54 protein-coding genes and 1 pseudogene (1 of these 55 running past the window's edge) are annotated in these 57,671 nt (G+C 31.9%); 28 read left to right on the top strand and 27 right to left on the bottom strand.

Going from position 1 to position 57,671, the window contains the following annotated elements; translation table 11 throughout:
- The 3 genes from rplI to rpsF form a co-directional block, all read right to left on the bottom strand.
- Nucleotides 1-357: the 5' portion of a 50S ribosomal protein L9 gene (gene rplI, locus GKZ86_RS23540; RefSeq protein ID WP_154785484.1), read on the bottom strand. The gene continues 84 nt to the left of window position 1, outside the view; 357 of the gene's 441 nt are visible here — the first part of the coding sequence; it begins with the start codon at nucleotides 355-357; its stop codon lies off the left edge, out of view.
- A gap of 66 nt (nucleotides 358-423) precedes the next feature.
- Nucleotides 424-720 carry a 30S ribosomal protein S18 gene (gene rpsR, locus GKZ86_RS23535; protein ID WP_002987043.1) on the bottom strand — a complete coding sequence of 99 codons (297 nt, stop codon included), beginning with the start codon at nucleotides 718-720 and terminating at the stop codon, nucleotides 424-426.
- Between the two features lie 5 nt (nucleotides 721-725).
- Nucleotides 726-1,067, bottom strand: coding sequence for a 30S ribosomal protein S6 (gene rpsF, locus GKZ86_RS23530; protein ID WP_059118879.1), 342 nt, complete (start codon nucleotides 1,065-1,067; stop codon nucleotides 726-728).
- Between the two features lie 177 nt (nucleotides 1,068-1,244).
- On the opposite strand from rpsF, the gene GKZ86_RS23525 reads away from it, so the two are divergent.
- The gene (locus tag GKZ86_RS23525; protein WP_026729423.1) at nucleotides 1,245-1,943 is read left to right on the top strand and encodes a LytTR family DNA-binding domain-containing protein; all 699 of its coding nucleotides are present in this window, start codon (nucleotides 1,245-1,247) and stop codon (nucleotides 1,941-1,943) included.
- Here GKZ86_RS23525 and priA read toward each other — a convergent pair whose 3' ends face one another.
- The 5 genes from priA to nadC all read right to left on the bottom strand — a co-directional run bounded on the left by priA (nucleotide 1,944) and on the right by nadC (nucleotide 7,541).
- Nucleotides 1,944-4,394: a primosomal protein N' gene (priA, locus tag GKZ86_RS23520; RefSeq protein WP_154785483.1), complete on the bottom strand. Its 2,451-nt coding sequence runs from the start codon at nucleotides 4,392-4,394 to the stop codon at nucleotides 1,944-1,946.
- Between the two features lie 26 nt (nucleotides 4,395-4,420).
- Nucleotides 4,421-5,164, bottom strand: coding sequence for a subclass B1 metallo-beta-lactamase (gene bla-B1-FLAV, locus GKZ86_RS23515; protein WP_154785482.1), 744 nt, complete (start codon nucleotides 5,162-5,164; stop codon nucleotides 4,421-4,423).
- Nucleotides 5,165-5,182: 18 nt separating this feature from the next.
- Nucleotides 5,183-5,614 carry a DUF2147 domain-containing protein gene (locus GKZ86_RS23510; protein WP_154785481.1) on the bottom strand — a complete coding sequence of 144 codons (432 nt, stop codon included), beginning with the start codon at nucleotides 5,612-5,614 and terminating at the stop codon, nucleotides 5,183-5,185.
- Nucleotides 5,615-5,618: 4 nt separating this feature from the next.
- Nucleotides 5,619-6,539: a YihY/virulence factor BrkB family protein gene (locus GKZ86_RS23505; protein WP_154785480.1), complete on the bottom strand. Its 921-nt coding sequence runs from the start codon at nucleotides 6,537-6,539 to the stop codon at nucleotides 5,619-5,621.
- Nucleotides 6,540-6,683: 144 nt separating this feature from the next.
- A complete protein-coding gene (gene nadC, locus GKZ86_RS23500; RefSeq protein ID WP_154785479.1) occupies nucleotides 6,684-7,541 on the bottom strand; it encodes a carboxylating nicotinate-nucleotide diphosphorylase in 858 nt (285 codons plus the stop codon).
- 193 nt (nucleotides 7,542-7,734) lie between these two features.
- Here nadC and GKZ86_RS23495 point away from each other — a divergent pair, with 193 nt between their 5' ends.
- From GKZ86_RS23495 to rlmH, 7 genes are all read left to right on the top strand, one after another.
- Nucleotides 7,735-8,835 (top strand): DNA alkylation repair protein, encoded by a 1,101-nt coding sequence (locus tag GKZ86_RS23495; protein ID WP_154785478.1) that lies wholly within the window; start codon nucleotides 7,735-7,737, stop codon nucleotides 8,833-8,835.
- A 180-nt stretch (nucleotides 8,836-9,015) separates the two neighbouring features.
- Nucleotides 9,016-9,897 carry a pirin family protein gene (locus GKZ86_RS23490; RefSeq protein ID WP_154785477.1) on the top strand — a complete coding sequence of 294 codons (882 nt, stop codon included), beginning with the start codon at nucleotides 9,016-9,018 and terminating at the stop codon, nucleotides 9,895-9,897.
- Nucleotides 9,898-9,899: 2 nt separating this feature from the next.
- Nucleotides 9,900-10,295 (top strand): OsmC family protein, encoded by a 396-nt coding sequence (locus GKZ86_RS23485; RefSeq protein WP_154785476.1) that lies wholly within the window; start codon nucleotides 9,900-9,902, stop codon nucleotides 10,293-10,295.
- 4 nt (nucleotides 10,296-10,299) lie between these two features.
- Nucleotides 10,300-10,581 carry a GNAT family N-acetyltransferase gene (locus GKZ86_RS23480; RefSeq protein ID WP_154785475.1) on the top strand — a complete coding sequence of 94 codons (282 nt, stop codon included), beginning with the start codon at nucleotides 10,300-10,302 and terminating at the stop codon, nucleotides 10,579-10,581.
- Nucleotides 10,582-10,806: 225 nt separating this feature from the next.
- On the top strand, nucleotides 10,807-12,222 hold the full coding sequence (locus GKZ86_RS23475; protein ID WP_154785474.1) for an adenosine deaminase: 1,416 nt from the start codon (nucleotides 10,807-10,809) through the stop codon (nucleotides 12,220-12,222).
- A 156-nt stretch (nucleotides 12,223-12,378) separates the two neighbouring features.
- Nucleotides 12,379-12,681, top strand: coding sequence for an antibiotic biosynthesis monooxygenase (locus tag GKZ86_RS23470; protein ID WP_154785473.1), 303 nt, complete (start codon nucleotides 12,379-12,381; stop codon nucleotides 12,679-12,681).
- A 2-nt stretch (nucleotides 12,682-12,683) separates the two neighbouring features.
- Nucleotides 12,684-13,157 (top strand): 23S rRNA (pseudouridine(1915)-N(3))-methyltransferase RlmH, encoded by a 474-nt coding sequence (gene rlmH / locus GKZ86_RS23465; RefSeq protein WP_029269532.1) that lies wholly within the window; start codon nucleotides 12,684-12,686, stop codon nucleotides 13,155-13,157.
- A gap of 65 nt (nucleotides 13,158-13,222) precedes the next feature.
- Here rlmH and GKZ86_RS23460 read toward each other — a convergent pair whose 3' ends face one another.
- Complete coding sequence (locus GKZ86_RS23460) at nucleotides 13,223-13,852, bottom strand: hypothetical protein (RefSeq protein ID WP_154785472.1); 630 nt, start codon at nucleotides 13,850-13,852, stop codon at nucleotides 13,223-13,225.
- A 148-nt stretch (nucleotides 13,853-14,000) separates the two neighbouring features.
- Nucleotides 14,001-14,825 (bottom strand): dihydropteroate synthase, encoded by an 825-nt coding sequence (gene folP / locus GKZ86_RS23455; protein ID WP_154785471.1) that lies wholly within the window; start codon nucleotides 14,823-14,825, stop codon nucleotides 14,001-14,003.
- Nucleotides 14,826-15,043: 218 nt separating this feature from the next.
- Between folP and GKZ86_RS23450 the strand changes: the two genes are divergently transcribed.
- From GKZ86_RS23450 to tpiA, 6 genes are all read left to right on the top strand, one after another.
- Nucleotides 15,044-15,583: a DUF1599 domain-containing protein gene (locus GKZ86_RS23450; protein WP_154785470.1), complete on the top strand. Its 540-nt coding sequence runs from the start codon at nucleotides 15,044-15,046 to the stop codon at nucleotides 15,581-15,583.
- A gap of 110 nt (nucleotides 15,584-15,693) precedes the next feature.
- The gene (locus tag GKZ86_RS23445; RefSeq protein WP_154785469.1) at nucleotides 15,694-16,473 is read left to right on the top strand and encodes a hypothetical protein; all 780 of its coding nucleotides are present in this window, start codon (nucleotides 15,694-15,696) and stop codon (nucleotides 16,471-16,473) included.
- Between the two features lie 100 nt (nucleotides 16,474-16,573).
- Nucleotides 16,574-17,695: a BT_3928 family protein gene (locus GKZ86_RS23440; RefSeq protein WP_154785468.1), complete on the top strand. Its 1,122-nt coding sequence runs from the start codon at nucleotides 16,574-16,576 to the stop codon at nucleotides 17,693-17,695.
- A gap of 164 nt (nucleotides 17,696-17,859) precedes the next feature.
- On the top strand, nucleotides 17,860-18,528 hold the full coding sequence (locus GKZ86_RS23435; RefSeq protein ID WP_154785467.1) for an Mbeg1-like protein: 669 nt from the start codon (nucleotides 17,860-17,862) through the stop codon (nucleotides 18,526-18,528).
- A gap of 404 nt (nucleotides 18,529-18,932) precedes the next feature.
- Nucleotides 18,933-19,427: a TlpA disulfide reductase family protein gene (locus tag GKZ86_RS23430; RefSeq protein WP_154785466.1), complete on the top strand. Its 495-nt coding sequence runs from the start codon at nucleotides 18,933-18,935 to the stop codon at nucleotides 19,425-19,427.
- Between the two features lie 95 nt (nucleotides 19,428-19,522).
- Entirely contained in the window at nucleotides 19,523-20,275 is a 753-nt protein-coding gene (gene tpiA / locus GKZ86_RS23425; protein ID WP_154785465.1) for a triose-phosphate isomerase, read from the top strand.
- 181 nt (nucleotides 20,276-20,456) lie between these two features.
- Here tpiA and GKZ86_RS23420 read toward each other — a convergent pair whose 3' ends face one another.
- Together GKZ86_RS23420 and GKZ86_RS23415 are read right to left on the bottom strand one after the other, a co-directional pair.
- Nucleotides 20,457-22,811, bottom strand: coding sequence for a hypothetical protein (locus GKZ86_RS23420; RefSeq protein ID WP_154785464.1), 2,355 nt, complete (start codon nucleotides 22,809-22,811; stop codon nucleotides 20,457-20,459).
- Nucleotides 22,771-23,907, bottom strand: coding sequence for a hypothetical protein (locus GKZ86_RS23415; RefSeq protein WP_154785463.1), 1,137 nt, complete (start codon nucleotides 23,905-23,907; stop codon nucleotides 22,771-22,773). The genes GKZ86_RS23420 and GKZ86_RS23415 overlap by 41 nt, the downstream gene beginning before the upstream one ends.
- 110 nt (nucleotides 23,908-24,017) lie before the next feature.
- Here GKZ86_RS23415 and prmA point away from each other — a divergent pair, with 110 nt between their 5' ends.
- The 12 genes from prmA (at nucleotide 24,018) to GKZ86_RS23355 (ending at nucleotide 33,247) form a co-directional block, all read left to right on the top strand.
- A complete protein-coding gene (gene prmA, locus GKZ86_RS23410) occupies nucleotides 24,018-24,851 on the top strand; it encodes a 50S ribosomal protein L11 methyltransferase (RefSeq protein ID WP_154785462.1) in 834 nt (277 codons plus the stop codon).
- A gap of 128 nt (nucleotides 24,852-24,979) precedes the next feature.
- Nucleotides 24,980-25,255 (top strand): ATP-dependent Clp protease adaptor ClpS, encoded by a 276-nt coding sequence (locus GKZ86_RS23405; protein ID WP_041517785.1) that lies wholly within the window; start codon nucleotides 24,980-24,982, stop codon nucleotides 25,253-25,255.
- Between the two features lie 64 nt (nucleotides 25,256-25,319).
- On the top strand, nucleotides 25,320-26,591 hold the full coding sequence (locus tag GKZ86_RS23400) for a sterol desaturase family protein (RefSeq protein WP_154785461.1): 1,272 nt from the start codon (nucleotides 25,320-25,322) through the stop codon (nucleotides 26,589-26,591).
- Between the two features lie 5 nt (nucleotides 26,592-26,596).
- Nucleotides 26,597-27,283: a lysoplasmalogenase gene (locus tag GKZ86_RS23395; protein ID WP_154785460.1), complete on the top strand. Its 687-nt coding sequence runs from the start codon at nucleotides 26,597-26,599 to the stop codon at nucleotides 27,281-27,283.
- Nucleotides 27,284-27,403: 120 nt separating this feature from the next.
- A complete protein-coding gene (locus tag GKZ86_RS23390; protein WP_154785459.1) occupies nucleotides 27,404-27,856 on the top strand; it encodes a 2-dehydro-3-deoxyphosphooctonate aldolase in 453 nt (150 codons plus the stop codon).
- A 28-nt stretch (nucleotides 27,857-27,884) separates the two neighbouring features.
- A complete protein-coding gene (locus GKZ86_RS23385) occupies nucleotides 27,885-28,205 on the top strand; it encodes a hypothetical protein (protein ID WP_154785458.1) in 321 nt (106 codons plus the stop codon).
- 22 nt (nucleotides 28,206-28,227) lie between these two features.
- A complete protein-coding gene (locus GKZ86_RS23380; RefSeq protein ID WP_154785457.1) occupies nucleotides 28,228-28,689 on the top strand; it encodes a hypothetical protein in 462 nt (153 codons plus the stop codon).
- Between the two features lie 171 nt (nucleotides 28,690-28,860).
- Nucleotides 28,861-29,649, top strand: coding sequence for an arylamine N-acetyltransferase (locus GKZ86_RS23375; RefSeq protein ID WP_154785456.1), 789 nt, complete (start codon nucleotides 28,861-28,863; stop codon nucleotides 29,647-29,649).
- A 417-nt stretch (nucleotides 29,650-30,066) separates the two neighbouring features.
- Nucleotides 30,067-30,885 (top strand): 3-deoxy-8-phosphooctulonate synthase, encoded by an 819-nt coding sequence (gene kdsA / locus GKZ86_RS23370; protein WP_154785455.1) that lies wholly within the window; start codon nucleotides 30,067-30,069, stop codon nucleotides 30,883-30,885.
- A gap of 18 nt (nucleotides 30,886-30,903) precedes the next feature.
- On the top strand, nucleotides 30,904-31,806 hold the full coding sequence (locus tag GKZ86_RS23365; protein WP_154785454.1) for a hypothetical protein: 903 nt from the start codon (nucleotides 30,904-30,906) through the stop codon (nucleotides 31,804-31,806).
- Between the two features lie 165 nt (nucleotides 31,807-31,971).
- Nucleotides 31,972-32,658: a YiiX family permuted papain-like enzyme gene (locus GKZ86_RS23360; RefSeq protein WP_154785453.1), complete on the top strand. Its 687-nt coding sequence runs from the start codon at nucleotides 31,972-31,974 to the stop codon at nucleotides 32,656-32,658.
- 121 nt (nucleotides 32,659-32,779) lie between these two features.
- Nucleotides 32,780-33,247, top strand: a complete 468-nt coding sequence (locus tag GKZ86_RS23355; protein WP_154785452.1) for a hypothetical protein — start codon at nucleotides 32,780-32,782, stop codon at nucleotides 33,245-33,247.
- Nucleotides 33,248-33,307: 60 nt separating this feature from the next.
- Here GKZ86_RS23355 and GKZ86_RS23350 read toward each other — a convergent pair whose 3' ends face one another.
- The 12 genes from GKZ86_RS23350 to corA all read right to left on the bottom strand — a co-directional run bounded on the left by GKZ86_RS23350 (nucleotide 33,308) and on the right by corA (nucleotide 53,566).
- On the bottom strand, nucleotides 33,308-34,696 hold the full coding sequence (locus GKZ86_RS23350; protein WP_154785451.1) for a M20/M25/M40 family metallo-hydrolase: 1,389 nt from the start codon (nucleotides 34,694-34,696) through the stop codon (nucleotides 33,308-33,310).
- Nucleotides 34,697-34,815: 119 nt separating this feature from the next.
- Complete coding sequence (locus tag GKZ86_RS23345; RefSeq protein WP_154785450.1) at nucleotides 34,816-36,735, bottom strand: discoidin domain-containing protein; 1,920 nt, start codon at nucleotides 36,733-36,735, stop codon at nucleotides 34,816-34,818.
- A gap of 120 nt (nucleotides 36,736-36,855) precedes the next feature.
- Nucleotides 36,856-39,156, bottom strand: a complete 2,301-nt coding sequence (bglX, locus tag GKZ86_RS23340; protein ID WP_154785449.1) for a beta-glucosidase BglX — start codon at nucleotides 39,154-39,156, stop codon at nucleotides 36,856-36,858.
- Between the two features lie 10 nt (nucleotides 39,157-39,166).
- Nucleotides 39,167-39,343: a hypothetical protein gene (locus tag GKZ86_RS25585; RefSeq protein ID WP_317173649.1), complete on the bottom strand. Its 177-nt coding sequence runs from the start codon at nucleotides 39,341-39,343 to the stop codon at nucleotides 39,167-39,169.
- A 5-nt stretch (nucleotides 39,344-39,348) separates the two neighbouring features.
- Nucleotides 39,349-39,879 (bottom strand): PHB depolymerase family esterase, encoded by a 531-nt coding sequence (locus GKZ86_RS23335; RefSeq protein ID WP_255460149.1) that lies wholly within the window; start codon nucleotides 39,877-39,879, stop codon nucleotides 39,349-39,351.
- A 1-nt stretch (nucleotide 39,880) separates the two neighbouring features.
- Nucleotides 39,881-41,254: a glucoamylase family protein gene (locus tag GKZ86_RS23330; protein ID WP_154785448.1), complete on the bottom strand. Its 1,374-nt coding sequence runs from the start codon at nucleotides 41,252-41,254 to the stop codon at nucleotides 39,881-39,883.
- Between the two features lie 72 nt (nucleotides 41,255-41,326).
- Nucleotides 41,327-42,808, bottom strand: a complete 1,482-nt coding sequence (locus GKZ86_RS23325; RefSeq protein WP_154785447.1) for a RagB/SusD family nutrient uptake outer membrane protein — start codon at nucleotides 42,806-42,808, stop codon at nucleotides 41,327-41,329.
- Nucleotides 42,809-42,812: 4 nt separating this feature from the next.
- On the bottom strand, nucleotides 42,813-45,824 hold the full coding sequence (locus GKZ86_RS23320; protein WP_154785446.1) for a SusC/RagA family TonB-linked outer membrane protein: 3,012 nt from the start codon (nucleotides 45,822-45,824) through the stop codon (nucleotides 42,813-42,815).
- Nucleotides 45,825-46,068: 244 nt separating this feature from the next.
- The gene (locus GKZ86_RS23315) at nucleotides 46,069-48,813 is read right to left on the bottom strand and encodes a histidine kinase (protein WP_154785445.1); all 2,745 of its coding nucleotides are present in this window, start codon (nucleotides 48,811-48,813) and stop codon (nucleotides 46,069-46,071) included.
- Nucleotides 48,814-48,914: 101 nt separating this feature from the next.
- The gene (locus GKZ86_RS23310; protein WP_154785444.1) at nucleotides 48,915-50,099 is read right to left on the bottom strand and encodes an acetate/propionate family kinase; all 1,185 of its coding nucleotides are present in this window, start codon (nucleotides 50,097-50,099) and stop codon (nucleotides 48,915-48,917) included.
- A gap of 236 nt (nucleotides 50,100-50,335) precedes the next feature.
- Nucleotides 50,336-52,429, bottom strand: a complete 2,094-nt coding sequence (gene pta / locus GKZ86_RS23305) for a phosphate acetyltransferase (RefSeq protein ID WP_154785443.1) — start codon at nucleotides 52,427-52,429, stop codon at nucleotides 50,336-50,338.
- Nucleotides 52,430-52,495: 66 nt separating this feature from the next.
- Nucleotides 52,496-53,566 (bottom strand): magnesium/cobalt transporter CorA, encoded by a 1,071-nt coding sequence (gene corA, locus GKZ86_RS23300; protein ID WP_154785442.1) that lies wholly within the window; start codon nucleotides 53,564-53,566, stop codon nucleotides 52,496-52,498.
- 156 nt (nucleotides 53,567-53,722) lie between these two features.
- On the opposite strand from corA, the gene GKZ86_RS23295 reads away from it, so the two are divergent.
- Both GKZ86_RS23295 and GKZ86_RS23290 read left to right on the top strand, forming a co-directional pair.
- Nucleotides 53,723-54,370 carry a carboxypeptidase-like regulatory domain-containing protein gene (locus tag GKZ86_RS23295; RefSeq protein ID WP_154785441.1) on the top strand — a complete coding sequence of 216 codons (648 nt, stop codon included), beginning with the start codon at nucleotides 53,723-53,725 and terminating at the stop codon, nucleotides 54,368-54,370.
- Nucleotides 54,371-55,127: 757 nt separating this feature from the next.
- Nucleotides 55,128-56,435, top strand: a complete 1,308-nt coding sequence (locus tag GKZ86_RS23290) for a site-specific integrase (RefSeq protein WP_154785440.1) — start codon at nucleotides 55,128-55,130, stop codon at nucleotides 56,433-56,435.
- A gap of 47 nt (nucleotides 56,436-56,482) precedes the next feature.
- Here GKZ86_RS23290 and GKZ86_RS25505 read toward each other — a convergent pair whose 3' ends face one another.
- The 3 genes and pseudogenes from GKZ86_RS25505 to GKZ86_RS25280 all read right to left on the bottom strand — a co-directional run.
- Nucleotides 56,483-57,064, bottom strand: coding sequence for a hypothetical protein (locus GKZ86_RS25505; protein WP_228526643.1), 582 nt, complete (start codon nucleotides 57,062-57,064; stop codon nucleotides 56,483-56,485).
- Between the two features lie 26 nt (nucleotides 57,065-57,090).
- Nucleotides 57,091-57,381: a hypothetical protein gene (locus GKZ86_RS23275; RefSeq protein WP_154785438.1), complete on the bottom strand. Its 291-nt coding sequence runs from the start codon at nucleotides 57,379-57,381 to the stop codon at nucleotides 57,091-57,093.
- 2 nt (nucleotides 57,382-57,383) lie between these two features.
- Nucleotides 57,384-57,671, bottom strand: a pseudogene (locus GKZ86_RS25280) (hypothetical protein); the annotation flags it as partial.

The following is a 57,671-nucleotide window of genomic DNA, read 5'->3' as shown; positions in this document are numbered from 1 at the left end:
CTTAACGATACCACTAGTGATGAATTTTCTATCAATAGCATTACCAGATTTCTCTAAAGCTTCAGCAATGTCGATGTTTGTGATAGAACCAAAAAGTTTCTCTCCACCAGCTTTTGCAGTAAGTTTAATTTCAAGAGCTTTTAAAGTTTCAGCTAATGCTTTAGCATCAGCAACAACTTTAGCCTCTTTATGTGCTCTTTGTTTTAGGTTTTCAGCTAAAACTTTTTTAGCAGAAGGAGTTGCTAATGCAGCAAAACCTTGAGGAATTAAAAAGTTACGACCGTAACCAGGTTTTACAGATACTACATCATCTTTAAATCCTAAGTTTTGTACGTCTTGTTTTAAAATAAGTTCCATGTTGTTGTCCTTATATTTTAGAAGTTAGGTTCTGATTCAACAGAAACCAGCGACTAGAGTTTTTAATTATTTTAATAAATCGGCCACGTATGGCATTAAAGCTAAGTGACGAGCTCTTTTTACAGCTACAGAAACTTTTCTTTGGTATTTTAATGAAGTTCCAGTTAAACGACGAGGAAGAATTTTTCCTTGCTCATTAACGAATTTCAATAAGAAATCAGCATCTTTATAATCAATATATTTGATTCCTGATTTTTTGAAACGACAGTACTTTTTAGTTTTGTTAGTTTCAATGTTTAAAGGCGTTAAATATCTGATATCTCCGTCTTTTTTTCCTTTTGCAGATTGCTCTATTGTAGACATAATAATTAAGCTTTAGTAGATTTTAATTTTGCTCTTCTTCTCTCCGCCCATGAAATAGCATGCTTGTCTAAACTTACAGTTAAGAAACGCATAACTCTTTCGTCACGTCTAAATTCAGTTTCAAAAGCGATTAGAACTTCTCCAGCCACTTTGTATTCAAATAGGTGATAAAAACCACTTTTTTTGTTTTGGATTTCGTAAGCCATTTTTTTCAGACCCCAATCCTCTTTTGATACCATTTCAGCTCCTCTACTAGTAAGAAATTCTTCAAATTTCGTTACTGTTTCCTTCACCTGAACTTCAGATAAAACGGGATTTAAAATGAAAACAGTTTCATAATGATTCATAAATACAATATTTATTTGTTAAAATTGGGTGCAAAAGTAACCATTTAATTTAAATAAACAACACTTTTTTGCGTTTATTCGTCATACCGTAAAAAAATAAGCTCAATTTTAGTTTTTTTACTAAAATAATAATATATTTACTATTGCTATCCTGAATTTATTCTAAATTTAAATCTTATGAAACTAAATTGTGTTGTTGTAGATGATAGTTCTATACAGAGGACAATTATTGCTAAATTAGTAAATAATCACCCAGGTTTGCATTTAATAGGTGACTTTTCAAACGCAATTGAAGCTAAAAGTTGTATCTCTTTAAATAATATTGATTTAATATTTCTTGATATAGAAATGCCTGTCATAAATGGTTTTGATTTCCTTGACGGATTAAAATCTAAACCGCAAATTATATTTATCACTTCTAAAGCAGAATATGCTTTAAAAGCATTTGACTATGATGCTACCGATTATCTTCAAAAGCCTATTGCTGTAGATCGCTTTAATGCTTCTGTAAAAAGAGCTATCGATATGCACTTGCTTAAAAAAGAGGTTAAGGAAGAAGAAGGCGAACATATTTTCATCAAAAGTAACCTTAAAAAACTTAAAATTTTTACTGCTAAAATCAAATGGATTGAAGCTTTTGGAGATTATGTAAGAGTGGTAACTGAAGATGATAGCAACCTGGTACTTTCGACAATGAAATCTTTTGAAAATGATTTATCAAAAGATAAATTTATTCGCGTACACAAGTCCTATATTATTAATATAGACAAAGTTGAACGCTTTAATAGTAAGTTTGCCGAAATTGGAATTACTAAAATCCCTTTAAGCCGAAACAAAAAAGAGGATTTAGTAAAAGCATTATCAACTTCGTCATAATTAATAAAAATCGACGTTAGCAATAACTTTTATGGCTCTGTATTGAGCAACCGCTTCAAAACTATTCAGCATTTTCTGAATAGTTTTTTTTGTGTTTCCTAATGGCAGATTTTGCGGAATCTTAATCAAAATCGTCCTTATATATTCATTCCTGATTCTGCTTATAGCCGGTTCTTCCGGACCTAAAACAGGCATATTCAAATTTTGGCTCAAAACCTGATACAGCCACATTGATCCTTCTTTCAGTTTGTCAAAATCACGATGCTTTAAAGTCAGTTTTATAATCCTGAAATAAGGCGGATATTTATAAATCTGTCTGTCATACAATTGCTCTTTATACATACCTATATAATTATGGTTTGTAACTTGCTGAATTGTATTATGATTTGGGTTATACGTTTGAATCACAACTTTCCCTTGCTTTTCAGACCTTCCTGCTCTTCCTGCCACTTGGGTCATCATCTGATAACTGCGTTCAAAAGCCCTAAAATCCGGATGGTGCAGCATATTATCAGCATTCATAATTCCAACCAGACTAACATTATCAAAATCTAAACCTTTGGCAAGCATTTGCGTTCCTACCAATATATCTATTTCGCGATTTTTAAAAGAATCAATTATTTTCTCAAAACCAAATTTTCCGCGTGTTGTATCCTGATCCATTCTTGCCGTTTTAGCTTTCGGAAAAAGGGATAATAATTCCTGTTCAATTTGTTCTGTACCAAATCCTTTTGTAGTAAGATCAATACTCGAACAACTATGACAATGCGTAGGTTTTGCAATTGAATAACCACAATAATGGCAACGCAATTGATTTTTATGTTTGTGAAATGTCAAACTTACATCGCATTGCTGACAATGTGGTACATGCCCACAAGTCATACATTCTATAATAGGCGAATATCCTCTTCTGTTTTGAAATAAAATCACTTGTTCACCCAAAGACAACGCTTCTGCAATTTCTTCTATTAAAAGATCACTAAAATGTCCCGTCATTCTTTTTCTGAAATGCTTGTCTTTCAAATCGACCAAAACAATTTCAGGCATTCGAACATTATTATAACGTTCTGTAATGGTCACCAAACCGTATTTTTCAGATTGTGTATTAAAATAGGTTTCTATACTTGGCGTTGCAGATCCCAAAAGTACTTTTGCACTATGAAAATTAGCTAAAACAATTGCTGCATCTCTGGCATGATAGCGTGGTGCGGGATCTGTCTGCTTAAAAGTTTGTTCATGTTCTTCATCAACAATCAGCAAACCCAAATTAGCAAACGGCAAAAACAAAGCCGACCTCGCTCCTATTACGATTTGTGCTTTATCAGCATTTTCAAGGGTTTGTCTCCAAACTTCTACTCTTTCGTTATTGCTGTATTTAGAATGAAAAACAGCTACTTTATCTCCAAAATGAAGTCGCAGTCTTGAAACTAATTGTGTTGTAAGCGCAATTTCCGGAAGCAGATACAAAACCTGTCTTCCCGTCAGCAGATATTCTTCAATTAATTTAATATAAATTTCCGTCTTTCCGCTTGATGTGACACCGTGAAGCAGGCAAACTTCTTTTTCCAAAAAACTTTCTTTAATAGATGCAAAAGCAGTTTGTTGAGCGTCGCTTAATTGCAATTGTTTGTCAGTCGCTTCTCCGTTAAAAGAAACACGATCTTGCTGCAAATAATATTCTTCAAAAATTTCCTTATCGATTAAAGTTTTAACCACAGTCGAAGTAGAATTTGAAACTTCAATCAATTTTTTAACCGTTAAAGGTTTCTTTTCAGATGCAATTATTTGAAAATAAGCCAGAACTATTTCTTTTTGTTTATTGGCATTTTTAAGCACTTCGAGCAAATCATTCAAACCCTGATCTGTTTCGTATTTTGAATGTAATTTCACATATCGAACCAGTTTTGGCTTGTAACTTTCTTTTATTTCTTCTTCTAAAACGATAATGTCTTTTGCCATTAATTTTTGAAGAATTGGCAAAATGTTCTTTTTATTTAAAATAGAAGCAATTTCACCAACCTTAAGTGAACTCTGATGGTGCAGCGCTTCATAAATTAAAAATTCATCATCAGAAAGCTCAGAATCATTGACAACTGTGTCTGGTTTATATGAAATAATAGTTTCACTTTCTAACAATAATCCGGTTGGAAAAGCACCGCGATAAACATCGCCAATACCACACATATAATAATTTGCTACCCAAAGCCAGTGTTTGATCTGAATTTCGGTTGCAATAGGTTTTTCGTCAAGAATTTGGTGAATTTCCTTGGCTTCATATAATGTCGGAGCATTCTCGTGTGTATCTATTACAAGTGCTGTATATATTTTACTTTTACCAAAAGGTACAGCCACCCGCATTCCTTTTTTAATGAAATGGAATTCAGCCTCAGAAACTCGATAAGTAAAGGTTTTAGCTAAAGAAAGAGGTAGAACGACTTCGACAAAAAACATGTAATTATTTTATATGATTTACAAAATTACTTTTTTTCTGAAGGTTTATTCAAATAATCTTCGACCAATTTCAAGGTATGATTCAGAGATTCTGTATTTGTCCAATCTTCATGGCCAGGAATTATATAAACCGGATTTTTAAATTTGACTTGTACTTTTTTAATCGATTTCTTCCATTCTTTTACATCAGAATCAGCCAGATATCCTAAATCTGTTGCACTTGCACTTTTTATAAAACAAGCTCCATAAAGCACTTTTTCTTTATCAAACCAAACAATAATATTGTCTGACGCGTGTCCTTTTCCCGGATAATAAACCTGAAATTTATGCTTGCCAACATTAAAAGTCGTGTCATTTGGAATTACAAATGCTGCCCTTCCTTTTCCTTCTTTTTTAAGAATTTGATCTGTTAGTTTTATGCTGTACGTTTTTATTCCTTTTGATTTATAAAACTCAAAACCTCCTGCTCTGTCATCATGCGAATGCGTTGCAAAACACATGATAACATCTTTATGATATTTTGCTTTAATAGTATCTAAAAGAGGCTGAAATTGTGTTTCATCCCAAGGCGCATCAAACAATACAACACCTTTATCTGTAACCAGATACATGGCATTGGCAGAAATTTGGGTTCCATTATAATCATGAAACGTTTTATAAACATAAAAGTCACCTGTAAGATGACTTATTTGTAATGGCGAATTCTTAGATTGTCCAAAACTATGAGATAGTATGACCAAAAATAAAATTATCGATGCTAATCTTCGCATGTTTATTTTATCAAAAAATTAGTTTTTTGCTCTTGTCCAGTATTGTGTTCTTCCCATTATGGAAATTCCAACATAACCGCGAAGTTTTAGTTTATCAGCAGAATCTAATGTAATATAACATTTGTATTTTTTACCATTTGTAGGATCCAAAATTGTTCCTCCGCTGTATTCATCACCATCTTTTTTAAGACCGTTAATAATAACCATTCCTAAAATAGGTTTATTTTTTTCTGCACCTTCGCACTTAGTACAAACATCTTTTTTATGACTATCTCGAAGTATTTCTACAACCTTACCATAAATTTTTCCTGATTTTTCGTAAATCTCTACGACTGATTTTGCTTCTCCCGTTTCATCATCAATTGTTTTCCACTTTCCAACAACACTTTGGCTATGAATAGTACCAACTGTTAGAAAAAAGAAACCAATGCTTAACATCCAATTTTTCATATTTTTATTTGTTTTTTTGTTTTAATTTTCTGACAGTAGCATTCAATTCGAACCCTAAAAGCAGAATCATACAGTTTATCCAAATATAAAACATTAGAATTAATAATGTGCCAATTGAACCATAAAGTTCATTGTATTTTGAAAATTTTATAACCCAAATCCCAAAAAAGAACGAAGATATAACAATTAGGATCGTTGTAAAAACAGATCCAATGCTAATAAAAGGCACTTTATTGTACTGTTTTGTACCGTAACGCAATAATATTGAAGACGTTACTAAAATCATCACGATAACAAACAAATAACGCCCTAAAATAATGAGCGGAATGCTGTCGCTTAGTACATCCTGAATAATTGTTTTTTGAATAAATACCTCAAAAACTACAATTGTTGCAACCGTTACAAACAATATGATAGTCATAACAAGTGATATTGCCAAAGCCACTAAATATTGACTAAAAAAACCTCGTTTATCGAAAACATGTTTAGAAGATTCAAAACCGCTTAAGATTCCGTTAATACCATTTGCCATCAAAAAAATAGAAAGCAAAAATCCCGAAGACAACAAACCGGAATGACTATTATTTAAAATATCGCTGATAATTTTACTTATTGCATCGTATGTATTTGGAGGAACTCCTTGTTGCACAAACTGAAGAAAATCGGCCTGAAAACCTTCAATAGGAATAAAGGGAATTAAGTTTAGAATAAAAAGTGTAAACGGAAATAAAGCCATAAAAAAGCTAAATGAAACAGCGCTCGCATGATACGAAAAAGCTCCCTCAATGATTCCTAAAGTATACATTTCCAGCAAATCGTATAGCGAAAAACCTTCTAAAGAAGGAAATTTTATTTTCTTTAAAAGCCGAACTACAGAACGTAATAACGGAATTTTTTCAATCCGATCTTCTATCTCTTGAGACATATTTTATAATTTTAGATTTAAGAGTTGAGATTTTAGATTTTGGTATTTAGACTTTTTAGATTCTCTGATATTATATCTTTTGATAAAACCTTTAATGATTTTCAAAGACCAACTCATAACTTATAACTCAAAACTCATAACTTTTTAAAACGCTTTCAGACTCAAATCCATGTTATAAACAGAATGTGTTAATGCGCCCGAAGAAATATAATTTACACCGCATAAAGCATACTCACGAATGGTTTTTTCGTTGATATTTCCTGAAGATTCGGTTTGACATTTTGATCCAATTAAAGCTACAGCGGTTTTGGTATCTTCATAATTAAAATTGTCGATCAAAATTCTGTGAACGCCATCACTTTGCAAAATCTCACGGATTTCATCCAGATTTCTTGCTTCAACAATAATTTTTAAATCTAAATTATTAGCTTTCAGATAGTCTTTTGTCTTTTTTATCGCAAGTGTAATTCCACCAGCAAAATCAATATGATTGTCTTTTAACATCACCATATCATAAAGTGCAAATCGGTGGTTTTCTCCTCCTCCTATTTTTACAGCCCATTTTTCTGCAGCTCTGAAATTTGGAGTCGTTTTACGTGTATCTAAAATTTTTGCGCCGGTTCCTTCCAGAAGCTGCACATATTGACTCGTTTTTGTTGCAATAGCAGACATACGTTGCATGGTGTTTAAAACCACTCTTTCTGCCTTTAGAATAGATTGAGAACTTCCTGAAACTTCAAAAACAACCTCACCATATTCTACATGTGTTCCGTCTTCAATAAAAGTTTTTACTTTTAATTTTGGATCTACATGTTCAAAAATCATTTTTGCAAGCGCAACACCTGCAATAATTCCCTGATCTTTTACTAATAATTTGGCCTGACCGTGCGCAGTATCAGGAATACACGCTAATGAACTATAATCTCCCGTGCCTACATCTTCTCGAATTGCATTACTGATTAATAATTGTAATTCGGTTTGAAATTGTACTTCGCTAATCATTTTTCTAAATTTTATAAGATGCTAAAGTAGAACTTATTTTGTGGATTTGAAAGTTTCGCTTTGATTTTAAGAATTAAAAAATAGTAGATATTGTAAAAAAAGTAAGATTAAAATAGTAACTAAACTTAATCTCCTAATGATTTAAAAAATTAAATAACATTAAATATCTTTGAGGTTCAATCAAACAAAATTTATGGGATTAATTAAAGATATTTACTCGGTTTCTTTTTACGAAAAATTTAGTCAGGCTGTCGCCGAAGTGCATCCTTCATTCAATAAACAAAAATTTATCGAGGCCATTTATGAAGGAGATTTTGCCCAAAAAGAATGGAAAGAGCGGATGAAACACACGACAATTGTGTTTCATCAATTTATGCCTGAAAACTTTTCTGAAACTGTTGTTTTAATTGATAAAATCATTAAAAATCTAAAGAAAAATAAATTCACGGAAGGAAATCTCGCTTTCATATTTTTTGCCGATTATATCGAAGTTTACGGTTTAGATGATTTTAAAACTTCGGCGAAATCCTTTGTTTCTATAACGCAATTTATAAGTTGCGAATTTGCCGTTCGTCCTTTTATTTTAAAATATAAAGAACAAATGATCAGTGAAATGACAAAATGGTCTTTGCACGAAAATCATCATGTTCGAAGATTAGCCAGCGAAGGAAGCCGACCAAGATTACCGTGGGCGATGGCGATTCCGTTTTTGAAAAAAGACCCTGCTTCTATTCTTCCAATTTTAGAAAATTTAAAAAATGACCCTTCAGAATATGTCCGCAGAAGCGTTGCAAATAACTTAAATGATATTGCAAAAGATAATCCGCAAATCGTTTTAGATATTGCCAATAAATGGAAAGGTCACAGTAAAGAAACAGGCGCAATTATTAAACATGGCTGCCGAACTTTATTAAAACAAGGTCATCCTGAAATTTTAAGTCATTATGGTTTAGAAAGCACAAATATTGAACTTTCGTCTTTTGAAATTAAAACACCAATTGTAAAAATTGGAGATTATTTAAAGTTTCAATTTCACTTAAATAATAAAAACGAAGAACCAAAAACGATTCGTTTAGAATATGCGGTTCATTATAAAAAAGCAAAAGGACATTTAGCAAAAAAAGTCTTTAAAATCAGCGAGAAAAACTATCTGCCTAATCAATTAATAAAAGTTGACAGAAATCAATCTTTCAAAATAATTACGACTCGTGTTTTTCATACCGGAATTCATCAATTGTCGATTATTATTAACGGAACTGAAAGTGAAACTTTAGAATTTGAACTGATCAATTAAAAATAAAGACAAATTGCACAGATTGACACGGATTGATTTGTGACAATCTGTGCAATTCGTGTTCTATTTTTATTTCTTATTTTTATACCACATTATCCATAAAAACATTTTCTTAATCTAAATTAAGTTACAGATTTCTATCACAACTGTAATTTTGTTTTCAAATCAAATCAAAATACCATGTCAAATATTAGTTTAATTATTGAAGAACGTGCTGCCAATATTGGCAATTTTATGGTAGGCCGTTTATTGCCTTTCCGTGAAAAAAGAGCCGTTGGGCCATTTGTATTTATCGATCATATGGGACCTGCACATTTAAGTGATCACGAAAATATGGATGTTCCGCCGCATCCGCATATCGGACTTTCGACTTTGACTTTTTTGTTTGAAGGAAGCATTATGCACCGCGATAGTTTAGGAACTGAATTAGAAATAAAACCAGGTGCCGTAAACTGGATGACAGCCGGAAAAGGAATTGTACATTCTGAAAGAACGCCTGAATATTTAAGACATTCAGACAAAATGCTTCATGGTTTGCAGATTTGGGTAGCATTGCCAAAAGAATTGGAACAAATGGACCCGAATTTTACGCATGTTGAAGCTGACGATATTCCGGCTTGGGAAGAAGATGGAGTTTCATACAAATTAATTGCCGGAGAAGCTTTTGGCAAAAAATCGCCAGTTCCTGTTTATAGTCCGTTATATTTTATTGAAATCAAAAGTACCGAAGCTAAAAAAATTAATATCGGACATCATTTATTTGGCGAAAGCGGATTGTATATTTTAGAAGGAAGCATCAAAAGCGGTGAACATGTTTACGACCCAAAACAAATTTTAATTACAAACGACAGCACTTTATGTGAGTTTGAATTAGCCGAAAATTCAACAGTTTATATCTTTGGAGGGACACCGTTTCCTGAAGAACATTTTATTTTTTGGAATTTTGTTTCTTCAGATAAAGAACTACTCGAAAAAGCTAAAAAAGACTGGACAGAACAAACTTTCCCGAAAGTTCCGGGCGAAACAGAATTTGTGCCTTTACCAGAACCTAAAATAAAATAATTATGGATACTATATCAGCACAAATTGATACGCGTTTGTATCGAACGGAAATACAATCAGCCAGCGGAAATATTTTAATTTCTGATGAACCTCAGGAAATTGGCGGCAAGAATTTAGGTCTAAATCCAACAGAACTTTTGGCGGCCTCATTGGCTTCCTGTACCGTAATTACGTTGAGAATGTACATCAATCGTAAACAATGGGAAGTTTCAGAAATAAATGTCAAAATTGATTTTGAAAGAGATTCTGAGCGAAGTGTTTCGGTATTCACAAGAAAAATCGAAGTAATTGGAGAAGTAGACGAAACACAAAGACAACGTTTAGAAACTATTGCCAATAGTTGCCCAATTCATAAAACACTTACACATTCAATAGAAATTAAAACTACATTAATATAATATCATGGAAATTCAACAAATAAACGACACAAAAAGAGGTTATTTTGAAGCTGTAGAAGACGGAAAAGAAGCTGGAAAAATGACTTATACCTGGGCTGGAGATTCAAAATTTATTATCGATCATACTGAAGTAAGTCCAGATTTTAACGGAAAAGGTGTTGGTAAAAAACTCGTATTAGCTGCAGTTGATTATGCCAGAGCCAATAATGTAAAAATTATCCCCCTTTGCCCTTTTGCAAAAAGTGTTTTTGATAAGGTTGAGGAAATTCGTGATGTGCTTTCTTGAGGTTCACAGTTACAAAGGAACAGAGGTTCAGAGGTTTCTCATAATACCTAATAATTTTAATACTGAGACACACTGTTGTGTGTCTTTTGTATTTTTATAATAATCATTTCTTTAAAACTATGTCCCTTTGCTCCTTTGTCTCTCTGAACCTTTGTCCCTTCAAAAACAAAAATTTTCAAATCTCCTCAAAAACGCTTATATTTGCATGTAATTTAAACTTAGAGTATGACAAGGATAATTACGCTTTTCTGTATTTTTATAGCACAAATCGGCTTTTCTCAAACAGCTGAAAGTTATTTAGAAAAAATCAGAAACAATGAAGCTCTCTTAACAGCTTTTTTTCAACAAATGCCAAAAGGCGGCGATTTACACCACCATTTTTCAGGATCAGTTTATGCAGAACCGCTTTTGGAAAGAGCGATTGCAGAAGATTTTTATTTGAATTTAGAGACTATGGCAGTTTCTAAAACAAAACCTGCAAAAGGCAATTGGCAAACTTTCTCTTCTCTTAAAAACGATGGAAAACTATCTTTTTACGAGCAACAAGTAATGCAAACCTGGTCAATTAAAGATTATAATGGTTCTGTACCTTCTGACGATCAGTTTTTTGACTCTTTTATGAAATTTGAACCTACCATAAAAGGTCATTTTGCGGAAGGAATGCTTGAATTAAAAAAACGCGCACTTTCTGAAAATGTAAGTTATATCGAAACACAATTATCAACGATTCCGTGCGATATGAATGTTGCCGATTTAACTGATTTTAATACTAAACTTCGTCAGGCTTCTGCTCAAAAAGATGAAAAAGCAGTTTTAAAACTTTTAGATGAATTGTATAAATCGATTCAGCAAAAAGATGCTAAAAAATACGCTGCAGATTTCAATAACAATTTCATAGCAAAACTTCACAAAGACTTAAAAATTGACGATGAACGTTTTACGATGCGTTATCAAAATTTTGTACTTCGTTTTATGGATCCGGTTGATTTATTCAAAAATCTTACGATTGCTTTTATATCGGCAAATGACAGTAAGTTGGTTGCCGGCGTAAACATCGTTTCTCCGGAACATGGCGAAAATTCAATGAAAGATTATTGGTTGCACATGGTGATGTTTAAATATTGTCACTCTAAATTTCCTGATGTAAAATATACGCTGCATGCTGGTGAATTAACGTTAGGTTTGGTTCAGCCGGAAGATTTAACCTGGCATATTAACGACGCTATTTATATTGCTGGTGCAAACAGAATTGGTCACGGAGTTGATATTGCTTACGAAGCAAACTCATACGATTTATTGAAATATATGTCTAAAAACAATATTCCGATTGAGATAAATTTAGTGAGCAACGAATTCATTTTGAAGGTAAAAGAAAACAGACATCCGTTTACACTTTACAAAGAATTTAATGTACCAATTGTAATTAGTACAGACGACGCCGGAATTTTGAGAACCAATATGACAGAGCAATATGTTTTATTAGCTAAAAGATATCCTGATGTTTCATATGCAACTATAAAGCAATATGTTTACAATAGTATCAATTATAGTTTTATTCAGGATGCAGCCGTTAAAAAAGAATTAATCAAAGATTTAGATAACCGATTTAAGGCTTTTGAAGATAAATTTTCTAAAAACTAAATTCAAATTTCACGCAGATTTTAAACAGATTCAAGCTGATTAACGCCGATTTTTAGGCTAAAATATTAAAAAAAATCTGCTGAATCTGCTAAATCTGCGAGACTATAATTTTTTCTCGCAGATTTAGCAGATTCAGCAGATAAAACTATTGTAAATATGATTCTGGAAGTAGCTTTTCTTTATGTAAAACCAAATTTAGCGACTGAATTTGAAGCTGATTTTGCAAAAGCAAGTCAATATATTTCTTCAATTGAAGGTTATTTAGGACATCGTTTAGAGAAATGTCTTGAAGTCGAAAATAAATATCTTTTATTAGTCGATTGGAATACGCTGGAAGATCATACAGAAGGTTTTAGAAATTCTAGCGCCTATTTAGAATGGAAAAAGATTCTACATCATTATTACGAACCGTTTCCTGTTGTAGAGCATTTTGAAATCGTTTTTGAAAATAAAAAATAAACATGAACATCAAACTTATCGCAATAGGCAAAACAGATAATAAATCGCTTCAAACTTTGATTGACGATTACACCAAACGTTTGTCGTTTTATATCAAATTTGATTTAGAGATTATTCCCGATATCAAAAACGTAAAGAATTTATCTGAAAGTCAGCAAAAAGAGAAAGAAGGAGAATTAATTCTATCAAAATTAACGCCAACCGATCAGTTAATTTTATTGGATGAAAACGGAAAAAACTTTTCAAGCGTTGGTTTTTCTGAAGAATTGCAAAAGAAAATGAATTCAGGAATCAAAACTCTCGTTTTCGTAATTGGCGGCCCATACGGATTCTCTGATACTGTTTATAGTAAAGCGCAGGGAAAAATTTCGCTTTCATTAATGACATTTTCGCATCAAATGGTTCGGTTATTTTTTATCGAACAATTGTACCGCGGATTTACAATTTTACGCAATGAACCTTATCATCATCAATAAGGTCTAATCGTTTAACTGCTTATTTGTTGAAATCGTTTATTTGGTAATTGTTGAATCGGAAATATCTAAAAAATGAATTCTTTTGGAATTTCGTCGTTGTAAGAATCTAGTTTTCTGAATTCAATTTTAGTTTCAATGTATTCCTGATAACTCATATTTTTGTCGAATAACAAATAGACTTTTGGTTTTACAAAAAAGGCTATTCTGCCAATGTGTTCTAATACTTCTTCTTTTTTAACTTCTTCATTATTTACCAAAACAATATTACTTGCTTTCTTAAAAGAAATTACCAAATCGCCTGTTGCTGGTTTTCCTATTGCATAAAATACTTTCGTGAAAGGCATAAAAGCTAAATTTTTTCCAAGAGAATCTGCGTACGAATAATAGTTTTCGGCATTTTCGTTTTTATGAGCTTTCTCTCCGCGTTTCTTTTCCTGAAGTTTAATCACTTCCGGAATTACCAATCTTAAAGGCAAACGTTTATCAATATTAAAAATCCAATTGGTTGAAATTATGCTGTTTTTTCTGTTCACATCAGCAATAGTATCTTTCCCTTCAGTTCTAAAAAAGATGTAAATTGGCGAATGATCCTGCACGTCTTTTATAATTGAAGTATTTGATTTTGGAAGTAAAACATCTTCTTTGGTAGCGCAGGAAAAAAGAAGGAAAGCGATAATTAGAGTTAAGTATTTCATATTATATTTATTTTTAAAACACAAAGTGTGTCATTCCGAGGAACGAGGAATCACACTAGAAGCTCGACAAAGATTGACGACTTTCTTTGAGGAATTACGAGTGTGATTTCTCCTTCGTCGAAATGACAAACTAAACGATTTTCTTATATTATAAATTCATTTTATTAAACAAAGCAACACATTCCACAGCCTCTTTTACATCATGAACACGAAGGATTTTTGCGCCTTTTGTCAATGCAATGGTGTTTAGAACCGTTGTTGCATTTAAAGCTTCTTGTGGAGTAATATTCAGGGTTTTATAAATCATCGATTTTCTGGAAACACCCGCTAAAACAGGCAATTCTAAAAGATTAAAAAGTTCCATTTTTTGTAAAACTTCATAATTTTGATCCGTTGTTTTTGCAAATCCAAAACCAGGATCTAAGATTAAATCATTAATTCCCAAGCTTCTTGCTCGTTTTACTTTTTCAGAAAAATAAAACAATATCTCTTTTACAATATCATCATATTGAGTCAGGCTTTGCATCGTTTGCGGATTTCCGCGCATGTGCATCATAATATACGGAACATTATAATGCGCAATAATATCGAACATTTTATCGTCAAGTTTTCCTGCAGCAATATCATTTATAATCGCTGCACCGCTTTCTATACTAGCTTTTGCAACTTCGGCTCTAAATGTGTCAATTGATAATAATGTTTCCGGAAAATGCTTTAAAATCAATTCGATAACCGGAACAATTCTTTCGATTTCTTCCTGTTCAGAAACAAATTCGGCACTTGGTTTACTTGAATATGCACCAATGTCTATAAACGTTGCGCCTTCAGACAGCATTTTATCTACCTGAGAAATGATCTCATCTTCATTTTTATATTTCCCTCCGTCAAAGAAAGAATTTGGCGTAACATTCAAGATTCCCATTACTTTTGGAATGGATAAATCTATAAGTTCGCCTTTGCAGTTAATTAGCATTTGTTTATTTTTTTGTTTCAAGTTTCAGGTTTCAAGTTCTGGAACTTACGCAATCTACTTCCAACTTGAAACCTGAAACAATTTTATAATTTTTGGCTTCCAGTTGTTGGCATTAACATTTTGTTTAGAAAAAACTTCAAACAAAGAAAACCTGAAACTTGAAACTCTTTAATTTTATCCTTATTTTTGAAGAAATTTAAGCAAATATACAGCAATAAATGAAGAATACTTCCTTAGAATTTGATAATGTAATTACGGTTTGCAGAACCTTATTTATCAATAAAATGAAAGATTATGGCAGTGCATGGCGTATTTTGAGATTGCCTTCTCTTACCGATCAAATTTTTATAAAAGCTCAAAGAATCAGAAGTTTACAAGAAAACGAAATTCGTAAAGTTGATGAAGATGAAAAAGGAGAATTCATCGGCATTATCAATTATTCTATAATGGCCCTAATTCAGTTAGAATTGGGCGTTGTTGACCAACCGGATCTGGATGTCGAAAAAGCAACTCAATTGTATGACGCCAAAGTTAAGCTAACCAAAGATTTAATGGAAGCCAAAAATCACGATTACGGAGAAGCGTGGCGCGATATGCGTGTTAGTTCTTTGACAGATTTGATTTTGCAAAAGCTGCTTCGCGTTAAACAAATTGAAGATAACAAAGGTCAAACTATAGTTTCTGAAGGTATTGACGCCAATTATCAGGATATGATTAATTATTCTGTTTTTGCCTTGATTTTAAATCCGATAAAATAATCGCTAAACCATCTAAGAATATCTTTAAACTTATAATATTTAATATTGTCTTTGACTTTAAAATAAATGTAAGTAACATTTAAAAGCAACTAAAAACCTAAAAAATTATTATGAAAATAGGAAATAATAAAGGATACTTAATAATTCTTGTTTTTATAATAACAATAATTTGTTTTTGGTATATTCTCCCAGAATATGGTATGATGTCTATTGCCACTCCTTTCTATATTACAGGGCTTTTTTGCTATATTTTTGGAAGAAAGTGGAACAATAAGGCCTTGAACCCGTATTTACATAAAGAAACAGGAAAGGAAGTCAATCTTAAAAGAAGTCATAGTTTGTTTTTGATAAAAATGCAATACTGGGCAATACCTTTTATTTTTTGTGCTACTATACTTTTAAGCAAATCGATAAATCAGGTTGATGGTGACTTATATCTAATTATTCAAAATGCTGCGCTCGTTTTTTTCTTTGTTAGTTTAATATTTGTTACTATTAAAGTTTTTGAAAATAGTAAGTATAAACGATATTTTATAATAATATGGTCCGGAAAAGGATATTTAATAATTCTAGCTTTTTTATTTACTTTTATAAGCTTGACATTACTTTTTCCAACTTCGAAACATATTGTGGCTGCCCCTTTTTATATTACAGCACTTTTTTGCTTTATTTTTGGAAAAATAAGGAATGATAAAGTTGCAGAAACCGTAATTGATCAAGAAACAGGAAAAGAGGTAAGCTTTAAAACCAGTGATAGCTTATTTTTGATAAAAGTGAAATATTGGGCATTTATATTTATTGTTTTTGCTGTAATAATAACATTCGGTTCCCCTACGAGAACTTCTAAAAATAATGTCAACCATAAAAGTTATTTTAATGAAAATTTTTAATCTTAATCATAACGCAGGATAATTATATAACAGAGGAATTACTTTAAAAAAGCACATTTAATATTCTAAACTATTTCAAAAAATCTTAGTCAAAATTCCCATGAAAAACATCATTACCCAATTTTCCCGATTATTTGTCGGTGTATTATTTATCATTTCCGGATTAATTAAACTGAATGATCCTGTTGGATTTTCATATAAATTGGCCGAATATTTTAGCGAACCGGTTTTTAACATGCCGTTTTTAGAGCCATTGGCTTTAGGTTTAGCGATCTTTTTAGTGATTCTTGAAGTAGTTTTGGGCGTAATGCTTTTGGTGGGTTACAAATCAAAATTAACGATTTGGGCTTTGTTGCTTTTGATTGTTTTCTTCACGTTCCTTACCTTCTACTCTGCTTATTTTGATGTTGTTAAAGATTGTGGATGTTTTGGAGATGCTTTACACTTAACGCCTTGGCAATCATTCACAAAAGATATCGTTTTACTTTTCTTTATCCTGATTTTATTCATCAATAAAAAATTGGTAAAACCTTTATTTTCAAATGTTATTACCAATATCATCACTTTTGCAAGTGTTGTTTTGTGTATTATTATGGCCGTTTGGGTTTTAAATCATAATCCGATTAAAGATTTCCGTCCGTACAAAGTGGGAACAAACATTGAGAAAGGAATGGAAATTCCGGAAGGCGCTCCAAAATCTGTTGTAGAAATGATTTTTATCTATAAAGTAAACGGAGTTGATAAAGAATTTACAGAGAAAGATTTAGCAAATATTCCAACAGGCGCAACTTTTGTTGACCGAAAAGATAAAGTGATTACTGAAGGATACACTCCGCCAATTCATGATTTTACAATGACAAAAGACGATTCTGATTATAAAGAAGAATTGTTGAAAGAACCAAAATTATTGATTTTTGTTACTTACGATTTGGCTTTGTCTAATCCTGACGGAATGAAAAAATTAGAAAAATTAAATGTTGAAGCAAAAGCAAAAGGATATAAAGTTATTGGAATGACGGCTTCTGGAGCTGAGGAAATTGCAAAAGCTAAAAAACAATACGGTTTAAATGTTGACTTCTATTTTTGCGATGCAACAGCATTGAAAACTGTAGAAAGAGCAAATCCAAGTATTGTAGTTTTACACAAAGGAACTGTAGTGCAAAAAGTACATTATAACGATATTGATGATTTGAAATTATCTGATGTTGCTTATGGTCTTTAATTAAAAATAAAAACATAAAAACGCCAATATTCTATTAGATTTATTGGCGTTTTTTTAATATAAAATACTAAAGAATTTAGAAATACATTAAGTAAGAAAAATATTAAATCAACTCATTTTCTTTTTTACATTTGTTAAAAACATTTAAAAAAACAAAGTAATTTATGAATCAATTATCAAAATTCGTTTTCGCCTTTTTACTATCTGTACTTTGCACTTTCACAGTATTTAGTCAGGAAAAAACATCAAACAAAGATCAAAAATATATTTTTTTCCTGCATAACAAATTTATCGAGGAAAACGATTTAAGCGTTGCTCATCCTGAATATGGAAAGGCAGAATACAATGAAATATTGGCTTCATTTAGAAAAGATAATTTTATTGTGTTTAGCGAAATCAGAAAGAAAAACACAAATGCATACGACTACGCTGAAAAAATAGTAAAGCAAATTAAAAAACAGCTCAAAAAAGGAGTTCCTCCAAATAAAATTACTGTAATCGGAACTTCAAAAGGCGGTTACATAGCACAATATGTTTCGACTTTTTTAGCAAATCCTGATGTGAATTTTGTTTTTATTGGATGTTTTAGAGATGTTGATATTCAGGAAATCCGGGATATTAATTTCTGCGGAAATATTTTGACCATTTATGAAAAATCAGATATTTATGGTGTTGATGCTACCAAAAGAAAAGAAACTTCGAAACTTAAAATAAATCATTTCAAACAAATTGAATTAAACACCAATCTTAAACATGGCTTTTTATATAAAGCTTTAGACGAATGGATTGTTCCTGCTAAAAAATGGGCGAATGGTAATTATGATTTGAATTAAAAATCTAATATGACATTTAAAAATAGGTTTCAATAAAATTCTAATTTTAGAATAATTATTGAAGCCTTTTTTATTCAAATCTGACGTTTTTTTGCTTTCAAAATCTTCTTCTTCACAAAAAATAGTTTCTTTTTTTATTCTTTCGAAAATAAATTTTTAAAAAATTGCCTAAAAATGGAGTTTTCACTGCCAACTATTACGATTTCTAAACTCTTTTTTTAACCGAATTTTCAAGTTTTGTGATAAAATAAACGAGTCTTCAAATTTTGTTAATCCCCATTTGGCTTTCAATTTGTTTGTTTAACTTTGTTGGGAACCTTAATATATGAAATCGCCCTGATTTGAATTTGCAGATCCATTTCCAGAAAAGCATTTCATACTATTTTAAAAACTATAATTATAATATGAAACAAATAGCTCTCGTTGTTATTGCATTTATTACTTTTTCATGTACTCAGGCACAAAAAACAAGTTTTTCAAAAGAAGCCTTATCTGAAAAATTACTTACAGTTGATGGAGGTCAGACTTCATTCAAGAACATTTTAAAAAAATACAAAGGAAAAACTTTGGTTATAGAAGTTTGGGCTTCGTGGTGTGGTGATTGTGTAAAAGCAATGCCAAAATTAAAAGAACTGCAAGCAAATCATCCTGAAGCTTCATACTTATTCCTTTCTGCTGATAAAACGGCTGATAAATGGAAAATCGGAATTGAAAAACACGAATTAAAAGGCGATCATTTTATGATGAACGACGGTATGAAAGGTGTTTTTGGAAAAGCAATTGATTTAGATTGGATTCCGAGATACATTGTTATCGATAAAAAAGGAAAAATCGTATTGTACCGTGCAATTGAAACAGACTTTGATAAAATCAATGAAACTTTACAAGGATTGAAATAAGATTTCAATTTCAAAAATCAATTTTAATTTTACTTTAGTTCAATTGAAATTTCAACAAAAAACAAATTAAAAGCAAAAAATAAAAAACTACAAAAATGAGAAAAAAGATTGTTGCAGGAAACTGGAAAATGCATAAAAACGCAGCACAAACTGAAGAATTATTAAGCGAATTAATTACTAAAATACCAGCACAAACTACTGCTCAGGTAATTGTTGCTCCAACATTTGTAAATTTACAGGCAGCAGTTGCTAAAGTAAAAAATACAACGATTGGAGTTTCTGCACAAAACGTTCATCAGGCTGAAGGCGGAGCTTTTACAGGAGAAATTTCTGCTGATATGTTAACTAGCATTGGTGTAAACACCGTAATTCTTGGTCACTCTGAGCGTAGAGCTATTTTTCATGAAACAGATGCTTTAATCGCAAGCAAAGTTGATACTGCCTTGAAACATGAATTGACTGTAATTTTTTGTTTTGGAGAAGAATTAAAAGATCGTCAATCAGGAAATCATTTCAATATTGTTGAAAATCAATTGCGTGACGGATTATTCCATATCGCTAAAGAATCTTGGTCTAAAGTTGTTTTAGCATACGAGCCAGTTTGGGCTATTGGAACAGGAGAAACTGCTTCACCGGAACAAGCACAGGAAATGCACGAATTTATTAGAGAAGTTGTTCGTAAAGCTTTTGGAGCTGATATCGCTGACGAAGTTTCTATTTTATACGGTGGTTCTGTTAAACCGGACAACGCAAAAGAAATCTTCTCTAAACCAGACGTAGATGGTGGTTTGATTGGTGGTGCTGCTTTAAAAGCAGATGACTTTTTAGCAATTGTTACTGCGATCTAAAAAATAGATTAAAAGATTTAAGATTAAAAGATTTTAAAATCTACTAAATAATAAAAGCGTTCGTAAGCCGAACGCTTTTTTTTTGTACTTTTTTAAACCATATAAGTTATATAAGAAATTTAAGTTTGACTTTAGGTAAAAACTTTAAATGAACTTATATAACTTATATGGTGGAAAAAATTTAGTTTATAAACGCTTGTAATAGCGGGCAATTGTACTTTTTAAATGTTGGCGTGGTTTTATAAACCGAATAAAAATTAACCAGCTCCTTCCCTGCCTTAAACGGATTTTTTTCTTCTTCTTCTGTTGAAACTACATTCGCGTAATGATTATAATAATTACATTCAAAAATCATTAAACTGGCTAAGGCTTTTTCGTTATTATTTTTAGACATTTTTAGTGCTTTTTCATAATATATTTTGGCCATCGTTAGATTGTAATAATTCCCTTTTTGATATTTTTTTTCGTTTTCAGAATTATCTCCGTAAACGTAATCAGTATAAGATTCTCCTGATGTCCAGTCGTATGCGACCATCATCCAGGAATTTCCTAAATATGAAACATTAAAATAGGCGTGCGCCAATTGTAAGTTGCTCGATGCCGTATTTTGCTTTTTTAGTTCAATCAATTTTGCAATAAATTCTGCTTTATTAAAACGATAATCGAATTTGCGTTCTTTATCTTTTTGAAGGATTTTCGGCGTAAAAGGATTTTCGTTTAAATAATCTGTAAAGGCATAATTTTTCTTCCAGAAATCTTTTGGCATGCTTGAAAAAGTTTCATAAGCCAATTCTAAATTATTGTTTCTAAAAGCAATTGTTCCTTTCAAATCTTTGTAATAATTTATATCTGGCGCCATTGTTCCGGAACAAATATATTTTTCAAAAGGCGTTTTATCTTCTTTTTGCTGTAAAGCTATCAAACGATCAACATCTTCAACAGTTGCGTTTCGGTCGAAATAACCAATAGAACTATAGAAATTAGGGTTATTATAAACAGAATATTCGCCTTCGTTTTTTTGGTCTGATTTCATCATTAATAATCCTGCAGTAACCTGATCGCCTTTTTTAAAGAAATCTGCGCTGGCGATTCTATATAAACTGTATAAATTTTTAAATAATCCATTATCGTTTTCCACCAGATTTTCGACTGAATCAAAATATTTAAAAAGCTGATTTTGAACTTCCTCATCTTTCATATCATCTTGTTTTAAAGAAACCAACGCCAACTGAATATTTTTCTGCATTTGTATCGATGCATTGGCTTTATCAGAAATCATATCGGTATATTTTTTACCCAAATCGATTTGATCATCCATAAAACAAAGCTGTGCAATTGCGGAAGTAATGTAATCTTTTTGTTCTCCGGAAGTTTGTTCGCGAATAGAAATTAGAAAATATTCTAATTCTCGTAATTGCAGAATGTCTTTTTTGCGATTTTCTTCTATTGCATTTGCGTAATCGCCATACCAATCAGTACCTTCAAACACGACAGACGGACTTCCGTGATTGCTATATTGCGGTGTAAAAATCCAATCTTCAAGTTTGTTGATTTCTCTTCCAATCAAAAAACTCAAATTAATGCTATTCGGACTTAGTTTATAGACTTCTTCTATCGTTTTTAAGTCCGGCGCAGGATTTCGGAAACTTTCAATAGAAAGGATTATACTTCTTTCTTCATCATTTTGAGCCAAAGCCAATGTTCCTTCCGTTAATTTCCAATTATAATGTTGTAAAACGGCAAAGGATTTTTCTTCGCAAGCAGCAAAAACTTTACTCAATAAATAATTTTGCAAAACCAAGTCATCAATACACAAAGCTTTATAATACAAAGCCCAAGGCTCTAAAATTGTGTTTTTGTTTTCGGCAAAATAAGTATCATACAAACGAATTACTTCCGCTTTATCCTGAGCGTAAAAACTGTATCTCAAAATTAAAAAGGCGTATCGTTGTTTCAGGAAAGCATCTTTGGCTGATTTAATTTTCTTTTCAAAATCTTCTAAATCTGCCTGTTTATGATCCTGGCTATCATAACCAACTTTATCCCAGGATTCCCATTTTATATCTGTATTACTATTGTATTCCAGTTTTTTAGCGAATAAAATATAGTTTAAGAAAGCTTTATTTTTAGGTAATAATAAAGCTTCTATAAAAGTATTTTTTTTGAATACTTTATTTAATGATTTGGTTTCGAATACCGTTTCAAATTGTTCTGAATCTGTTTCGTATAAAATAACATGAACATCTTTTGGATCAATTGTATTACCTAATTTTTTCTTCCATTCTAAACAATTTAATTCCTGATCTACGCCGGAAACCGTATATGTCGAATAATAATAATTTGTAGAATAGTAATAATCTGCAGAATAATAAAACGGAGTGAGTTTAAAGAAACCATCTCGTTGCGCTCTAAATAAAACTAAACGACTTGCTTCAGGCGAAACGCCCCAACCACAGGCAAAAGAAACCTGAAAGCTTAATATTAAAAGTAAACTACTAAAAATTTTCATAATAGTTGGATATATTTTGGGTTCCATAATCATTGATGTATTTTTTATCAAAAGAGAAAAAGGTCACTTTGGTTTCATTGTCAATCTTAATTTTACTTTTTACGATCGAAATCATTTTCTTGAGTTCATCTTCAGAAATTTTCTCGATTCTAATTTCATCTCCGTTTCGCAAATACTTTTGTCCAACCAAAATATCATCTTGCAAAACATATTTTGAATCAGATATTTTCTTCAATTTAATCGTATCATTTCTCAATTGGTCATAATCCGATAAAATTCCCTTAAACTGATTTCCTCTAAAAACAACTGCCCAACTATAAAGAGGCAAAGCAATATCAAGTTTTAATTTGTAATTATCGTGTGTAATATATTGCGCCAAATCTTCGCTGGTTCCAATAGAATTTTTGGTTTTCGAATCGTCAGGCTTAGTCAGATTATAACACATTAATAAACCTTTATCAACTGGCGGAGTTCCTGCTTTTTCGGCATATTTATATTGCCAAAGTCGTATTGTGGCTGAAACTTTTGCTGTTGGAAATTTCTGTTTGATTTGTTCTAATAAATAGAAATAATTCTTTTTAGATTTTTCTGTCCAATCACAATCTATTAGAATTTCTTTAAAATCAACTTTCAATTTAGCCAACTCTATCGATTTTATAGAATCGTAATTCAAACGTTTAAAGTTTTCATTTTTATAATAATCCTCTGGATAAACAATTCGATTGGCAATTTTATCAGCTTTATTCTCATTTATGCTTGTGCCAATTATCTGAATGCGTCGTGCAATTCTGGCTGCCAAACTATCCAATTGCTTGGTATTAGCTTGCAAAACAACTTCGTTAGTTATAAAAATACTTGGCGTTATTTCAGGGTTGCTCTCGTTTAATCTTATATCATGAATGGTTGCAACCGGCAAAGGTTCCTTCGCATACGGATTCCAATCGATATCAAAAAAGCGAACGTACATATGCTTTAGATTCAAATTCTTTATCAAAGAATCCTCTGCTTTCTCAAAATTTAAATCGGTTTTCCAATAACAAAATGATCGTACAACTTCGTGTTCGTTCTCACAACTTCCTGAAGTTAACACTACAAAAAGCAAAATAAAAATGATATTCTTCATATTTAAAACCGTTCAATTTTCAATCAAAATTAACACTAATCTTCGTGAGAATATGATTTATTTATAAACAACTTCTACTTTCGATTGTTACCTTTGCAAAAAAATTATTTATGTCGAATATATATTTAGGATATCATTTTACGATTGAGCCGAAAGAACCGGGATCAGAAATTTTAATTGCAGAATTAGGCGAAAAAGCGTTTGAGACTTTTACGGAAACAGAAAACGGGATTTCGGCTTTTGTGAAGAAAGATTTATGGGATGAAAACATTCTGGATGACATTTATATTTTACAATCTGAAGAATTTAAAATTGAATATACTGTTGAAGAAATCGATCAGGTAAACTGGAACGAAGAATGGGAAAAGAATTTTGAAGCGATTGATGTTGATGGAAAATGCCACGTTCGCGCTCCTTTTCACGAAAAAACAGATGCCGAATTTGATATTATTATTGAACCAAAAATGAGTTTTGGAACGGGTCATCACGAAACAACGCACATGATGATTCAGCATTTATTAGAAATGGATGTTGAGGGTTTAAAAACATTAGATATGGGTTGCGGAACAGCAATTTTAGCAATTTTAGCTGAAATGAAAGGCGCTCAGCCAATTGATGCAATTGATATTGATAACTGGTGTTATTTAAATTCGATCGAAAATGCTGAACGCAATAATTGTAAATATATTACCGTTTATGAAGGCGACGCTGCATTATTGGCCGGTAAAAACTACGATTTGATTATTGCTAATATCAACCGTAACATTTTATTGAACGATATGCAAAGTTATGTAGATTGTTTGAACCCAAAAGGAATTATACTTTTTAGTGGTTTTTATGAAGAAGATATTCCGTTTATTGATGCTTCATGCACAGAAAAAGGATTAACATATGTTAAAAAGTTTCAAAGAAACAACTGGGTTTCATTAAAATACGTAAATTAGATAGCTAACTATCAAAAATATTAAAGAAGACAGCAGATTTACAACGATTTATTTTAAAAAATTAATTAATTCGTGTAAAATCTGTGGCAAAAAAATTAGTAATTACAACAGTACAAAAACTTAAAAAAATGAGTACTAAAGAAAAAGTAAGAGAAAGAGTTCGCGAAAAGGAAGCGACAAGTTTCAATAACGAAATCATTGTTTATAACGACGATGTAAACACTTTTGATCACGTAATTGATACTTTAATGCGTGTTTGTAGCCACACACCTGAACAAGCAGAACAATGTTCCTTAATTGTACATTACAACGGAAAATGCACTGTAAAAACAGGGCCAATGGACAAACTTAAACCTCAATGTACACAACTTTTGGAAGCTGGACTAAGCGCCGAAATTGTTTAATTATCAATAATGTAAAAAACGTTATAAATTATTCTATATTTGAATAATTTATAACGTTTTTTTTATGGAAGAATATGGAAAGATATTAATTATCGCTACGCCTGTTTTTTTAATTTTAATTATAATTGAGAAAATATACGGCATCTATAAAAAAGAAGACACTGCACCTCTTATAGATAGCGTTTCAAGCATTAGCTCCGGAATTACCAATTCTGTGAAGGATGTTTTAGGATTAAGTCTGACTTTTATTTCGTACGAATGGCTGGTTTCTAAAATTGCTTTTTTTCATCTCGAAGCCAATGTTCTTTCGTATTGTATTGGCTTTTTTGTCATCGATTTTTACGGATATTGGAGCCATAGATTAGCGCATCAAATTAATTTTCTTTGGAACAAACATGCGATTCACCACAGCAGCGAAGAGTTTAATCTGGCTTGTGCATTGCGACAACCTGTGGCAAGTTTGGTTAATCTGTTTACTTTTTTATTGATTCCTGCAGCATTATTGGGTGTTCCTGCCACAGTAATTGCCATTACTTTGCCTCTGCATTTATTCCTTCAGTTTTGGTATCATACAAAACACATTAAAAAAATGGGTTTTGTCGAAAATATTTTGGTTACTCCATCACATCATCGTGTGCATCACGCCATTAATCCCGAATATTTAGATAAAAATCATTCGCAAATATTTATTTTTTGGGATAAACTTTTCGGTACTTTTCAAGCCGAATTAGATGATGTTCCTCCTGTTTTTGGTATTACGAGACCGGCAAATACCTGGAATCCGATTAAGATTAATTTTCAGCATTTAAGTTTATTAATTTCTGATGCGTGGCGTGCTGAAAACTGGAAAGATAAATTGACTATTTGGTTTAAACCAACAGGCTGGCGCCCAGAAAATTTTGAAGAAAAATATCCTGTAAACAAAATTGAAAATGTTTTTAATTTTGAAAAATATGGCACGCAAAACTCTCAAAAACTTATTTATTGGTCTGTAACTCAAATGTTGATTACACTTTTGTTTGTGACTTATTTATTTGATAATGTTGCTAAAATTGGTTTGCCAAATATCTTTCTTTATGGCTTTTTTATTTTAATAACGATTTACAGTTATTCTGAATTGATGGACAAAAGCAAATATGCCGTTTTTTGGGAAGGATTTCGTTTAATTATTGCCATTGCGATTATATCTTATTATGGTGACTGGTTTGGTTTAAATCAGGTTTTATCTGTATCTAATTATATCATTTTAAGCTATTTGAGCTTATCATTTTTAACTTCAATTTATTTCGTTACTATCGACTTTAAAACTACCCCCAGTCTGCTAATCAATTCTTAACCCCCATGAAACATACTTTATTTATTAAACTTTATTTTGTCATCAGCCTCTTTTATTTGCTTATTTTATATTTAGGGCATGAGAATTTAGATTTATATCTAAAACCTATTTTAATTCCTGTATTAGGATTTGTTGTTTATCTTCATGAGCGGTTTCCTCTTAGAAATACGCTTTTAACTGCTTTATTATTTTCCTGGATTGGCGATGTTATTTTACTTTTTGCTGACATTGCCGAAATTTATTTTATTCTCGGATTAGTTTCGTTTCTGATTTCGCATATTATGTATTGCATCGTTTTTAGCAAACAAATTAAGACCGAAACCAAAACAAATAAATCTCTTTTTGCTATAGGAAGCCTTGTTATTATGATTTATTTATTTGGAATACTTTCTGTTTTGTCGCCAAGTTTAGGCGATTTAAAAATACCTGTAACGGTTTACGCAACCGTTATTTCGATTATGCTTTTGCTTGCGTTTAATGGTTTTTTAGTTTGGAAAAAATCGGGAAGCAAATTGGTATTTATTGGTGCAATTGCATTTGTTATTTCAGATAGCATTCTGGCAATCAATAAGTTTTATATGCCAATCCAAAAAAGTGCACTTATTATTATGCTTACCTATCTTGTGGCACAATATCTGATTGTAGTTGGTGTGTTAAAATTGAATTCAAAGACTAAATTGGTTACGAGCTAATTTAATTTTCGTTAGAGATTTTAAAGATTAACACAGCTTAAAATTTAAATTAATTTAATTCTTTTAATCTGTGGTAAAAGCAATTTTGCTTTTATATTTGTACGACTAATACCAATAACCATGAAAAAATTAGCTTTATTTATCGTTTTACTAATTACTGCAACTTCTTGTATAAGCACAAAATCTACTTTGAAAAATGTAGATGATAATGCGCCTGATTTAGTTTTGAAAAAAGACAATACTTTTGTTATTACTCTTTTCAGTACAGACAAAAAATACGGCTACGATCCTGATTATCCTATCAATATTTTTTACCGAAATACAAGAGATGAAGCTTTAAACGAAACTCGTTTCCTAAATGCATTAGCTGGTCCAAATGGTGAAAAAATTACTTATATAAGATTAGAAACCTGCTGCCCTTTTCCAACCAAAAGAAGCGATATGGGAGCCGGATTTCTGAATGTTTATGAACTTAAATGGGACGGACAAAAAAAGCCTGTTAAGCTTTATTTGAACATTTACGAAAAAGGAATTTTGATGGTTCCGCTTGGTTTGAGTTTAAAGAGGGAGTAATTTTAGTCGCTAAAAAAACATTTTACTAATGCTTGGAATTCTCTATTTAATTGTAATTATTTTACCGATATTATTTCAATTTGTATACGGTAGAAAGGCTATTTATAAAACTACTTCCATGAAGTTTGGAACTATATCTTTAATTAGTTTTGCTGCACAAATAATCTTTTCTATTATTTATTTTTATATAGCAAATTATAATTTTTCAAAACATTTTGAAGAACATCCGAACGAGACTAAATGCGGAATGCCTTTATTAGCTGCTTTAGTAAGTTTAGCATTTTTGATCGTTGTTCTAATTGTTTTAATTATCATTCAGTATTTTGTAAATAGATATAGAAAAAAATAATTGAGGAAATATTTAAAATATCATGATTAAAACAAAAACAGCTTTTATAATTTTTGCATTTTTAACTGCTTTTACGTTTCCATATTTATATTTACCTCTCATTTTAAATTCTGATTTCTTTTCAGTATTCACTCCTGGTCGCCATAATACCCTTTATTATTATCCCTTGCTTCCTGCAGTTATTAAGTTTATATTGCTAATGATTATCTGTTTTTTCTATTGGAAACTTTCTAAAATTACAAATGAAATAAATTTTAAAAAAATTATAATTCATTTCTTACTTACCGTTCCAGGAATTATATTTTCTAAAATCAATCTTTATCAATTACTGTACTTTCACTCTTCAAAGTCTGAAACTTTTATGTTTCAAATTCAGACTGTAGTTTTTATTCGAATTTTAGGAAATATTTTATTTTTTCTTGGATTGATTTTGTTTGGTATTTATTATAAAAAAATCAAGAAAAATCAGATCGATCTAGTTTGACCATAAACTTTTATCAAATTATTCTTTAGCGCTTACAGTCATAAAATTTCTTTAAAAGAAGAGAAAAAATCGAATTCAAACTTGGCGAATTTGTAACTTTACAAATAGGCTTAATTATTTATATGCCTGTAAATCTGATGTTTCGCACAGAAACGAATAAAATTTAATATAATGAAACAATCAAAAAATTATAAAATTGAAGCTTCAAGTTTCGATTTACAGCAATATTTAAAAAGAATCAATTTTCAAGGAGAAATTAAATTGAATTTAGATGGAATAAAAAAATTAATGCAAAGCCAGATATTTAATGTGCCTTTTGAAAATATTGATGTTCAGGCAGGAAAAACAATATCACTTATTGGGGATGATATTGTAAACCAAATTGTCGATAAAAATCGTGGTGGATATTGCTATCAAATTAATGGTATATTTTCGCTAATGCTTCAGGAAATTGGTATTCCACATTATTATATTGCAGTTCGTCCTTTGGTTAATCCTATTCCTAATGCAAAAACACATCTGGCAATAATTGCTACAATCGAAAATGAAGAATATTTAATCGATTTAGGGTTTGGAGGCAACAGTATTAGAGAACCTTTAAAGCTGAGTAAAATTGGAACTGAAGTCAAACAGGATTTTGAGACTTTTACTTTGATAAAAACGGAAGAAGATGAATATTTACTGCAAATGCAAATTGGAAAAGAATGGTCTAATCTATATTCTTTTGATTTGAATCCTCAGCGATGGATCGATTTTAAACCTGCCAATCATTATAATTACTCACATCCCGATTCTGTTTTTACACAAAACTTAATTGTTGTTTTACAAAATCCTCTGGGTAAAAAAATATTATTTAAAAATTCCATAAAAACAGTCACAAACGGAATTACAGAAATTGTTTCTTTTGAAGAAAATCAATTGGAAAATATTTTGGAAACAGAATTTAACTTAAAGGTTTAATTTTAAGAAGCTGTTTTGAGCAAATATTGCGTATTAAATCCTAAATTCATTACAGTTTCAGCTGAAGTCTCAAAAGACAATATATATTATGATATGATAATTGTCATTTAATAGTTTATTACTATGTTTTAATATTGTTCAAAATTAAACATCTATGATTGTAAATAAATTTCTTATGAAATCTTATAATTCCACTACGGCTTTAGCCCTGATAAAAGCGGAAATCCTTTTTTGAGAAAGCCTATTTTTTCTGGTTTTTGCAGAGCGACCAACGGAAGCTCCTGCAAAGGCTAAGAAAAAAAGGTTTTGGAGAAAAAGATTAAAGCGGATAGCAGGATCAGCTTCTTAAAAAAAACTTAAATCTTCATGTGCTATTCATAAATCATAACTACCTTTGCACTGTCAAAAAATCATATTATGAACATACAACATATTCCTCAAATTAAGCATACTGATAGTGGTAATTTCTTTTTATTGGCGGGACCTTGCGCTATTGAAGGAGAAGAAATGGCTCTCAGAATTGCTGAAAAATTAGTTGGTATTACCGACAAACTTCAAATCCCTTATGTATTTAAAGGATCATTTAAAAAAGCAAACCGTTCTAGAATTGATAGTTTTTCCGGAATTGGTGATGAAAAAGCATTAAAAATTTTAAGAAAAGTTTCAGAAACATTTCACGTTCCAACTGTAACAGATATTCATACTAATGAAGATGCTGATATGGCTGCGCAATATGTAGATGTTTTGCAAATTCCGGCTTTCTTAGTACGTCAGACTGATCTTGTTGTGGCGGCTGCAAACACTGGAAAAGTAGTAAACTTGAAAAAAGGACAATTTATGAGTCCGGAAAGCATGAAACACGCTGTACAAAAGGTGTTAGATTGCCAAAATGAGAATGTTATGGTTACAGACCGTGGTACTATGTTTGGTTACCAGGACATGATTGTTGACTTTAGAGGAATTCCTACTATGCAACAATATGCTTCTACTGTTTTGGATGTTACGCATTCATTACAACAACCTAATCAAACTGCCGGTGTTACGGGAGGAAGACCTGATATGATTGAAACTGTTGCCAAAGCGGGTATTGCTGTGGGTGTTGACGGTATTTTTATCGAAACTCACTTTGATCCTGCAAATGCGAAAAGCGATGGTGCCAATATGTTGCATTTAGACTATTTTGAAGGTTTAATGACCAAGTTGGTTGCCATTAGAAAAACAGTTAACTCATTTTAAATTTCTAACATTATTTCATTGAAAACAAAAATTTTATTTTTCTTTTTGGTGTGTTTTTCTATGAACACATTTGCACAGGAAGAAATTACAGTAGAAAGATATACAGCACATAAAAAAGGTAAATTTTTCATTTCCTGGGGAGGAAACAGAGATAGTTACAGTCAGTCTGATGTGAATTTCAGAGGTAAAGATTACAACTTTACGGTTGATAATATGGTGGCTCACGATAAACCAAAAGGATGGCATGTTGATTACGTGAATCCTGCTAACATGACAATTCCTCAGACTAATTTTAGAATGGGATATTTTTTTAGCGACCACTACAGTGTTTCTATTGGTTGGGACCACATGAAATATGTAATGAGTCAGGCTCAAATAGCTAATGTTACTGGTAATATTAATTTACCTGCTGATCAACCTGGATCTATTTACAACGGAGTTTATAATAATACACCTGTAGATATGTCTCAAGGTGGTGCTCAGGAAGGTGGTTTTGAGAAAGGTGAAATTCAAAATGGTACTGCTTTTTTAATGTACGAACATACAGATGGTTTGAATTACATTAATACAGAGGTTTCCAGACATGATGATATTTCAAAGTATTTGGGAATAACAAATACAGATAAAGTTCAAATTAACTTAACTGAAGGTTTAGGCGCCGGAGTTTTATATCCAAAAACAAATGCAACTGTATTAGGAATGGAACGTCATGATGATTTTCACGTTTCGGGTTACGGAGTATCTGCAAAAGCTGGAATTAACTTTACCTTTTTCAAATATTTTTATGTACAAGGTGAGCTAAAAACAGGTTATATCAATATGCCGGATATCAGAACTACACAAAGTAATGATGATAAAGCTTCGCAACATTTTACATTCGTTCAGAGAATTATTGCTGTTGGTGGAATTTTCAGACTTTAATATTTCTTAAAAAATATTTTAAAAAATAGCTGTCATTTATTTGGCAGCTATTTTTTTTATGTTTTACTTTGCGATTCAAAGTTCTTTTAGGTGGTGTTAAAATATTTAAAAAAGACAATCAGCCTAAAGTGTAATAATGTACTTTTAGCGTTCAAAAATACAAAGATGAAAAAACAAAAATATCTGTTTCTTGGAATTACGTTTGTGCTAAGTTTTGGTCTTGCGTTATTTGTAGCAATGTCTGTTTTTCCTAATAATCCGTTTTCGAAAACAAAGGCAGGAAAGACAGAAAGTACTATACAAAGTAAACTTAAAGATGGTGACATTATTTTTCAAACCTCACAATCTCCTCAATGTGAAGCAGTGAGAATTGCTACGAATTCAAAATTTTCACATTGTGGTATTATCTACAATATAGACGGAAAATGGTTTGTTTTTGAAGCTGTTCAGCCTGTAAAACTAACTCCGTTTGATGAATGGATTCAGCATGGCAAAGACAATAAATATGTTGTAAAAAGATTAAAGAATGCTGATCAGGTTTTAACTCCTGTCATCGTGCAAAAGATGCAAAATTACAGCCAGCAGTTTGATGGAAAAGAATACGATGCTTATTTTGAATGGACGGATAACAGAATCTATTGTTCTGAATTAATCTGGAAAATCTATAAAAATGCAGCTGATATTGAATTATGTAAGCTAAAACAATTGAAAGACTTTAATTTAAGTGATGAAAGAGTACAAAAAATACTTAAAGAGCGATATGGAAATGATATTCCGCTTGACGAAAAAGTGGTTGCCCCTTCTAACCTTGTCGACTCTGATTTACTAAAAACCGTAATGGATACTTATTAATAATTTCTAAAATGATTTATAATAAATAGAAAAATCTTAAAGCTAATTTAAAACCTGATTAGCTTTTTTTATTATTATTTTACTTTGAATTTCAAAGAGCTTTTAAAAACTAAAACCAAATATGAAAGACACTATTATCGAAAAAATGTATGAGTTGTCTCGAGCGCCATATCAAAAATATTTTAAGAAAAATAAACCGTGGCAAATTGATAAACTAAAATTACTTGATTATCCGGAAGGCAGTTTAGGATTGGGTTTAGGAAATTTTCTTTATAAAAATCATTTTGATATTCAGCCAAAACTGGAAGATCACGATATTATTCATGTTTTGACAAATACAGGAACTTCTGTTTTAGAAGAAATTGGAATGCAGTATTATCTTTTAGGGAATGGAAAAAGAAGTTTATATCTCTTTTTAGTAACATTATCAGGTATCGTTTTTTATCCCAATAAAATCAATTATTTTTTTAGAGAATACGAAAGAGGAAAACTGGCACTTCCTTTTCATTATCTGGATTTTTCAAAGATGTTATTAATGCCGGTTTCTACTATTCGAAATACTTTTAAAATACAAAATCATGAAAATTAAAAGCATAAAAAAAGCTACAAGTTCAACACTTGTAGCTTTTAGAAATCTTATTAAAAGAAATTAGTTTGAAGTCGGTAAAACAATTCCCGTTTGGTCTAATAAATAAACTAAACTTGTCATTGTCGCTGCTCCAAGTTCTAACTCTCTTTTATTAACTGCATCAAATTTATCATTTGCTGCGTGGTGATAATCAAAATAACGTTGAGAATCTGGTTTTAAACCAGCTTTTACAATCGTTTTAGACGTTAAATGGTCAATATCTGATCCTGCATGTCCAATTGTAAAACTGTGCACTAAATATGGCTCAAAAAAGTCTTTAAACCCTTGTATTTTTTTGAAGTTTGTATCATCAGCCTGAATAGAGAATCCTCTTGGGCTAAATCCTCCTGAATCACTTTCTAAAGCAAAAATATGATTCTCGTTTTTTTGTTTTGAAACTTCTTCATATTTAGCTCCACCTTTTCCACCGTTTTCTTCGTTCATAAATAATACGACACGAATTGTATTTTTTGGCTTGTAGTTTAAGTCTTTAAGAATACGGATTACTTCCATACTTTGTACAACTCCTGCTCCATCATCTTGAGAACCATCAGCTAAATCCCAAGAATCAAGGTGACCACCTACAACCATAATATTTTCTGGCGTTACAGTTCCTGTTAATTCTCCGATTACATTATAAGACAATACGTCTGGTAATGTTTCGCACGATTGTTTGAAATAAAATTTTAAAGCCGGATTACTTTTTAAAGTTGCACTTAATAATTCTGCTCCGTTTGTACTAATTGCTGCTGTTGGAATATATTGTTCCTTTGGCAAATCGCCATAACTTTGAGCTCCTGTATGTGGAAAATCATCTAAACGCAAGTTCATAGAACGAACAATTGTTCCTACGGCACCAAGTTTTGCGGCTTCTTTTGCACCTGCAAATCTTTGATCTACACAAGCCCCGTATGAAATAAATGTTTCAATGTTTTCAGGGTTCATCGGTCTGTTAAAAAACACAATTTTTCCTTTTACTTTATCTCCAAGTTCAGCAAGTTCTTTAATTCCCTGTACTTCGATTACTTCTGCTGTTAATCCTGTTTTTGGTGTTGCAACAGAACCTCCTAAAGCACAAATTGGCACTACAGCTTTTACTTTACCGTTAAGGATGTAAGCAGTTTCTTTTTCACCACGAACCCAATGCGGAACCATAACTTCCTGCAAATACACTTTATCAAGTCCTAAACCTTCTAATTGTGATTTTGTATAATTTACAGCTAGTTGGGCATTTTGAGATCCTGATAAACGAGCTCCGATATCATTAGACAAATACTCTAACCAAGTGTAACATTTAGACTCTGTTAAAGCTTTTTTATAAAATAATTTAATGTTTTTTTCATCATTTGACTGCGCAAAAGATGTCAATCCGTTTAAAACTAAAACAGTTAAAAGAATCGTTTTTTTCATAGGTTATTCGCATTTTTGGGTTAATTAATTCACTTTGTTAATTAGCTAAGCAAAGGAACAAAATTCTTTTGCAAATCATAGTGATTTTATTAACCCATTTTCTAAAAAATAAAACAAAATTACTTTACTTCGTTAATCTTGTTTTTTGTTCCAATACCATTTTCATTAAACGCTTCGATTGTAAAATAATACTTTGTTCCTTTGTCTAAACCTCTAAAATCATACGTACCATCATCATAAACCATAATAGTGTTGTATAATTTATCAGGGGCAATTCCGTAATAAATGTTGTAACCTATTGCATCAGCTTGCTTTTTCCATGAAATCATTGCGTTACGTGAATCTGCTGCATTTCTCTTCACTTTAAAATCAGTAACAGGTTTTGGTTTTGCTAATAATCCGTTTCCGAAAACTCTGAAATCAGATACGGCAAATAAACCTGAAGCATTATGGATGTTTTCCATTTTTATGTAGCGAGCGTCAATTGGCTTTGTTAATTCTACATAATCGTGAGGAACATCTTTATCATTTTGAGATTTATCAATAACCAAAGTCCAGTTTATAGCATCATCAGACATGAAGATTTTATACTGATAATAAATATCCATCGCTTTATTATATTGTGTCGCTTTATGATCGGCATAATTTATTTGCAAAGCGTTTATTTGCATTTTTCTTTCCAAATCAAGCTGCAGCCATTCTCCGGGATTGCTGGTTTTTGCTGACCAATAACTTTGGATATTTTCATCGGTTAAATTTGAAGCGCCATAACAGAATTTCTCGTATACTTTTTTTCCGCCATTATCTACTCTGTGCGTCTCAACTTCCATACAATCTTCAGAAGAAGAAACGGTTACCGGTTTTTTATACGAAAGTAACATCCATCCTGATGAAGCTCCGTTTTCATGATTACGAAGTTCTGTTGGAAGTTTTGTCGGAAAATCACCATAAGATGTATTTGAATACATAACATCATCTTTATCAAAACCTGCAGGAAACATATCGATACGACGTTCAAAACGATCTTTTATCGAGATTTTACAAGTTCCGGTATTCCAGTAATTACCATAATTATCCGCAAAAGTATTTCCGTGTCCTGCTCCAATTACAAATCCGCCTGGTTTGTATGACATCGGATTGTGTTTTTGATATGTAAAAGGCCCTAACGGATTATCCCCTACGTGCACTCCATTGGCGTAACCTTTAAATTCAGTGGCAGGAGCGCCATATTGCATATAATATTTACCATTATGTTTTGTCATCCATGCACCTTCTATAAAATTACCCCAAGGCGCAGGCTCCATATCATTATTTGGTCCGAAACGTTCCCAACCGTGTGCAGAAGGATCCAATCCAACAACAGCTTTTGCCTGACCATAAGGTTTTTGAATATCTTCAACTTCTGTTGCTGCATATAATTTTGCGTAATCTGCCTGATCTCCTTTTGGCAACCAGGTTTTATAATCTACTTCAACACCTACAAGCGGTAATTTTCCGCTTGAACCGTAGTACATATATACTTTTTTATCATCATCCTGAAAAATAGCAGGATCCCATGTTGGCAACATTGCTTTATCAACATGTCTCAACCATTTTCCTGATTTTGGATCAGCAGTTTTCCAAACCGGATGATCTTTTTGCCAGGTAGAACCCACGTAAAATAAAGTGTCATTGACAACCCATGCAGCTGGCGCACATTGATCGTCATCGGCAGGTTTTCTTTGAAAACTTCCGTAAACAAATTTCCAGTCAGACATATCTTTACTCCAAAAGAAACCAGCCTGATTGGTTGCAAATAAGTAATATTCACCTTTAAAAGTAATAATTACAGGATCTGCACTTGAACGGCGCGATTCAGGAATTCCGTTATGATTAAATGTCGTATAGTTATAGCCAATATTAATTGGATTACAATAAGTTGTAGCTGCCTTATTTGGATCAAACCATTCCGTTTTTCCAGGAACAGTATTTTGAGCTGTTATCTTGATATTAAATCCAATGATAAGCAGCAAAAGCGATATTGCGGATAGTTTCTTCATTTCTTAAAATTTATATATTATCATTTTATACTTCTTAAAGAAGTATATTTCAAAATTCATTGGTTATAAAAAAGCCCTTCGTATAACCAGTACGAAGGGCATTACTAATTAACAAACCAATTATTTAGTTAACTCAAAACTAACTTTCTTATCGGCATTTGAATTTCCTCCAACGAAAACATCAAACTGTCCAGGTTCTGCTACGAATTGTAAATCAGAATTATAAAATTTTAAATCTTCAACTGTGATATTAAAAGTCACCGTTTGTTTTTCACCTTTTTTAAGTGTTATTTTTTGGAAGTTTTTCAGTTCTCTAACGGGTCTTGTTACTGAACCAACTAAATCTCTGATGTATAACTGAACGGTTTCTTTTCCGTCATAATTTCCTGTATTGGCAACATCAACAGTTACTTTTAAGTTTCCGCTAAAGTTCATTTTATCAGATGAAATTTTCACGTTTGAATACTCAAAAGTGGTATAACTTAAACCAAATCCAAATGGAAATAATGGCTCGTTTCTTTCATCAATATAATTTGATCTGAATTTTTCGAATTTCCCTTCTGTATTAGAAAGTGGTCTTCCCGTGTTTTTATGTGCGTAATAAATTGGCAATTGACCAACGCTTCTTGGAAAAGTTGTTGTCAATTTTCCTGATGGATTAACATCTCCAAATAAAACATCAGCTATAGCATAACCTGCTTCTGTACCTGCAAACCAAACATTTAAGATTGCCGGAACTGATTTTTCTTCATCTGTTAAAACTAATGGGCGTCCGTCAAATAAAACTAAAACAACTGGTTTTCCGGTTTTTAATAATGCATTTAATAAATCTTTTTGCGCTTGTGGAATTTCTAAATTAGTTCTGCTGCTAGATTCTCCACTCATTTCTGCAGATTCTCCTAAAGCCGCCACAATTACATCTGACTGATTTGCTACTTTTAAAGCTTCTGCCAATAATTCTTCTTTCGAACGGGCATCACGGTGCAAGGTTTTACCAAACATTGTTGCTTTCGTTTCGAAATCTTCATCGTAATCTAAGTTGCTTCCTTTTGCATATAAAACTTTCGTCGATGCTCCTGCAACTTCTTTAATTCCTGCTAAAAGTGAAACTGCATTTTCCATTTTTGTAGCTACGCTCCATGTTCCCGGCATATTTTCTTTAGCATCTGCCAATGGTCCGATAAGAGCAATAGTTCCTGATTTTTTAAGCGGTAATGCCTGATTTTGATTTTTCAATAAAACCAATGATTGTGCTGCAATCTGGCGCGCTTCTTTTCTGCTGCTTGCAGTAAAAATTTCTGTTTTTGCTCTGTTTTCGTTGCAATATTTATATGGATCCTGAAACAATCCTAAATCGTATTTTGCTTCTAAAATAAGTTTAACAGCATTATCAATTTGAGCAATGGTTACTCTGTTTTCATCTAAAGATTTTTTTAAAGTTGTCAGGAAACCTTCTCCAACCATATCCATTTCAACACCGGCGTTTAATGATAATGCAGATACATCTTGCAAATTACCCATTCCGTGTTCGATCATTTCAGGAATTCCTGTAAAATCTGTTACAACAAAACCTTTAAAACCCCATTGTTTTCTTAATACATCTGTCATTAACCATTTATTTCCGGTTGCAGGAATTCCGTCAATTTCATTGAAAGAAGCCATCGCTGAACCTACACCTGCATCAACGGCTGCTTTGTATGGGGGAAAGTAATCGTTGAACATTCTGATATGGCTCATATCAACAGTATTATAATCACGTCCTCCTTCTGGAGCACCGTATAAAGCGAAGTGTTTTACGCAAGCCAAAATTGAGTTATTTTTAGAAAGATCATGTTGTTGATATCCGTTTACCATTGCTTTTGCAATCTGACTTCCTAAGTACGGATCTTCTCCTGAACCTTCAGAAACTCTTCCCCAACGCGGATCACGAGATATATCTACCATTGGTGAAAACGTCCAGTTAATTCCGTCAGCACTTGCTTCCTGAGCAGCAATCTGAGCACTTCTTTCGATCAGGTTCATATCCCATGTACAAGATAATCCTAACGGAATTGGGAATGTTGTTTCGTAACCGTGAATAACATCCATACCAAAAAGCAACGGAATTTTTAAGCGGCTTTTTTCAACAGCGATCTTTTGTACTTCTTTAATTTTTTGTACTGATTTTATATTGAATAATCCACCTACTTTACCTTCGGCAATATTTTTTGCAACATTCGAACTATTAGCTTGTCCTGTAGTAATATCGCCAGAAGTTGGTAAATTTAGCTGTCCTAATTTTTCATCTAAAGTCATTTTAGAAATTAACTCAGCTACAAACTCTGATTTTGGCTTAATTGTTACTGCATTCTTAGTGTTCTTTTTCTGGGCATAACCCAAAACAGCACATCCTAAAAAAAGTAAGACTAATTTGTTTTTCATTCTATTGTTTTTATTTGTTTGTATTCTTTTTAATCTGTTTTAACATCCATTCATAAATGTCCGGATTGTCATAAACTCTTGTCCAACTGTCGTGACCAGCATCATCAAAAATGGTTAGTTTGACATCTGAAGCATTGCATTTTTTTAATTCTTTGTAGATGCTTATTGCGTAATCTACTTTTACCACATCATCTAGTAATCCGTGAAAATCCTGGTTGGAATTTGGGCAATTTTACAAGCGCCTTCTAACTCAATTAAATCAACAAAACCAGATATTGGTACAATTGCTGCAAATTTATCAGGATATGAAAGTGCTAAATTCCATGCTGCCCAACCTCCTGAACTTAAACCTGTAACATATATTCTGTCCGGATCTATTTTATTTTCTTTTTGAATTTTCAAGATCAATTCATAAATGGATTCTATATTCCAGTTTTCATCTTCTTTGCATTGTGGCGCAACAACATAAGCATCTAATTCATGTGTTTTTAAATACTTTAAAGGCCCATGAATTTTTACTTTTTCAAGGTCTGTTCCTTTTTCTCCATCACCCGAAATAAAAACTATTAATGGCTTTTTATCTTTTGTATTGGCGGGTTTGTGCAAAACATAGCCTAATTCATAATTAGCCATCACAACCGTTTTTAATTTTCCATTTGTATCCTTTTGTGCAAAACCAAATACAGAAAATAAGAGAACTATTAATATTAGTTTATACTTCATATTAGATTCCGTATTTTTCAGAATGGAAACCAAGCTTTGTTAATCCTTGTTTTACTTCTGGTGCATTCATGAATAATTTCCATAATAAACCGGTTCTGTAATTTTCGATCATAACGACTTCCGGCCCCTGATCAATCGCCAAATAACGTTTTGCAACCCAATTATTATTTCCTAAACTTAATGCATCATAAAAACCGGCATTTCCCCAAGTTTGTTCTTTATGATTTTCATAAAGGTTTCTAATAAATGCCATAGATTCTTTTGGTGTATATACAATTGAGCTAATGGCTGCTGTTGGAGAAATAACTTCCTGATCGTTACTTGGCATGTGTGCATTGTATCCTATTGATCCGTCAGGGTTTCTTGAGTATGATGCAGTTAATCCCCAATAATCAGGACCATAACCTTTTACTTTCTTTGGATTTTCAACGCAGTATTCATAATTGATTTTTGTCTGGTTTACATTCAAATCCCAATAATTAGCATATTTATCGCTCAATTTATTTGGATCTAAACCAACATAAGAATAATGCGCCCAGAATAAAGGCCCGCCAAATTCTGCAGCACCATTATGTTTTAAAACTAATGGAATATTATATTTTTTATCAGATGAAACAATATCTCCGCTTCTCGCCCAACCTTCGTGATAAACTTTTGGATCTATTGTATGTGTTGGCGAAGATGCTGCCATTACATAAGTAATTAAACATTCGTTATATCCTTGTAGTGGAAAATTCATTTGCCAATCGTAAGTTGGCGACCAGTGCCAGTACAATACATTTTTATTGTTGGTATACCAATTCCATTCTACACCTTTCCAAAGTGCATCATATTTTTGAGCAACAGCTTTTTCTTTTTCAGAACCTTCTTTTAGATATTCGCGAACAGTAATCATCCCTGCAACCAAAAATGAAGTTTCGACTAAATCGCCACCATTATCCTTGGTTCCAAAAGGTTTTACTTTTCCGGTATTTCCGTCTATCCAATGTGACCATGCTCCGTGAAAACGATCGGCTTTGCCTAAAAAATCAGCAATTTTATTCAATCTTTCAACCCCTTGTTCTTTAGAAACATATCCTTGAGACATTCCTGAAACAATCGCCATTAGTCCAAAACCTGAACCGCCTGTTGTTACAATATTTGCATCATTATCAGGATAAATTCCATCAGGATGGTAACGTTCTCTAGCTAATCCGGAATTTGGTTCAGCATAATCCCAGAAATATTTAAAGGTTTGTTTTTGAACAGTCTCTAAAAGTTGATCATCCGTTACTGTAACAGTTGTAGCATTTTCTCCCTTTTCTTCTTTTGATTTATCATTTGAGCCACAACTAAAAAAAGTAAAAGCTAGTAACAAAACTGAAATTCTAACCATTATAAAAGTTTTAATATTGAATAAATAATAATCACTTCCTTCATGATATTGAAGGAAGTGATTTATAGGATTTTAATTTGAGTAAACAGGATTTTGTTGCGATAATCCTCCAGCTTCTCTTAAAAATGAAGACGGAAGAGGAAATACTTCATTTTTGCCTTCAGTAAAAGTTTTACCATCTATTGTAAAAGCAGCTTTTGCTTGTCCGGTTCTTACTAAGTCAAAGAATCTGTCGTGCTCAAATGCAAGTTCAACTCTTCTTTCTTTCCAGATTGCAATTCTAACGTCAGCTTGAGATACTGCAGGAGTAACTCCTAGATTTGCTCTATTTCTGATTTGATTTAACAAAGGAATTGCATCACCAGTTTGACCTAATTCATTAAGAGCTTCAGCTTTCATCAATAAAACTTCAGCATATCTTAGGTATCTGATATTTGCATCAGCTTTGCCTTGATCTGTATAATTAGAAGAATATGCTTTATAATTCGCTGCTTTAGGAAAACCAGCTGTTATTTCTTCTTGAGTAAGCGCAGGAACTACACGTCCGTCATATAATGTTGAACCTGGAAAAATAATTGTTGCAGCCTTTCTGACATCTCCTGGCTCATAAGCATTTATTAAACTTTGAGACGGAGCATTGAAACCCCAACCCCAGCCTCCATTGCTACGGATACCTTGAGATACAGAATAGTTATCGATACCTAATGCAGGAGCTGCACCTACTGAATTAATTTCAAAAATTGATTCAGGACCAAATTCTCCGGTAACTTTATACATCGAAGCATAATCTCCAACAATAGAGTAACCTGTAACTTTATTACAATTATCTACTACTTGTTGCCATTTCTTTTGGTATAAACTTACTTTAGCTAATAATGCATATGCAGCTCCTTTTGAGGCTCTTGAAACATCAGAAGGACCATAAGCAGATTTATCTGGCAATGCAGCTGCTGCTTCATTCAAATCTTGTTCAATAAAAGCGTATACTTCTGCAGGAGTTTTACGCGTTAATTGCATAATTCTATCTGCTTCAACTCCAGGAACTGGTACATGATCAATAAGTGGAACTCCTCCGTAACATTTAATTAAAGTAAAGTACATAAAAGCTCTTAAAAACTTAGCTTCTCCTACCAATCTTGTTCTTAAATCACTGCTTGCTTTATCTAATTTCGGAACTATTACTATAGCTTGATTTGCTCTGTTAATACCAACATAATTTGCTTTAAAAATAGTCTCTACAGATGGATTTGATCCTTCATAAGTAAGTGCGTCTAAAATATCTTTATCTGCACCTGTATCACCAGGGATAGAACCTTTATCAGCATCATCAGAAGCAATACTTGACATTCCGTTCCAAGCAAAAGAAGACATTTCCCAACTTAAAAATTCATTGTAAACAGAAGTCACAAATGATTTTGCACCAATATCATTATTATATAGCTCTAAATCTTCTACCGGAATAGACTGGCTTGGTTTAACATCCAAATAATCATCCGAACAACCTGCAAAGATGAGGGCTGAGAAGACCGACATCGTTATATATATTTTTTTCATGTTTTTAAAATTTAAAATTAGCACCAATTACAAATGATCTTAATGCCGGATAAGCATCTAACTCTACACCCTGACTTTTTGTTGGATCTCCGTCACCGTTTAATTCAGGAGTAAAACCTGAGAATTTTTGAGTGATAAATGGATTAATTGCATTAATGTAAATTCTGCAAGAGGTAATAAATTGATCTTCTGTAAGAGGTAATTTATAACCTAGAGTAATATTATTAATTCTAAAGAAATCTCCAGATTCCATATAATAAGTTGAAGCTACAGGAACTTGGTTAAATGGTGCTGGATTTGTAGCTGTTGTATTTGTTGGTGTCCAGAAATCTGTTGCTACAGAAGCTTCTACGTTTTCACCAGAAAAACGTTGTGCTTTTTTACCATTATAAACTTTAGCACCACCAGTACCGTAACCATCAACAGAGAAATCAACATTTTTGTAAACTAATCCTAAAGTTACACCGTAAGTAGAAGTTGGTAAAACAGAACCAAAATATTTTTTATCCTTGTTACCGTCTAAAAGATTTTGCGTTACTTTTTGACCAGTTGAATTATAATATAGCATATTTCCATTTGCCGGATCTACTCCTGCATATTCATATAAGTAGAAACTACCTAATGGTCTTCCCACAGAAGAATAATCTAATATTTTAGTATCCTGACCATTTCCTAATCCTCCACCAATTGTTGGTACGATTTGCGAATCAGTTATTTTTGCTAATTCATTTTTGTTGTAAGCATAATTTCCACCAATCCAATAACTTAAATTATCATTGATTTTATCATCCCAACGTAAAGAAATCTCATATCCTTTATTAGAAACCTTACCAACGTGTCTTGCAGCTTGTTGATCAATTCCTGAAGTCATTAAAGGTTTAGTATATAAAATAGTATTTTTAGTTTCTTTATCATAGACATCAAAAGATCCTTTTAATCTGTTATTTAACAGTTCAAAATCTAATCCTACACCTGTTTCTTCTACAATTTCCCAAGACAAGGTTGGATCTACCTGAATATTAATTGTATTTCCATTTGCATCTAATCCAGGGAAGTAATAACCGTAACCTGATGAAAAAGTCTGAGCATTAAGAGGTACATTTTGGTTACCCAATTTACCCCAACCAGCTCTAAGTTTTATCAAATCAACTCCTTTAATATCAGACAAGAATTTTTCTTTAGTCACAATCCATCCTAAACCAAAAGAAGGAAATGTTCCCCAACGATAATCATTAGCATAATTAGAAGATCCATCACGTCTAACAGTACCTGTAAGTAAATATCTGTCTAATAACTTATATTGGAAACGAGCAAAATAAGATGCTAATTTTAATTCATTATAATTTTCATCTTGATATTTAAGTATATCAGCAGCAAAATTATACTGATCTCCTACTGGTGCCCAGTAATTAGAATCAGGAGTTACATTTTTTCTGTCAATTGTTAATTTTTCTTTATGTCCTTTTACATTTGTTTCAATACCGGCAGTTACTTCAATATCATGAATTTCTGCAAATACTTTATTGTATGTCAAATAATTAGACAAGTTCCAGTTGAAATATTGTTCTCTACCTTTTGTTAATACGTTTATGTTTCCTGAAGTTGGATAATTACTTGCAACACGTGTAGGATCAGCAGCTAACCATTTCCCTTTAGTATCAACATAATTGTATTGTTTCCAATTATAATATTCACCGTTAAACTGAGATGTGAATTTTAATCCGTCGATAATTGTATAATCTAATTTTAAACCACCTTGCAGCGTTACACTACGTTGTTGTTCATCATAAAAATTTAATTGAGAAACCGGATTTTCTACTGTATTAAAAGCAGATCCTGTTTCACTGGCAACACCATTAGCTACAAATGGAACTCCGTATTTACCATCAGGAAAATAAACAGGTACAATTGGAGATTGTCTGTAAGCATTTGTAAATGCACTAAGGGGTTGTGGAGAAGATTTTACAGAGCTAAAACTAAAGTTTTGACTTAAAGTTACTTTCTTAGAAATTTTATATTCATTATTATTTCTAAATGTTGTACGACCGTAATCCAATCCATTTAAAATACCTTTTTCTTCATAGTTACCTACACTAAAAAAGTATTTAATATTTTCAGACGATCCTGAAACCGAAACGTTATTTTGAGTATAACTCCCTGTTCTTGTAATTTCATCAAACCAATCTGTATTAACTGGCTGATTTGCAGCAAATGTATTAGCTCCCAAAGCTGCATTTGAATAAGCAGCAAATTGATTACTATTAGCCATTTTTACTTTTTTTAATGGAGTTCTAACACCACCAAAGCTTTCAACTTCTACAGTAACTTTGTTTCCTTTACCACTTTTCGTAGTAATCATAATTACACCATTTGCACCTCTGGTACCATAAATAGCTAATGATGATGCATCTTTAAGAATTTCATACGAAACGATATCGTTCGTATTAATATTATTGATGTTTTCTGTTGGCATACCATCAACAACATATAAAGGAGTTCTTCCTCCTAATGCAGTACCAACTCCTCTAATAACTACAGAAGGTGTACTACCCGGTACATCCGATGAAGTAACCTGAACCCCGGCAGCTTTACCCTGAATAGCCTGAGAAGCATTTAAAACTTTTGTTTTCGCTACCTCTTCTCCTTTTAATGAAGAAATTGCGGTAGTATTATCAATTTTCTTTCTGGTACCGTAACCAATTACAACTACTTCTTTTAATGCAGTATCACCTGCTTCTTTTAATGTGATTGTCATTGGAGCCGAAGTTGCAGGCACAGAAACAGGATCAAAACCCAGCATTGAGATTTTGATAATCTCACCTTCTTTGGCATTTATCGTAAAATTTCCGTCGAAATCAGCATCAGCAGTAGTTCTGGAATTTGGAGCACTTATAACTGCTCCCGGAACTCCCATTCCGCTACTGTCTACTACTTTTCCTTTAATTGCTTGCGTTTGCCCAGACATATATGCTGGAAGCAATAAGAGCGCTAAAAAGCTAAAAATAAAATTTTTCATACAGTTCGTAATCGTTTAAGTTAGTAGAGCCAAATTAAACAATTACAACGTTGTAGTACATCAAACAGCACTACTACATAGCTACATCATTATGTTAAAACAATATCATATACTAATGATAATCAGTATTATAAATGTTAATAATAATTTCTTAACATAACGTTATGATGTAGTAATGATGTATTAGAATTATATAAAAAATGATGTGGAAAAATATAAAATCTGCAAAAAATAAATACGAATCTTACAGACTTAATAAAAATTTTGACAGGTTTTCTTCCTGAGAGAGATTTAATTTCTTTCTTAAACGATATCTGTGCAATTCTACGCCTCTAAATGATATGTTCATCATAGGTGCAATTTCCTTTGAAGAAAGGTTCATTTTAAGATAAACACACAGTTTTATGTCTTTTGGTGTAAGGTTTTGAAACTTCTTAGAAAGATTAATAATAAACTCATTATGAATTTGATTTAGATTGGTTTCAAAAATCTCCCATTCGTGTTTATTTACTTCATTTATCTTAATTGCCTTTTTAATTTCGCTTTTCAGTTTATTAAAATCTTTTTCAGAATCAAGAATATTTTGGATATTATCAATCATTTCACTTTGCTTGGCAATAGACAACGATTTTCCGGCAACTTCAGATGATTTGGTTTGCAATTCAAGTTCAAGAATATGCTTTTCATATTCCTGAATATTCAATTCATTTTCGGCTTTCAATTCCATTTCAAGAATTTCTCTTTGATGTTTTAATTCTTCGGCCTGTAATTTTAATTTTTGTGTATAACGAAGTTTATTCCATTTATAATAGAAAAATAACACTGCTCCTATTACTAATAAGTATAGTAAAATCATCCAAAATGAAAAATACCAGGGTTGGGCAACTTTAAAATCAAAACTTGCAACTTTATCATAGTTTGCACCATCGTGCTTAAAAATCACTATTGAATGTGAACCACTGCTTAAATTATTTAAAATTATGGCTCCGTTTGAGATCGGAATATAATTTCTTGCTTTATTAATCTGATAAAACAAATTTGGTTTTCCAGCTCCGTAAATTCCGGATATTACGTTAATTCGAAGTTCTGTATTATGTTTTATTTTGCTTTCATTTGGCAGAAGTTCTCCATTATTATAAGCTTCAACCTTAACGCCTTTATTTTGTTTGTTTTGATATTCTAATTGAAGGGAAATAAAACCATCATCAAGATTCAATAAATAATGGTTTTGACTTCTAAAAATTCTTAAATTTTCATTAATCAATTTTCCTTTATAGTATTTCTCCTGAATCATATTCCAGACAAATTTGTTACCATTTGCATATATATGATATAAAATATTTTCCTGAAGTACTATAAAATGATCTTTATCGATAGCTACAACATCAGAAATGTTTTTAAAATTAGTATTGAAAAGTTCATTTTCTTCTAATTTATTTGAAATAGAATTAAAGGTGTACCAAATGTTATTAATCAGAAAAAGTATTTCGTCTCTAAACTCAAAAATCTTAACACCAAAATCATTTTTAATTTTACTTTGCTGTGTAATATTTTCTATCTTATTGGTCTTATAATTATCGTCAAATAAAACCCTATACAATCCGCGATAATTATCGGCCGCCCAAATTTCATTCTTCTTATTCTGGGCTACATATTTTATAGGTTTCGAAAGATCCTTAATTAATATATTCTGTGTCAGTTTTGAAGCATCATTATAAACCAAAATTCCGCTGTAGGTAGATTGAAAATAAGTATCGTTAATCATACTTTTAGACAAATTCCAGCCACCGCTCACATGATTAATTTTGGTTAATGCGCCATTTTCATAACAAAAAGTACCATCGTTATGACCTATAATATATTTGCTGCCAATTTTAGTAATATTCCAGCCTTGGCCTTGCGTATTGGCCAGCATATTAAAATTCCCGGAATTAAATTCAAAAATTCCGTGGTTTGAAGCAATTAAATATCCATCGTTTGTTGTGGCAACAGAATAAACAGAACCTAAGATTCCTGAATTATCGTAAAAGAATGAAATTGGGGAATTTACTTCAACGTGAGCAATTCCGTTATCCAGACCAAGCCATAAATCTTCTTCTTTATCAAAACCAATACACAAAACCGAATTGTTCATCAAAACATTATTCCGATCTATATTTTTGTATGTCTGTGTATTAAAGTCATAAATATATACACCTTTGTTTCCTGTCCCAACAACTAATTTGTTATTTTTAATAAACTTTGCTACGTTAATTCCGTTTGCCTTTAAAGTTTCGTTTAATGGATTATTCCAAGGTTTTAAACCTGATTTTTCAACAATAAAAATTCCTTTCTTTTGAGTAAATATATAAGTTATCTCTTTGTACTTTTCTATTGCATGAACAACAGTATTTTTTAAGATATTCCATCCTTTTGGATTTGAAATTTTTGAGCCATTCATACTGAAAAGGCCTTTATCTACAGAAGCTACGTAAAGATTTTTATCTACTACAAAACAATAAGATATTAAAAACGGGAATTTGATTTTTTGAATATGTTTTCCGTCGTAAATAAAAACATCATTAAAAGACTGAAAATATAAAGAACCGTTGTATCTGAAAATTTTCCAGATTTCTTCATTATCTTTTTCATCAAACAGTCGAAGATTTCTGGTAATCGACACATATTTCATTTTACCATTCTGTCTGTACCAATAACCAAATTCTTTGTATGAACCTGAATAAATTCGGTCTCCTTCAATTAAAATCGAACGAATTATGGTTTTGTTTGGCAACGAATATTTTTCCCAAATAACACCATCGTATCGCAATAAATAATGATTATTGGCAAAATACATGGCTTTGTCATTTCCCTGAGCAGCATTCCAGATTTGATTATCGCCCTGATAATCTGATTTATTATAGTTTTCTACGAAGGGAAGTAATTCTTGTGCGTGAATTTGAGAAGCTATGAAAAAGAAGAATAATAATTTTAGAAGTGTCGATTTCAAAATATTCGGATTTATATTCAAAGATACTGACAAATATTGAATTTGAAGGCGTAAAAAAAGCTTCTCGACTGAGAAGCTTTTTTTAGAAACTATGTTATTAATTAATTTTCAAGCAGATGATAAACCTGATTTGCAATTTCATATTCTTCATCTGTTGGTACAACTAAAACTTTTACTTTTGAATTTGGTGTATTAATTTCACGAATAGATTTTGAACGAATTTGATTTTTTTCATCCTCAATTTCAATTCCAAAATAATCCATATCCGTACAAACTAATTTACGCATGTATGAAGAGTTTTCTCCAATTCCTGCTGTAAAAATAATGGCGTCTAAACCATTTAAAACTGCTGTATAAGAGCCAATTGTTTTTCTGATTCTGTAAGCATTCATTAATAAAGCTAACTGACAATCTTTGTTTCCTTTTTCAGCCTCGGATTCGATATCGCGCAAATCACTGTAGCCTGTAAGTCCCAACATTCCGCTTTGTTTCAATAAAATTGAATTTACATCATCTGCCGTATAACCGAGATTTTTTATCAGATAAAAAATTACCGATTGGTCAATATCTCCGGAACGCGTTCCCATTATTAACCCATTTGAAGGCGAAAATCCCATTGTTGTATCAATACTTTTTCCGTCTTTAATGGCAGACATACTACAGCCATTTCCTAAATGAATGGTGATTATTTTGGAGTTGTTTTCTAAAAACTCAATTGCTTTTTCTGAAACATATTTGTGGCTTGTTCCGTGAAAACCATAAACACGAACTTTATTCTCAGTTAAAAGATAATTTGGTATTGCATATTTATACGCTTCAACTGGAATTGTTTGGTGAAAAGCAGTATCAAAAACGGCTACTTGTTTCGCATTAGAAAAAATTTCTTCTGCAACATTTATTCCTACCAAATGGGCAGGATTATGCAATGGAGCCAATTCTGAAAGTTCTTTGATTTTTTCTTTAACTTCTTCATTTATAATCGTTGTATCCGAAAAATAACTTCCTCCGTGAACCACACGATGACCAACTGCTGTAATTTCTGAAGTTGATTTTATAACTCCTTTTTCAGGATCTAAAAGCATTTCTGCTACTTTTTCTAAACCAACTTTGTGTGTTGCAATTGGTATTATCTCTTCAATAGAATTTGATGAAGTTTTGAATGTAACGTTAGAAGTTTCAAGACCAATTCGATCGATCATACCTGTACAAATTACTTCATTTGCAGGCATAACCATTAGTTGATATTTAATTGAAGAACTTCCTGAGTTTATTATTAGTATTTTCATTTTTTTTTAAAGTTGCTAAGGTACTAAGTTTCTAAGTTGCTGAGTTTTTTAAAATTTTTAATTGATTTACAATGTCTGTTATTTACAATTGGATTGGGTTACTTTAGGCGCAGATAAAACGGATTGCTAAAGCAAGACGCGGAAAAAAAAAGGATCTTTTTAAGTATAATTAGTCAGTTATGGCATAAAACTCATAATTTATAATTTATAATTTATAATTTATAACTCATAATTAATCAAAGTCCCTGCGCCTGAATCGCTGTAATTACTACCGTATTAATAATATCGTCTACGGTGCAACCACGGCTTAAATCGTTTACGGGCTTGTTTAAACCTTGCAACATCGGACCAATGGCCAAAGCTCCGGTTTCTCTCTGAACGGCTTTATAAGTATTGTTTCCTGTATTTAAATCAGGGAAAATAAGCACACTCGCCTGTCCTGCGACTTCAGAATCCGGCATTTTGCTTTTTCCAACTGCGCGGTCAACTGCAGCGTCGTACTGAATTGGACCTTCGATTTTTAAATCCGGACGTTTTTGTTTTACAATTTCGGTTGCTGTTCTTACTTTTTCTACTTCATCACCTTTTCCTGATGAACCTGACGAATATGAAAGCATGGCAATTTTTGGCTCGATTCCGAAAGCTGCACTTGAATCTGCTGATGAAATTGCGATTTCTGCCAATTGTTCTGCCGTAGGATTTGGATTAATTGCACAATCTCCAAAAACAGAAACTCTGTCTTCTAAGCACATAAAAAACACTGATGAAACTACCGATGAATTTGGTTTTGTTTTGATGAATTGCAAAGCTGGTAAAATGGTGTGCTGCGTTGTATGTGCAGCTCCCGAAACCATTCCGTCTGCGTGGCCTTTATACACCATCATAGTTCCAAAATACGAAACATCTTCCATTAAATCTCTCGCCATTGTAATGCTTACATTTTTGGCTTTTCGAAGCTCATAATAGGTGTTCGCATAATCTTCGTAATTTTTAGATTCGATCGGATTGATAATATTTACTTTTGAGAAATCGAATGAAATTCCTAATTCGGCTATTTTACTTTCAATTTGTTTTTTGTCTCCAATAATCGAAATATCAACTACATCCATCGCTAATAATCTTGATGCAGCAATAATAATTCGTTCATCACTTCCTTCTGGAAGTACAATATGTTTACGGTGTTGTTTCGCTCTTTTTACCATATTGTATTGAAACATTTTTGGCGTCATACCTTCGGCCTGGAAAGTGATTAGCTTTTCAGATAATGCTTCAACCTCAACATACTTTTCAAAAGTATTGATTGACGTTTCGATTTTATGGGTGTTATTGGCGTAAATTTTTGATTTTATCGCGCCAATTCTGTTTGTAATATGATACGTTCCGCCATCAACAGCTATAATCGGAACAATAGCAGAAAGTCCTTCAATTAGCTTTAAAATGCTTTCTTCCGGAAGAATATTTCCTGTCAGGATAATTCCTGAAATTGTTGGATAATTAACGGATTCATTGGCTTGTAATGCGCCGAGAATAATATCTGAACGATCTCCTGGTGTAATGACTAAAGCATTATCATGTAAATGAACCAAATAGTTGTGCAATTGCATTGCTCCTACACTAAAATGCCCAATTTCATTATTTAGATATGTTTCTCCAAATAAAATTTTTGCATCAAGCTCATTGACAATTTCCTGCATTGTTGGATTATTCAATGTTGAAATGAGCGGAATAGTATTTATCAAAACATTTTCGGGCAAACTTTTTTGCAATCCTTTTGTAACCAATTCTATATTTTCAGGCTGAACTTTATTGGCAAAAACGGCTAAAACTTCAACTTCTTTTACTTTAAATGAATCATAAACCAAATATAAACTGTCGACTAATTCTTCCAGTGTTTTTCCAACTCCTGAACCAATAATTACAGCAGGAATTCCGAGGTTCTTGGCAATTAAAACATTCAGATCTAATTCGATTGAAGTTCCTTCTCCGGTAAAACTTGTTCCTTCAACTAAAACAAAATCAAAACGTTCTTCGAGTTTTTTATATTTTTCTATAATTAAATCTAAAACTTCTCCGATTTTGCCTTTATTCTTTCTTTTTATCAGCTTGCTTTTTGTAATGGCATATGCTTCTTCAAACTTAATATCAAGATTAAAATGCGAAAGAACAGTCTCGATATGGTTGTCTAATTCTCCATCGACAAAATCCTCCACTATTGGTCTGAAATATCCAACTTTAGCCGTTTTTCCAATCAAAATACTCATCAAACCGAGTGTAATAATCGATTTTCCGCTATTTTGATCGCTTGTGGCTATATATATCGCTTTACTCATAATTATTTATATTTATTCTAAATAACAAATTTATACAAATCTAATTTTTTACCACTCAAATAAACGTTAAAACCAACGTCTTTTTTTAAAATAAATAATTAGGGCTATTACCAATAAAAACATGATACCCATAACAACAAAATAGCCATTTTGTGTTTTAAGTTCCGGCATATTTTCAAAATTCATTCCGTACACTCCAACAATAAATGTAAGCGGAATAAATACTGCCGAAATAATCGTCAATGTTTTCATTATTTCGTTCATTTTCCTGCTTTGCTCAGAAAAATAAAAGTTTGAAGCACTTTCTAAGGCGCTCATATCCGATTCGATTTGCTCTAAAAGCTCTAAACTTTTTTGATGCAGCCTAATAAAGAAATTAAATGTTTCTTTTTGAATCAAACTGTTTTCGTCGTCATCTTTAATCGTCTTCAAATAATACAATGAATCACGAAGCGGTACAATAGAACGTTTCAAAAAATTAAAATTATCACGATGATTTTCAATTTTTTCTAAAATAATTGGATCAGCTCCTTTTTTGGTCAAATTGATTAGTTCTTCGATCTTATCTTCTTCATCTTCAATCGTAATATAGAAATTCTCCATTACAGCATCTAACAATAAATACAACAGATAATCTACTTTTTTAGTGCGTACAATTCCTGCATGTGTGCGAAGACGTTCGCGAATGTGTGCAAAAAAATCGCTTCGTTTTTCCTGAAAAGAAATTAAGATTCCGTCTTTCAAAATAAAACTGATTTGTTCAACGCTAATATTATCTGAGTATTCTGAAGGTAAAAGTGATTTTATATTAAAAAACAAAACATCTTTTTGTTCTTCTAACTTTGTTCTTTTGGTTGTATTTAAAATATCTGCCAATAAAAAATCATCAACTTTAAAATGTGCTCCAATTGTTTTAATTAAATTGATGTCATTTAATCCGTGAATATTAAGCCAGTTATTTTTTGTGTAATCAAAACAAGAGTTTAATGCCAGAACTGTAAACTTATCATATTCAACAACATCTGTATCGTCATAGACAAAAAGCTGCATTTCGGTTTCATGCCCTTTATGCGTTCCTGTATACTCCAGAGTAATGTGTTGCAGCTTGCGCCCTTTCTTGTATTTTATCTTTCTCATTCAAAAATGATTTATATAGTAATATTACAAAAAAGAATCTGAATGGGAAATGACAATTATCATTTTGATGGGAATCTATTATGAGGTAATTCAAAATAATAATTACTTTTATAAAAATCAATTTGTTGTAAAATTCATTTGAAAACATAAAATAAAATGACGCAAAATATAAAAATCTCAATTCCAAAACCCTGTCATGAAAACTGGCTTGAAATGTCGCCAACAGAAAAAGGTAAATTTTGCAGCAGCTGTCAAAAAAATGTAATTGATTTTACAAAAGCATCAAATAGAGAAATTATTTTGGCTTATAACGAAAATGAGAATTTGTGCGATCGATTCAGAATATCTCAATTAGACAGAAATATAATGATTCCGAAAGAAAAAAAATCTATTTGGGTGATTATAGCCGCATCTGTAATTGCATTTTTAGGATTAGGAAATCAAACTGCAAAAGCACAAGGCAACGTAAGAATAGAACAAACTGATAAAAACCGACTTAATGATTCAATAAACATTAAATCTACTGCTAAGAACAAATATTCAGGGATTGTTCTTGATGAAAATAATATTCCTTTGCCTGGAGCTTACTTGATGATTAAAGGAACAAAAATTGGAACTCAAACTGATATTGACGGAAGCTTTTCAATTGAAGCTGTTAAAGGAAATATTTTAGTTGTTTCATATGTAAGCTATAAAAGGTTAGAACTTACTCTAAACGAAAAATTAAATTTCTCTATTAAAATGAAAATGGATGAAATAGAATTGCAAGGCTTTATGATTATAAAAGAATCAGAAGATGATTAAATGTAATTTTAATAGTTCTAAAAGCATAAAAAAACCGAGTCATTTCTGACTCGGTTTTTCATTATTGTGAAAGAAGAATTATTTTACTTCTTCAAAAATAACATACACTGAATATCAATATATTAAAGAACAATGATACAAATATGGTACAAAGTAATTATTTTATTTCACAAAACAACATATTTCCTTTCTGAAAGTCAATCTCATTTTAAACTTTACTAGACAGGCTTAGTTTGTGAATAAACTAAGTTTTTTTTATCTAGAAAGAAATTATCCCTGATCATTAAAAAGGAAACTGTATCTCACATTTTTTATGTCTTCTAAAATCTTACTATTACAGTCATTATACACTATCAGCGCTGAAACATAGTGATGCAATAAAAAGGATGGATCATTCCAAGTAAAGCCATATTAACATCTTTAACAGGTTAAATTGATCTTCGTGGGTTTCAATACTGCTCTCCCCACCAAAAGGGTAAAAGAAGTAAAAAGGTCACTTTTTCAATCTTTTCAAAAACCCATAAAAAACGTGGTAAGACCTGCAAATCCTAGGATTCGCAGGTTTTTTGTTTTTAAGGCACTTTTCAATCTTTATAAAAACGCCCAAAGTCAAAGGTGCAAAATCGGGGCACAATCCACCGTTCACCAATTGTGCACCAGAAAATTGCTTAAGTACTGTAAACACAGATGTTAAGGAGATTAACGACTTGTTTTTTTGACGCTATAATTCTACATTTATTAACCTAAAAATTGAATTATGTTAGAGAGCAGTTTTGGGCTGATTTTCTTTTTGAAAATTCCCCGTGATGAAAGTAAAATTAGAAACGTTTATCTCAGAATTATCATAGATGGTATTCGCACGGAAACATCCACCAAACGTAAATGGGATATCAATCGATGGGATCCCAAAGCCGAAAGGGCAATCGGCAATAAAGAAGACGCCAGATCTCTTAACTTCTTTTTGGACTCGCTGATTTTAAAAGTCAATGAATACAAAACAGAGATTATGTACAGCGGAAAACCCGTAACTTCTAAAAAAGTTATGGAATATGTATTGGGAAAAAATACTTCCAAAGTAAAAGTATTGGAAGAATTTCAAAAGCACAATGACGAAATGACCGCACTTTTGGGAAAAGGGTATGCAAAAGGAACACTTGACCGTTTTACTATTACTAAAAATCATTTAACGGCCTTCATAAAATTCAAATTTAAAACCACAGACCTTGAATTTACGGATCTTAATCTCGAATTTATAAAAGACTTCGAGTTCTACTTGAGAACCGTCAGAGATTGCAGTAACAATACAACCCTTAAATACATTGCCAATTTCAAAAAAATTGTCATTCGGGCAATTGATAAGGAAGTTATCTTAAAAGACCCTTTTAAGAACTTTAAAGGCCGAAAAACAAAATTGGTAAAAAAACCCCTTACTTCGCAAGAATTATATGAATTAGAAAGACATTATTTCACTACAGATAGGCTTAATGTTGTTCGAGATGTATTTGTATTCCAATGTTACACTGGAATGGCATATATTGACGCGTATCAATTAAAGAAAACCGACATTAAAGACGGCATTGATGGAAACCTATGGATTATGTCCGAGAGACAAAAAACCAATTCCACCACGAATGTCCCACTTCTCCCACCGGCACTTAAAATAATTGAAAAATACAAAGACCATCCTCTTTGTTTACAGCGCGGCACCGTTTTACCAGTTTCTTCCAATCAGAAAATGAATGAATATTTGAAAGAAATTGCTATTCTCTGCGGTTTTCCCTTTACACTCAATACTCATATGGCACGCCGGACTTTCGGAAGTACCGTTACATTAAACAATAATGTCCCTATCAATGTTGTTAAGGAGCTATTAGGTCATGCATCTGTAAAACAGACGGAAGCTTATGCTATTACTGAACAAAAAACCATTGGGCGGGAAATGTCACTTCTCAATAAGAGACTTAATAAGACCTCTGTTAAAATGTCACAAGCAGACTTAGCTGTGCTAAACAGATTGGAAAAAGAAATACAAGCCATTAAAAAGAAATATAACATTTCATCTTAATTAATAAACTGATAATTCTAAATAGATACTAAAAAAAATAGGTTATCTCATAACTCTTGAGATAACCTATTTTCATTTAGTTCAATTTCACTTTTATAACCTGGATGATAGGAAGGCCGATAAATAATGTATCCAAATATTTGAAGTTGTTTAAAATATTTATGATATGTAGGTATTGTATTTATATGGGACAACGCCATAATTTTACTGCGGCTGACTTTGATTGTTTTCTCCTCCCCTTGCCTATATCCTAAACTTAGAATTGCCATTAAAATGGCCAGATGCCAAACGCTTAGTCTTGAATCATCCATATAAATAGATAAGTAATTCATCACTTGGTCTTCAGTGGGCTCATGGGTTCGATTCATCACTAAAAAGTTTTTGAAGATCTTGTTTTTTATAATAATAAGAGCCCAGAACTTTTTTAAAGCGGATTTTGCCAGTGTTCTAAGATTCTGCACAGATCCGGCAGAAATATCAAGCAGTTTTCTCACTGCCTTGCTTTTAAGCCACCCAGGATCCATCGAATTTTTATCAGCGAAATTTGCGTTGACAAATGCAGTTTGTATCTTATCAAGAAGGACCAGTCCAAACTGTATTAAATCTTCTTTGGTTACTGCTTCACTCATAACTTAATTTTTAAATTCATTTTTACTTACTGATCGGTTATAAAATAAATCTTGCTCTTCTGCTTTCTTTTCTTAACTGGCATATAAACCAGATAGCCGTACTCATTAAGCTCACCCACACACCTTAGATATACTTTTGATGAAGAAAGTTTAGCAATCGGTTTAATATCGTCTGCAGATGCTGCAATGGGATTAATAAACCCCATATCTGATCTGAATTTCAGCAGTGCGGCATAAATGGCAATATGCGTCGAACTAATACGAAAATCCTTTTCAACAGCTAAAAAAAAATCAGATAGGGGTTTTAAACTGTCCATTATTAAATCGAATGCGATTTACTTTTTTTATTATTCTTTTTGTTTTCAGGATCAGAAGAATCGGAATCAGGATCAACTTTATTTTTCTGCTCTTTTGAAACAGATTGATTCTCAGATTCAGATTTCTTCTCTTCTTTACTTTCACGGTGATTAATTCGCTGGAAATTCACATCATAAACATTTAATGTTTTGAATTGAGGATTGGCCTCTACATGTAAAAACCAGTGATATTGACCACCTATTTTCAATTTAAAGTGACCATCTAATTTTGGTTTAAATTGACCACCTAA

Origin of the sequence: Flavobacterium sp. LC2016-13, assembly GCF_009707955.1 — a bacterium.
GTDB lineage: Bacteria > Bacteroidota > Bacteroidia > Flavobacteriales > Flavobacteriaceae > Flavobacterium.
Note: the sequence above shows the minus strand (reverse complement) of the source record. Positions and strands in the feature narration are given on the sequence as shown.

Coding starts and splice junctions, on each gene's coding strand:
- GKZ86_RS23275 (WP_154785438.1), bottom strand. CDS start 57,381: ATGGACAGTTTAAAACCCCTATCTGATTTTTTTTTAGCTGTTGAAAAG.
- GKZ86_RS23295 (WP_154785441.1), top strand. CDS start 53,723: ATGACGCAAAATATAAAAATCTCAATTCCAAAACCCTGTCATGAAAAC.
- GKZ86_RS23430 (WP_154785466.1), top strand. CDS start 18,933: ATGAAACAAATAGCTCTCGTTGTTATTGCATTTATTACTTTTTCATGT.
- rpsF (WP_059118879.1), bottom strand. CDS start 1,067: ATGAATCATTATGAAACTGTTTTCATTTTAAATCCCGTTTTATCTGAA.
- GKZ86_RS23320 (WP_154785446.1), bottom strand. CDS start 45,824: ATGAAAAATTTTATTTTTAGCTTTTTAGCGCTCTTATTGCTTCCAGCA.
- tpiA (WP_154785465.1), top strand. CDS start 19,523: ATGAGAAAAAAGATTGTTGCAGGAAACTGGAAAATGCATAAAAACGCA.
- GKZ86_RS23495 (WP_154785478.1), top strand. CDS start 7,735: ATGGGATTAATTAAAGATATTTACTCGGTTTCTTTTTACGAAAAATTT.
- GKZ86_RS23290 (WP_154785440.1), top strand. CDS start 55,128: ATGTTAGAGAGCAGTTTTGGGCTGATTTTCTTTTTGAAAATTCCCCGT.
- GKZ86_RS23395 (WP_154785460.1), top strand. CDS start 26,597: ATGAAACATACTTTATTTATTAAACTTTATTTTGTCATCAGCCTCTTT.
- pta (WP_154785443.1), bottom strand. CDS start 52,429: ATGAGTAAAGCGATATATATAGCCACAAGCGATCAAAATAGCGGAAAA.
- GKZ86_RS23400 (WP_154785461.1), top strand. CDS start 25,320: ATGGAAGAATATGGAAAGATATTAATTATCGCTACGCCTGTTTTTTTA.
- GKZ86_RS23335 (WP_255460149.1), bottom strand. CDS start 39,879: ATGAAGTATAAACTAATATTAATAGTTCTCTTATTTTCTGTATTTGGT.
- GKZ86_RS23360 (WP_154785453.1), top strand. CDS start 31,972: ATGAAAAAACAAAAATATCTGTTTCTTGGAATTACGTTTGTGCTAAGT.
- GKZ86_RS23385 (WP_154785458.1), top strand. CDS start 27,885: ATGCTTGGAATTCTCTATTTAATTGTAATTATTTTACCGATATTATTT.
- folP (WP_154785471.1), bottom strand. CDS start 14,825: ATGCTAATTAACTGCAAAGGCGAACTTATAGATTTATCCATTCCAAAA.
- GKZ86_RS23330 (WP_154785448.1), bottom strand. CDS start 41,254: ATGGTTAGAATTTCAGTTTTGTTACTAGCTTTTACTTTTTTTAGTTGT.
- GKZ86_RS23345 (WP_154785450.1), bottom strand. CDS start 36,735: ATGAAGAAACTATCCGCAATATCGCTTTTGCTGCTTATCATTGGATTT.
- GKZ86_RS23505 (WP_154785480.1), bottom strand. CDS start 6,539: ATGTCTCAAGAGATAGAAGATCGGATTGAAAAAATTCCGTTATTACGT.
- GKZ86_RS23435 (WP_154785467.1), top strand. CDS start 17,860: ATGAATCAATTATCAAAATTCGTTTTCGCCTTTTTACTATCTGTACTT.
- bglX (WP_154785449.1), bottom strand. CDS start 39,156: ATGAAAAACAAATTAGTCTTACTTTTTTTAGGATGTGCTGTTTTGGGT.
- GKZ86_RS23325 (WP_154785447.1), bottom strand. CDS start 42,808: ATGAAAAAAATATATATAACGATGTCGGTCTTCTCAGCCCTCATCTTT.
- priA (WP_154785483.1), bottom strand. CDS start 4,394: ATGTTTTTTGTCGAAGTCGTTCTACCTCTTTCTTTAGCTAAAACCTTT.
- GKZ86_RS23450 (WP_154785470.1), top strand. CDS start 15,044: ATGAAGAATACTTCCTTAGAATTTGATAATGTAATTACGGTTTGCAGA.
- kdsA (WP_154785455.1), top strand. CDS start 30,067: ATGAACATACAACATATTCCTCAAATTAAGCATACTGATAGTGGTAAT.
- GKZ86_RS23420 (WP_154785464.1), bottom strand. CDS start 22,811: ATGGAACCCAAAATATATCCAACTATTATGAAAATTTTTAGTAGTTTA.
- GKZ86_RS23475 (WP_154785474.1), top strand. CDS start 10,807: ATGACAAGGATAATTACGCTTTTCTGTATTTTTATAGCACAAATCGGC.
- GKZ86_RS23440 (WP_154785468.1), top strand. CDS start 16,574: ATGAAAAACATCATTACCCAATTTTCCCGATTATTTGTCGGTGTATTA.
- nadC (WP_154785479.1), bottom strand. CDS start 7,541: ATGATTAGCGAAGTACAATTTCAAACCGAATTACAATTATTAATCAGT.
- GKZ86_RS23470 (WP_154785473.1), top strand. CDS start 12,379: ATGATTCTGGAAGTAGCTTTTCTTTATGTAAAACCAAATTTAGCGACT.
- GKZ86_RS23510 (WP_154785481.1), bottom strand. CDS start 5,614: ATGAAAAATTGGATGTTAAGCATTGGTTTCTTTTTTCTAACAGTTGGT.
- GKZ86_RS23375 (WP_154785456.1), top strand. CDS start 28,861: ATGAAACAATCAAAAAATTATAAAATTGAAGCTTCAAGTTTCGATTTA.
- GKZ86_RS23480 (WP_154785475.1), top strand. CDS start 10,300: ATGGAAATTCAACAAATAAACGACACAAAAAGAGGTTATTTTGAAGCT.
- rpsR (WP_002987043.1), bottom strand. CDS start 720: ATGTCTACAATAGAGCAATCTGCAAAAGGAAAAAAAGACGGAGATATC.
- GKZ86_RS23350 (WP_154785451.1), bottom strand. CDS start 34,696: ATGAAAAAAACGATTCTTTTAACTGTTTTAGTTTTAAACGGATTGACA.
- GKZ86_RS23460 (WP_154785472.1), bottom strand. CDS start 13,852: ATGAAATACTTAACTCTAATTATCGCTTTCCTTCTTTTTTCCTGCGCT.
- GKZ86_RS23525 (WP_026729423.1), top strand. CDS start 1,245: ATGAAACTAAATTGTGTTGTTGTAGATGATAGTTCTATACAGAGGACA.
- rlmH (WP_029269532.1), top strand. CDS start 12,684: ATGAACATCAAACTTATCGCAATAGGCAAAACAGATAATAAATCGCTT.
- prmA (WP_154785462.1), top strand. CDS start 24,018: ATGTCGAATATATATTTAGGATATCATTTTACGATTGAGCCGAAAGAA.
- corA (WP_154785442.1), bottom strand. CDS start 53,566: ATGAGAAAGATAAAATACAAGAAAGGGCGCAAGCTGCAACACATTACT.
- GKZ86_RS23380 (WP_154785457.1), top strand. CDS start 28,228: ATGATTAAAACAAAAACAGCTTTTATAATTTTTGCATTTTTAACTGCT.
- GKZ86_RS23405 (WP_041517785.1), top strand. CDS start 24,980: ATGAGTACTAAAGAAAAAGTAAGAGAAAGAGTTCGCGAAAAGGAAGCG.
- GKZ86_RS23310 (WP_154785444.1), bottom strand. CDS start 50,099: ATGAAAATACTAATAATAAACTCAGGAAGTTCTTCAATTAAATATCAA.
- GKZ86_RS23355 (WP_154785452.1), top strand. CDS start 32,780: ATGAAAGACACTATTATCGAAAAAATGTATGAGTTGTCTCGAGCGCCA.
- GKZ86_RS23485 (WP_154785476.1), top strand. CDS start 9,900: ATGGATACTATATCAGCACAAATTGATACGCGTTTGTATCGAACGGAA.
- GKZ86_RS23390 (WP_154785459.1), top strand. CDS start 27,404: ATGAAAAAATTAGCTTTATTTATCGTTTTACTAATTACTGCAACTTCT.
- bla-B1-FLAV (WP_154785482.1), bottom strand. CDS start 5,164: ATGCGAAGATTAGCATCGATAATTTTATTTTTGGTCATACTATCTCAT.
- GKZ86_RS23415 (WP_154785463.1), bottom strand. CDS start 23,907: ATGAAGAATATCATTTTTATTTTGCTTTTTGTAGTGTTAACTTCAGGA.
- GKZ86_RS23490 (WP_154785477.1), top strand. CDS start 9,016: ATGTCAAATATTAGTTTAATTATTGAAGAACGTGCTGCCAATATTGGC.
- GKZ86_RS23445 (WP_154785469.1), top strand. CDS start 15,694: ATGAAAATAGGAAATAATAAAGGATACTTAATAATTCTTGTTTTTATA.
- GKZ86_RS25505 (WP_228526643.1), bottom strand. CDS start 57,064: ATGAGTGAAGCAGTAACCAAAGAAGATTTAATACAGTTTGGACTGGTC.